Genomic DNA, 55,096 nt, shown 5'->3' with positions numbered 1-55,096 from the left:
CCCCGCTCCGGTGGATCCGCCCGAGGGGCTGGGCCGCGCGCTGGGCGCCGCCCCGACCAAGGTGCTGCGCGCCCATTACGCGCCCGACGAATGGGATGACGTGGCCGTCTTCGCCACCGAGGACGAGGTGGCGGCGCTGGCCCCTGACTTCGCCGCTCTGGTCCGGGTGGGGGGCGGAGCGGGCCGGTCGCGGGGCGTGATCTGCACCGCGCCGGCGGCGAAGGGAGGCGATTTCGTCAGCCGCTATTTCGCCCCCGCCGCCGGGATCGACGAGGACCCGTTCACCGGATCTGCCCATGGCGTGCTGGTGCCGTTCTGGGCCGCTCGGCTGGGGCGCGACACCTTGTCGGCCCGCCAGATCAGCGCCCGCGGCGGCGCAGCGGACTGCCTGCTGGGCGACACGGTCGTGACCCTGACCGGCCGCGCGGTAACCTATCTGCGTGGAGAGATCGAGATCTGATAGGTGGCCGGCCAATAGGGTTGCGCCCGGATCCGCCCATTCGCCCGGGCCGAACCGGATGCCGGATCCGAACGGCCCCATCTTGCCCGTCTGCCGGTCCGTCGGCACGCGGTGAAACCGGCGGATCCGCTGGCCCGGCCACGGGGCCGAACGGGATTGTCGACGAAGGCCCGAGTTCGGCCGCAATTCTGCACATCTTTTAGGCTTTGTTGAAACGGTAACGGGTGGGCACGAGCCCCGGGAGCAGTTCGAACGCGCTGTCGGCCTTCCCATCGTGGTCAGGTCAAGAGTGAGTTTTGACAATGAGTATAGGCATAACGCCGCGCGGCCCTCGCCGCATCGCCCTCCTCTCCTTCACAGCACTGGTTTTCGTCGGATCCGCCGTCGCGGAACAGGTCTCGTTGCGCTCTGGTGACGGTGAAATCGCCGTGGATGGAGAACTGATTTCATTTGAGGACGACACCTATATCGTCCGGGTGCCGAACCTCGGCGACCTGCGGTTGGGGGCCGGCGGGCTTACCTGCTATGGACCGGGTTGTCCGGAAACCGCCTTCGAGTTGGGCGGGCAGGTCACGCTCACGGCCAAGACCGGCGGAGAGACCTTCTCTGGTCGTCTGGTCGACATCGCCGACGGAATGTTCAGCGTCGAGAGTGGCGGCGTGATCCTGTCGGCGGCGGTCGATACGGTCACCTGCTCCGGCCCCGGATGCCCGCCCCCTGCGGTGCTCGCCAGCAGCACGGTCGAGGATACGGTCGAGGCCGAGGAGGTCGCAGAGGCGCCGCCGCCGGTGCGCCTTCCCGCCGATCTGGTGATGGTCGGATCCGACAATGTCGGCGAAGACCTGATGCCGCTGGTGATGGAGCCCTTCGCAGAGATTCTGAACGCGACCGTCTTGGAGCCGATCGAGTTCCCGGACGCGATCGCCCAGTACATCTTCACCCCGAACGATGGCGGCGATCCGTTCGTCATAGAGGTCGAGTCCAACGATTCCGAGATCGGCTTCGACCGTCTGGTCGAGGGCACCGCCGACATCGCCATGGCCTCGGGGCCGCCGGACCAGTATCAGGTCGCGGCCCTGAAGGCGCAAGGGCGCGGCGATCTGTTCGACCCGTCACAGGAATACATCATCGGCGTCGACTCGGTGCTGATGACGGTCCACACCTCCAACCCGATCGAGAGCCTGTCGCGTCAGCAACTGATCTCGATCTACACCGACCGGACCACGAACTGGGCCGAGGTCGGCGGGCCCAACCTGTCGATCATGCCCGGCGCGCGGGATGGCGGCTCTGCCCGCAGGAATTTCGAGAACTGGGCCTTCGGCGGAAAGCGCGACCTGTCCCCGCGCACGACCGAACTGGATCGCGGCCGGGACATGCGCGCCTTCGTCGAAGAGAACCCCGGCGCCATCGGCTATTCGATCAGCGACAATGTCGGAGACACCAGGACCATCGACCTGATCCTCGATTGCGGCGTCGTGACCGAAGCCACGCCATTCAAGAGCAAGGCCGAGGAATACCTTCTGGGCCGGCGGATCCGTCTGTATATCGACAACCAGAACCCCAAGCCGGAAGTGCAGCAGCTGGTCGACTACATGATCTCGCCGGCCGCCGACCAATATGTCGCGGAGTCGGGCTATTTCAGCCTGGGCATCGTCGAGGACGATCGCGCCCTGGCGCGCCTGATCAACGCCGCCCGGATCGGCCAGCCGGGCCCGGTCGTGCGTGACGTGCAGGACCAGATCTCGGCGCAACTGTCCGGGGCCAACCGGCTGTCGATGACGTTCCGCTTTCCCACCGACGAGTTCCGGCTCGACAGCAAGGGCCGCCGGGATCTGGACCGCCTGGTCGAATTCATGGGCCGCCCCGAGAATGCCGGGCGCGAGCTGATCTTCGTGGGCTTCGCCGATACGGTCGGGCAGTTCGCCTACAACACGCAGCTTTCCCGCAACCGGGCGGAGCAGGTGCTGAACGAGCTGCGGTGGCATCCCGATGCGGGCACGCTGCGCGACATGCGGATGTCGGCCGTCGGGCTGAGCGAAGCGGCGCCGATGAGCTGCAACGACAACCCCTATGGCCGGTCGCGCAACCGCCGCGTGGAAGTCTGGGTGCGGTAGGCGCGCAGCCAGGAAGGACAGGGCGCCGGCCTTCGGGCGGCGCCCTTTTTCGTGCGGGCGGCGGTTTTCTTGCAGGCGGCGGTGGAGGGGTCACGTAGCCGCCTTGGCCGGGCAGGGATCTGGTCTTACGAGTTAATTTGGGGTGAGACCTGTCACGTATCGACAAGATCCTTGTCTTATCGCCGCATAATTCTATTGAACAGCATGGACAAACCGGAATGCTGTCGTTTCAGTTTTCCAAACATGGCCTTCATTTCTGGTATCTGGTCAAGGTTTCCGTTCTCGCGGGCCATCTGGCATAGATCGATAAAGAACGCGCGTTCGATCTTATTGCTCAAGTCTATAGACTTGGCGAAAGGCTCTTCGTAAGATCCGTTAACGAATATGTCGGGTCGTTCGTCAACGGCGGCGAACATAGCTTTGGTCCTCAAACACTTCTTGCATGTCCCGCAATTCTTTGGGCGAAACTCTCCTCGCTTGCAGAATGAGACAGCCTTGATTGCAGTAGGGTGGTGAGCAACCGTCCGTGCTTTCATTGCGCGTGTTCTATCTTCGCACAGACCCGCAAGGTGGAAATTTTTACCGCGCAAGTAGCGATTGGTAACATGATTCAGGCCCCAAGGGAAAGCGACCATGTCCTGCTCCCAGTTATAATCTGAAGCGAAAAAGCCCCTTCGAAAGCGGTCGGATAAAAGAAACCCTGCAGCGGCTAGCTGCAGCGCCCATGAGTGATGTCCTCCCGATACTCGCGATATCTTGAGTACTACCTGCTTGTAGTTTAATTCTTCGAGGAGAGGCGCAACCTGCTCGCGTAGCTGGCGGAATTGCTTATCTGCGGAGGTGCCATAATCAAAGCCCTGTACTGTAAGTGCTGTGGTTTTCCGCGGCTGTTTTCCTAGCTGCAGAAGCATGTCTGTGGAATCTAAGCCTCCAGAGTAGAAAACAAAATCTTCGTTCCTTTCTTCCAGGGCAGTTATTGAAGATGATCGCATTTTGACCGGATGAAAGTTGTGCGGCTCCCATAATTCCCAAGCGCGTGAGAATCGCGCTATATTTTCGATTGCTACAGGATCGACCGGCCCGTCAACTTCAATGGATTACCCGGTCTTCATCGCCCATGGTAACATTGGCCACGCTGCAAAAGTATGATCGCGTAGTTCCTTCAGTTCGAGGCCATCTATCTCGAAACTTGTAGGCTCACCATACCCGATAACCTCGACACGATTTCCAGACTGTTTGACGGATACTCGCATTGGTGGACCTCAAGTCGTATGTGCTTCCGAAAGTTTGCAAGAAGGTATTCGACATTCTGCCCGGATGCCGTCTTCCGCCAAGCTTTATCTGATTATTTCACAGATTACGACGGCGCAACTATCGCGATTAAGCGACGGCGGTACTGTCCTAATGCCGCTGCGGCATTCTCGGGTGGCGTAATCGGTGCGGTTCTCCCTAGATCCGAAAAGAAGACCCGCCGACGCGACCCAATCCTATCGCGAAATCACCACATCCGCCTTCACGTCCAGCCCCTGCTCGACCGTGTCGACCAGATGGCGGGCGACGTCGGTGCGGGGGATGAGGCCGTTGCGCCAGGTGGCGGGGTCGCGGAGGACCTTGATGGGGGCGCCTCCCTTGCCGTTGGTCAGGATGACCGGGCGGACGATGGTCCAATCAAGCGCGCTCTCCATGATCATCTCTTCCTGACGGTCCTTGTCGGCATAGGGGCGGCCGAGGATGGCGCGATGGCCCATCCGCTCCAGCGTGCTCATGGCCTGCTTGCTGCGGCCCGCGCCGAAGCCGGTCACGGCGACGAGGCGGGTCACGCCGGCCTCTTCCATCGCGGGGAGCAGGACACGGGTCGTGTCGGAGAAGAGCGTCTCCTCCTCCCACAACATCGACAGGCGTTCGGTGATGCCGAGCGCGTAGATCACGGCGCGACAGCCCGCCAGCCCCTTGCGCACGTCGTCCGCGTCGCGGGCATCGCCGGGGCAGGGCTCCAACAGGTCGGTGGCGGAGAGGTCTCCGGCGCTGTGGGCGAAGGCGCGCACCGGCAGGCCCCGGCCCGTCGCTTCGTCCACCGTCAGGCGGCCGATGCCCGACGTCGCGCCCATCACGAGTATCGGCGCGGTCACGACAGAAGGTCGTCGTAGAGCGCCTGGAACCGGCGGTGGCTGGACCGGTCATGGGCAAGCGTCAGCGCACCGCGCCGGGCCCGGGTGAGCGACGGGTCGTCGGCCCGGTCGATGGAGGGGACCGGCCGATCCTCACGCTGGTCGATGCGGCCGTCGGGGGAAAGGGTTGGCTGTGTCATGCCCTGTGAACGCACACGAGGCGGGTTCGGATCACTCCCATTTCGTCGCAGGGGCGGGCAGGGCGGCGGCGGTCATTTCGACCAGAAGGTCGAGGAAGGCACGCACGGCCGGGATGCTGGCGCGCTTCGGCGGGAAGGAGGCGAAGATCTCGATCTCCGGCCCGTGGAAGTCGGGCAGGATCCGGGCGAAATCGCCTGACGCGGCACGGGGCTCTCCGAAGACCTCGGGCAGGAAGGCGAGGCCGGTGCCCGCACGGATGATCCCCAGAGCGACGCCGGGATCGCCCACCAGGCAGGCCGGATCGGAGCGGAGCGTCAGCGTCTCGCCTGCCGCATTCGTCAGCGTCCAGTCCGCGGGCGCGCCGGGCACGTCGATCACCACCCGCCGCAACGTGTCGATCGCCTCGCGTGGGGCGTGGGCCAGACGCTCCGCATCCTCCCGCCCGGCATAGAGCGCGAAACGGGAGCCGATGATGCGGCGGGCGATGAGGTAGGATTCCTCGGGGCGGCCGAGGCGCAGGACGAGATCGAGCTCCTCCTCCAGAGGGTCGGGGCCGACGCCGCTGATATGGATGCGGACGATCACCTTAGGGTGGCGTCGTGTGAACTCGGCGACGACGGGCCCGAGGATCTGCTGGGCCGACAAGGCGCTCGCGGCGATGCGCAGCAGGCCCTCGGGCTCGCCGCGGGCGGTCCGCAGCACGTCCTCGGCCAGCGCGCCCGCCTCGGTCGCGTCGCGGGCGGCCGGCAGCATCAGCGCGCCCGCCTGCGTCAGCTTGAGGCCCCGCGATGTCCGGTCGAAGAGCGGCATGCCCGCGCGGTCTTCCAGCCGGGCGAGACTGCGGGACAGCGTGGCCTTCGCGATCCCGAAGCGGCGGGTGGCCCCGCTGATGCTGCCGGCCTGATCCAAGAGGAAGAACAGGCGGAGGTCATCGAGGCTGGTCTGGAAATCCTCGTCCATCGTCTCTCATGCATACCGTTCCGTTATCGGAACGGTAAGTCTCATCCCGGTCACTATTCAAGGCCGCAGAGGATTGGCACGTTCAAGGCCACGCAACTTGAGAGGAGGCCGATATGCCGGAGGATTTCGACATCCGACCGGGTCCGGTGCCCGGTTCCGGGCAACTGGCCCTCTTGCGGCCGGACCGCCTGACGGCGCTGGTCTACGCGGCCGCGATTCTGGTGATCGGGCTGGAAGGCATGCCGTTGCATCCGGTGAGCGCCGGTGCATTGCAGGCCGACGATTTGCTCAAGCTGGCGGCGATTTTCCTCCTGCTCGTGCGAGCGACCGCGCTGGTCGGCATCGTCCTGACAGCCTGCATCGTGGTCGGCGGGGCAGCCACGACGACGCTTTTGACCGAGAGCGGCACCGTGCCCGTGCCGGACCTTCTGTCGGTCGCGATGCTCGCCTTGTTCGTCCGCGCCATCCTGCGCGCCTGACCCCCATTTCCAGACAGGTTTCCCCACATGTCCTTCGATTTCGTCTTCCTTCTCATCCTGATCGCATCGCTCTGGCTCGGCGCGCTTGGCGGTTTGCTGCGAATGGCGGCCGCCGCCGTTCTCCTTGCCGCAGCCGGGCTAGCGGCGCTGGCGGGACAGGCCGGGCTGGCGATGGCGGGGCTGGGGCTGTGGGTCGCGGCGATGGTCGTCCTGGGCATGATCCGGAGGCCCGCATCGGCAGGGCGCGGCATGCGCCTGAGCGGTGCGGCGCTCGGGCTGGCGCAGGCCGGGGGTGCGATCCTCTTGCTGCCCGGCCTTTTGCTGGGCGGCGTCTACCGGGATGCGCCCGACGCGGCGCAGCACCTGCGCGGGGCGACCGTCTACGGCCCGATCGCCGGGATCGCTCACTCGGTGGCGCTGGGCAGCCGGTCCGGGGCCCTCGCCTATCCCGCGCCGCTGGCGGGAACGGCCGCTCCCCGCGAGGCGATCGTGCCGATGATCGACTGGGCGGCCGCCATGCCGTTTGGCGACGATGCGATCCGGGCGCTGCCGGGACAGGTACGGGCTCTGGATCGCGCGCCGCTGGCCTTCGAGGTGGATGGGCGCGTCAGCCGGGTCACCGTGGATATCGGCGAGCGGTTCGAGGAGGGCGACGTTCTGGCGGAGCTGGATACGCACCTGCTGGAGATCGCCCTTCAGGAGCGCCGTGCCGCGCTGATCGAGGCGGAGGCCCGCCTTGAAGAGTCGCGTCAGGAATTCGACCGCCAGAGCGTCCTTTTCGCACGGGGCGTCGTTTCGGAAGCGCTGCTGGAGACCGTGCAGGCCTCGCTGGATGCGGCACGCAGCCGCCACGAGATCGCACTCCGCGGGATCGAGACAGCCCAGGATCGGCTGAATGACGCCACGTTGCGCGCGCCCTACGATGGCAGCGTCGCGGCCCGACTGGTCGAGCCGGCGCAGACCGTCGCATCCGGACGTCCCGTGCTGGAGATCCAGAGCAATGGCGGCGGCTTCGAAATCACCGCGACGGTTCCCGATACAGTCGTCTCGCGCCTGCGCATTGGCACCGAACATGACGCCGTTCTGCTGGACGGCTCCGAGGCCACCTTCACGGCGACGCTGAGGGATATCGGCGCGCGCTCGATCAGCACGGCGGGGTTTCCGGTCACACTGTCGGTGCGCGACGCCGAAGCGGATCTACGGACCGGAATGAGCCTGGAGATCGCCTTCCGGCTGGCCAATGCGCATGGCGGGACCGACTTGCTGGCGATCCCCGTCGAGGCGATCGCCGCCGATGCGGATCAGGGCCACACGGTCTTCCGCGTCGATGCGGAGGACGACGTGCTGCGTCGTGTTCCGGTGGTCCTGGCCGGAACGGAGGGCGGCCTCGCGCTCGTCTCGGACGGGCTTGAGCCCGGTGACCGGGTCGCCACGCGCGGCATCGTCTTCCTCGAAGACGGCCAGAGGGTCCGCCTGCGCGGCACCGGCGTGGCCCGCTACGACCAATAAGGAGAAACGGCATGTTGACCCGACTCGCTCATAGCTACCAGCGCCTCGTCTTCTTTGTCGTGGCCGTCCTGATGGGGTTCGGCGCCTACAGCTACTTCACGCTGCCCGCGCAGGAGGACCCGCAGATCACGATTCGCGAGGCGATCGTGACGACCGCCTATCCCGGCCTGTCGCCGGAACGGGTGGAACAGCTGGTGACCAAGCCGCTGGAGCGCGCGATCCGTCAGATCCCCGAGGTGGAGGAGATCCGCTCCTCGTCGCTGCCGGGGACGTCGATCATCCATGTGGAGGTGTTCGACCGGTTCTTCGAACTGGATCAGATCTGGGACGACCTGCGCGCCGAGGTGGAATTGGCGCAGGCCGATCTGCCGGACGGCGCGCGCCCTTCCGTGGTCTCGGACGATGTGGGTGACGTGGCCGTGGTCACCGCGGCCCTGCGCTCGACCGATCACGATCTGGCCGAGCTGGGGGACATGGTGAACCACGTGCGCGACAGGCTCTACGGCGAGGCCGGGGTCAAGAGCATCGACGTCGTCGGCCGCCAGCCGGAGCGTATCTACATCGAGACCCGCAACGCGCGGCTGGCCGAGTTGGGCATCAGCCCCGACGCCATCACCGCGACGCTGGCCAATCAGAACATCATCCGTCCCGGCGGGCAGATCGACATCGGCCCGCGCGCGCTCATCATCGAGCCCACGGGCGACTATCGCAGCTTGGAGCAAATCGCGGAGACGCTGATCTCCCTGCCCGACGGCACGTCGATCCCCCTGCGCGATATCGCGCGGATCGAGCGCAGTCTGGTCGATCCGGCCCCGCAATCGGCCTTCTACAACGGTGATCCGGCAATCGTCTTCGCCATCGCCATGCAGGAGGGTAACAACGTCCTCGAGTTCGGGCCTCGCATCGCCGAGGCGCTGGACGAGATCGAGGCGGGTCTGCCGGTGGGCATGACCTTGGACATCGTCACCTTTCAGCCTGATCAGGTGGAGCAGGCCGTCCATGGCGTGACGATTAATGTCTTGCAGACGCTTGGCATCGTGCTGGCGGTCGTGGTGTTGCTGCTGGGTCTGCGGACCGGCTTGATCGTCGGTGCCATCGTGCCCCTCGTGATGCTGTCCACGCTGGCAGTGATGGGTTTTCTGGGCCTGCCGCTGGAGCGGATGAGCCTTGCCACGCTCGTCATCGCGCTGGGTCTGCTGGTGGATGCGGGGGTCGTGGTAGCCGAAGACTTCAAGGCGCGTCTCAGCGACGGTGCCGACAAGGACGAGGCGCTGGAGCGGACCGGGCGGGAATTGTCCCTGCCGCTGCTGTCGTCGACGGCGACGACGATCCTCGTTTTCCTGCCGCTGATGCTGGCCGAGCATGTCGCCGGGGAATACACGCGGTCGATCTCGATCGTGGTGGCGATCGCGCTGTCGATTTCGTGGCTTCTGGCGATGACGGTGACACCCGTCCTGTCGCACCGCTTCGCGACTGCCGAGACGGACGGCGCGCGCCCCTATTACGAGCGCATGTTCGACCCCCTGGTGCGCGGTTACGGTCGCCTGATCGAAGGCGTGCTGAAAGTGCGCGGCCTCTTCGTCGGCACGATGCTGGCGGGGCTGGCCGGAGGGGCGGCGCTGGTCGTCACCTCGCCGCAGAGCTTCTTTCCAGACAGCGACCGGGCGCAGCTCATCACCTATGTCTACCTGCCGGCCGACGTGACCACCGAGGCGACCGAGGCCGAGATGGCGGCGCTGCTGCCGACATTGACGCCCGAGCGGTTCGACTGGCTGGAAGATCACGCCGCCTATGTCGGCACGGGCGGGCCGCGTTTTGTGTTGTCGCTGACGCCTGTCGATCCGGCGCCCAACCGGGCCGTCCTGATCATGAACGTGGACGATCCCGCGAACGTGGACCGCGCGATGGACGAGTTGCGCGACCATCTGGCGGCCGAGTTCGCCCACTTGCAGGCGCATGTCACGCGCATGTTCCTCGGGCCGACCGACAGCGCCATCCTCGAGGTGCAGGTCAAGGGGCCGGACCGGGCCTTCGTCTACGAGACCGCGTCCCGCGTGGAGGAGATCATCGCGACCGTTCCGGGCGCCCGCGACATCCGTCAGGATTGGGAGAACCGGATCCCGCGCGTCGTTGTCCATGTCGACCAGACCCGCGCCCGCCGGGCCGGGGTCACCTCGGCCGACGTGGCCCGCTCGATGTCCGCCTATTTCTCGGGCCGCGCCGTCTCGGAATTCCGCGAGGGCGACGATACGATCCCCATCGTGGCGCGCGCCGTGGATGCGGAGCGGACCGATCTGGACCGCGTGCGCAGCCTGTCGGTCTTCGGGCAGGACGGATCCGTCGTTCCGCTGATGCAGGTCGCGGATGTGGAACTGGTCAACGGCTATGCCCGGATCGAGCGCGAGGGGCTGACCCGCACGGTGACCGTGCAGGGGCGGTCCGAGGTGATGGGCGCCGAGGATATGGCGCCCCTCATCGAGGACGATCTGGACGCGCTCCGCGCAGAGCTTCCGCCCGGCCACACGATCGAATTCGACGGCATCCTCGTGCAATCGGGCGAGGGGCGAGCTGCGCTGCTGGCGAGCATGCCGCTTTGCCTGGCCGTCGTTGTCGTGCTGCTGATCGCGCAGTTCAACTCCTTCCGCCGGCCCGCGATCATTCTCGCCACGGTCCCGCTGGTGGTTCTGGGGGCAGGGCTGGGGTTGCGGCTCTTCGATGCGGAGTTCGGCTTCATGCCGATCCTGGGCTTGCTGAGCCTGGCGGGCATCATCCTCAACAATGCGATCGTCCTGATCGACCGGATCGACATCGAGCGCGCGGAGGGCCGCGAGGGCGACGACGCCATCGTGGAAGCCGCGAAGCGCCGCCTCCGACCCATCGTGATGACGACGGTGACGACCATCCTCGGCCTGCTGCCGCTGATCCTGTCGAACGACCCGCTCTTCTACGGGATGGCTGTGGTCATGGCCGGTGGGCTTGCGGTGGGGACGGTGCTGACGCTGGGCTTCGTCCCGGTGCTCTATTCGCTGTTCTTCGCCGAGCGCGGCGCGCGCGTCGCGGCGCGGCGGCAAGCCGCCTGACGCGGGCGGCGCGCCTGCCCGCAAATCGTAACCAGGACGAAAGGAGAACCGTCATGACGGATGTGAACTGGACCATGAACGAAGACACCATCGTGCGCCGCGTGTCAAAGGCGCCCCGGCAGGATACCCTGCCCGATCCGAGCTTCGAGAAGGTGAAGCGGGGGGGCCGGATGCGCTTCGACGCTCATGTGAACGTCGAGAGCATGCCCGAAGGGATGCACCTGAAGCGGGCGACGGTCTTCTCGAATGTCCCGAACGGTGGCACCTGGGAGATCGTCAGCGACGAGGGCACCGCCGTCGGCGGGCGCGGATCCGCCCCGTCACCGCTTATGTACTTCGCCGCCGGTCTGGGGCTCTGCCTGATGAGCCATGTGGAGATGCTGGCAAAGTCCCGCGGCTTCCGGATCGACCGGGCGCGCCTGGAACAGCGCGCGAGCTGGACCACGACGCTGGATCTGGGCGACGTCCATCCCGAGGACGTTCAGGGCCTGCCTGAGGGGGCGGAGATGAACCTGATCATCGAAAGCTCCGACAGCGCCGAGAAGGTGGCCGAATTCGTCGGCCATTGCCGCCGGGCCTGCATGGCGCTGCAAGCCGTCGCCTCGGCCACGCCCGTCGCGACGACGCTGGTCCTGAACGGACAGGAAATCGGAGAGATCGGCGGCCGTCGCGCCGCCTGACCCGTTCCGGTGATCGGACAAGGCGCGAAGGGGGGGCTAATAGAAGGGATCAGCGCCGGAGCCGGGCCTCGTATCGCAGAATCCCGGCCACCCCGCCTCCACCGTCCGAGGGATGGTTTATCCCGTCCATCACCTCCACCTCCGGGAAGTCGAACGGGCTCACGCCCTCTAGGATAGCGACGTTTATGCCGTACTCGTCTGGGTTGGACCGGCGCTTGTGGTGGGTGTAGATCCCGCACGTTCCGCAGAACCAGTGCTCCGCGACACCGGTGCCGAAGCGGTAGGACCGAAGCGTCTCGCCGGACAGGATCTCCACGCCCGACAGCGGCGCCGACACGGCGACCGCGCCCCGCATCCGGCAGAAGGAGCAATCGCAGCGCCGCGCTGTCGACAGGCCGTCGGAGAGGGTCACGCGAAGACGGACGGCGCCGCAATGGCACGCTGCGGATTGAGGCATGGGCCGATCTCCGGTCGGGGCTAGGTCAGAGAGGACGATAAGCCCGAGGGGGATCGAGATGAAGGGCACACGCCCGGAGCAGGCCGCGCTGACGCGCGGCACCGACATGAGCAAGACAGAAGAGACCCGCGCCGTGATCGAAGGCATGGTCGACGGTCTGAACGATCACCGGATCGCCGACATGGGCGAGTTCTTCGCCGAAGGTTTCCGCTGGATGGGCAATCGCGGCTGCGGCACGAAAGAGGGACTGCGCGCCTTCCAGGACAATTGGCAGAAGCCGTTTCAGGCCGCGTTCGGCGACAAGGTCTGCATCGACGAGGCGCGGCTTTACATGGGCGAATGGGCGGCCGCGTTCGGGCGGCAGGAGGCGACCCATCGCGGGATCTTCATGGGCGTGCCCCCGACGGGCAAACGCGTCACCATTCGCTACATGGATTTCTGGAAGGTCGAGGACGGCCGGATCGTGGACAATTGGGTCATGGTCGATTTCGCCGACGTCCTGGCGCAGCTGGGCGTCGACGTCTTTGACGGCGAAGGCTGGGAGCGGTTCGACAGGGGCGAAGCCACGCCGCCCGAGCCGCCGGGGTGACCGGTCAGATCGCCTGCTGCCGGATCAGGTGATCGAGGTGCTGCTCCAACTCCGTCCAGGGGGTCGGCTTGGAGAGGGCGGGCGCGTCGGGGAAGCGCTCGGCCACGTCCTCGGGACGGGTGTGGCCCGAATGGAAGAGGAAAGGGATGCGGCGGCGCGTCAGGTCCTCGGCCAGGGGGGTCGAGTCGCCGTCCGGCAGGCGCATGTCGAGGATGGCCGCGTCGATGCGGTCGCTTCGCTCTTCCAGAAGTTGGGCACCTTGCGCCACGCTCTCGGCGATCAGGGCCGCTGCGCCGGCATCCTCCAGTTGGAGGGACAGGTCGAGCGAGATCAGGACCTCATCCTCGACCACCAGAACGGTCCGGCCCGAAAGGCTGCCTGCATCACTCATAAGACCCCACCGGCCGCACCGGCCCGCCCTTGCCAATCCCGTTCGCAGCAACCTGATCCGGCCGCTTCGCAGGTCAAGCCGTCAGGACAGGAAGACGCCCAGGACCACCATCATCAGCCCGATCGTCGAACAGGCCAGTGCGCCCAGATTGATCGCGACGAGGCCGCGCAGGCGCGCCTCCATCTCGGGGCCTTCCAGCCTGGCTCGCCGGGCCCGCAGGGCCACGAGGATGCACCAGCCCAGCCCGGCCAGTCCCGCGACCGTGAGGGCCGCTCCGATCCAGACCAGTGCCGTCATGCGTGCCTCCGTTGCATCGTCCCCGCGGGGGCGCTAACCCGCGGGCCTGACCAGAGGCAAGGGCTGCGGGAGACAGGCATGAGCGATACGGGTGCGGGACAGGGATCGGACGGAAATTACGGCGTGGCCGCCGAGGAATTGCGGCAATTCGTCGAGCGGATCGAGCATCTGGAGGCCGAGAAGAGCGATATCGCCGAGCAGATCAAGGAAGTCTTCGCCGAAGCCAAGGGGCGCGGCTACGACACCAAGGTGATGCGCAAGGTCGTCGCCCTGCGCAAGCGCGAGCCGGACGACATCGCCGAGGAAGAGGCCGTGCTCGACATGTACAAGGAAGCGCTGGGGATGCGCTGACCGGACCACGGCCCGCGGCGGCGCGTCAGGGTGTCAGGAAGGTGATGCCCGGCAGGTGCTGGAGGCGGGCCACGTCCTCTTCGTAGATTTCCGACAGGGCGGCGACGGCTTCGGAGGTCCACCCCTCGGTCGTGATCTCGGGCTCGACCGCTTCGGGATCGGCGAACTTGCCCAGGAAGGCCGTGGCCACCTTGCGCCAGGTTGACCGGGTCGCCGCGGGGTTGTCCGCCAGATAGGTCTGCATCCGGCGGAAGCCGACATCGGTCATCACGTGCTGCGCCATGGCGTCCGCCCCCTCCATCGGCTCCTCGACGCCCGAGAGCAGGGCCAGCACCTCGGGCAGCAGAAGCGGCAGGTCCTCGTGGCACCAGACGGTGAAGGGCACGTCCGGGCAACTGGCCCGGATCGCCTTGATCGGCTCGGACCAGCGCATGGCCGTCAGGTCGTGGCCGTCCAGGAACTCTTCCAGTTGGTCGATCCGCGAGGCCTCGAAGATCGCGGGGACGAAGGTCGCCGGGTTCCGGATCGCCATGAAGAACGAGACGTCGTGTTCGGGGAACAGGTTGCGCAGCAGCGCCGCCCGGCGCCCGGCATCGGAATACATGCGCGTGCCGTCCAGAACCTTTGCGTAGATGCCGAGAAACGCTTCGTAGGACAGGATCACGCGGGCGGGTTCGACGCCGTCCTCAAGCATCTCGGCCAGCAGGGCGTTCTGCGCATCGGGCATCAATCCGCCCGATCCCGCCGATTGCGCCGCCTTGCGGATCGCCGGCCGGGCGCGGCCCGGGGGCGGCACGGTGACGCCCGCGGCGTCCAGCGCGCCCGAATTGCGCTGTAACGTCCTTAGGATCAGGTCCTCGTCGGTCCGGTGCGCCCCGAGATGGATGGCGATCTGCATGAGCCTCGCTGCCGCTTGTCCTTCGCGGCACCCGACCGCGTCCGCCACGTTAGCTTGGCGGGCGGTGGCGGGGCAATCCATGTGGATGGCTTTGGATAATCCAGCTTGCGCGCGCTTGCCCGATCCGCCCGCGGGCACTATGGCAAGGCTGCGGGCCGGTATAGCTCAGCTGGTAGAGCATCTGATTTGTAATCAGAGGGTCGGGGGTTCGAGTCCCTCTGCCGGCACCGCCATCACTTGACCGGGGATCACGGGGGGCGAGGGTGAGCACCGCCTGTCTGAACGGATGGGGCGCCACGCTTCACGAGACGCTTGTTGGTTGGGTCGCGGAATGGGGCCCGACATCCGGTGTCTGCAAGAGGTGGTGCACAGCCCCGCCAGCGACAGGGACGTCCTGACCTATCGGGACGTCGTTCACAAGGATTACGAGCCGGAGGGCTACGGCGATCATCCGCGGTCGCGCAGCGCACATGGCCTGCGGGTCCACGATCATGCGGCCGGTTGGGCGATTTGTGTCGTCCACGTGCACGGTCTTCGCGACCTGCGGGGCAAGATGGACACGCCCGCACGCGCGGCTCAGGCAGACCGGTTGATCTGGATGGTGGAACGCCTCTCGCAGCCCGACGACATGCTGGTCGATCCGGTCGCATCCGTCCGTGGCTTCGAGGTCGTACGCTCACCCGAGGTTTCGGACCATTGCCCGCCGGTTCTCGACCTCTGAGCGGGGTCAGTAGGTCGCGCGCCCGCCGCTCAGGTCGAAGACGGCGCCGGTGGTGAAGCTGTTGGCCGGGGAGACGCACCAGACGATCATTTCGGCGGCCTCCTCGACTTCCAGGAACCGGGCGCGGGGGATCTTGGAGAGCATGTAGTCGATATGCTCCTGGCTCATCTGCTCGAAGATCGGCGTCCGCGCGGCGGCTGGGGTCACGCAATTCACCGCGACATCGACATCCGCCATTTCCTTTCCCAGCGACTTGGTGAAGCCGATCACCCCGGCCTTCGACGCGGAATAGGCGCAGGCATTCGGGTTGCCCTCTTTCCCGGCGACGGAGGCGATGTTGAGGATCCGGCCGTAGCCGCGCTCCCGCATCCCCCGCGCGACGGCGCGATTGACCAGGAAGGTGCCCGTCAGGTTCACGTCGACGATACGCCGGAACTCTGCCGGGTCGTAATCCGTGACGGGGGCGTTCGACCCCGCGATGCCCGCCGAATGCACCAGGATCGAGGGCGCGCCCAGGTCCCGTTCGGTCGCTGCGAGCGCCTCGGCGATGGATGCCTCGTCGGTCACATCGCAGGCGACCGCCAGCGTGCCCAGCGCCTCGCATGTCTGGGCGTTGTGGGACGCGCTGTCCCAGCTTGCCACCCGTGCCCCCGCTTCGGTGAGGCCGCGCATCACGGCCGCTCCGATCCCCTGCGCGGCGCCGGTCACGACCGCGATCTGTCCGTCCAGTGTCATGGCATTCCTCCCGGCCCGAGCCTAGGCGCGAGGGCGCTTTCGGTCCACCACCGGGAACCGCGAGGCGGGCTGTCGCGTAGAACTTCAATGGATGACCTCGTGACCCGACTGGACCGGCTCGACCGTCTTGCCCACAATCTGGACAGCCGGTTCCGCATTCCCGGAACCGGGATCCGGTTCGGATGGGACTCGATCCTGGGCCTCGTGCCGGGGCTCGGCGATGTCGCGACCGTGGCGCCGGCGGCCTACATCTGGATGGAGGGGCACCGGTTGGGTGCCTCGAACGCCGTCAAGGGGCGCATGGCCTTCAACATCGCTTTGGACTGGGTCGTGGGATCCGTGCCGCTGGTTGGCGATCTGCTGGATCTGGGCCTCAAGGCCAATCGCCGCAACGCAGCCTTGTTGCGAAAGCATCTGGCGCCCGAGACCATGGACGCCCCGGCGCCGGACCTGTTGTCCGCCGCCTGACGGCGGCCGGTGCGACGGAACATCGCGGCCCCTCGCAAGTTCCGTCTTCAGAACGGGATTGTGAGCGAGGGAAGATCATGGCCGACCGGAATCGACCGGCAAGCGCGCGACAGGCCGCCCGGCAACAGCCGGGGCGGGGTCGGGATGCGGCATCGCCGATGGCGATTCCCAAGGCCGGATGGAAAGACATCTTCTGGCGGGTAAAGGGGCAGATCGCGGCGGACCACGTTGCGCTCGTCTCGGCGGGTGTTGCGTTCTACGGGCTTCTGGCAGTCTTCCCGGCGATCACGGCTCTCATGGCGATCACCGGCCTCATCTACGCCCCGGCGGAACTGGTTTCGGCGTTGGAGGGGATCACCAGAGTCGTCCCCTCGCAAGTATCCGAGATCCTGCTGGGTCAGGCCCGGGAACTCGCGCAGGGGGAGACGGCAGGGTTGACCCTGGGCGCCATGCTGGGTTTCGGGCTTGCTCTCTGGTCGGCCTCCGCAGGCGTCGGCAGCCTGATCGAAGGGATCAACCTGGCCTACGATGAAAAGGAGACGCGCAGCTTCGTCCGTCTCAAGCTGACGACGATCGGTCTGACGCTGGCTATGATCCTTGGGGTGATTGCCGCGCTGGCGCTGGTGGTCGCGCTGCCGGTCGCGCTGAGCTTTCTGACCTTCTCGCCCACGATGGAGTTGCTCGTCCGCCTTCTGTCCTACGTTCCGCTGGCGGCGATCGTGATCGGCGGCCTGGCGGTGCTCTACCGCGTCGGTCCTGACCGGGCACCCGCGACCCTGGGCTGGTTGTCGCCGGGGGCCGTCGCGGCGACGATCCTGTGGCTGGTGGCGTCGATCGGGTTCACGATCTATGTGTCGAACTTCGCCTCCTACAACGAGACCTTTGGCAGTCTGGGGGGCGCTGTGGTGCTGTTGATGTGGATGTGGATCTCGGCCTTCGTGATCCTTCTGGGGGCGGAACTGAACTCGGAGATCGAAGCACAGACCGCGCGGGATACCACGACCGGCCCGCGCGAGCCGATGGGCCATCGCAATGCCGTCAAGGCGGACGAGCTTGGCGATGTCGCCTGAAGACGGCCGCACGGCGCGGGACGCTCAGTCGGCTGTCCGAAGCGACCGCCACGGAGCGGAGGGCCGGCCCCATCCGCTGACCGTGCCCGTGACGGGTATCTTCATCATCTTGCTGATCCAGGCTCTGATCGTGGCGGCTGGGTTCCTGCTTCCGGTGACGGCGGCCTTGCTGGGGTACTTCATTCTGAACGCCCCGCGGCGCGGGCTACAGCGATTGGGCGTGCCCGCACCGATCGCCGCGGCCCTGTTCACGCTGACGATCACCGCGGTCGTCGTCTTCGGCGTCACCGCGCTCGCAGTGCCTGTCCAAGCCTTCGTCACCGACCTTCCGACCCTGATGGATCGGGCGATGATCCAGTTGACCGGCCCCGGCGGCCCGCTGGAGGCGATCTCGCTGGCGGCAGAGGCGACCGAAGAGGCGATGGACGAGGCAAACGGAGGCAATGCTCCGATGCAGGTGGAGGTCGTGTCCGACTCGAGTATCGCCTCTTCGGTCTTCTCGGTCGCGCCGGGCCTCTTGAGCCAGATCATCTTTGCGGTCTGTCTTCTTTTCTTCCTCGTCGCTTCTGGCGACACCTTCATCCAGAAGGCCATTCAAATCGCCGACCGGTTCGAAGACAAGCGCGCGACGCTCCAGACGATCCGGATGATCGAACGGGGCCTGGGGAATTACCTCGGCTCGATCACGCTGATCAATATCGGGCTTGGGATCTCCATCGGCGTGGCCATGTGGTTCTGGGGAATGCCCACCGCCTACCTTTTCGGGATCATGGCGACCGCGCTGAACTTCGTGCCCTTCGTTGGCGCCGTGATCGGGGCGGCGGTCGCGGGTATCTCTGGCTTCGTCTTCTTTCAGGACACGTTCGCGGGATTTGGAATCTTCCTGACCTACTATGCGCTGACCGCGTTCGAGGGCCAGTTCGTGACGCCCGCCCTGTTGGGACAGCGGCTGCGCCTCAACAAGACGATGGTCTTTCTGTCGGTCGCATTCTTCGCATGGATCTGGTCCGTCATGGGGATGGTCGTTGCCGTGCCAATGCTGATTGTCTTGAAGGTCATCTGCGACTCGATCCCGCGCCTGAACAAGGTTGGCATGTTCCTGGGCGACGCGGACGGCATCGTCAGCCCGATGGCCGGTAAGGGCCGCCGGGCGTCTTAGCCGATGTCGCGGCGGCAGGGCAGCCGAGCCGATCCGGGCGCCCCTGTCGCGCCGCGTCAAGCAGCCAGCGCGGGACTGGGCGGCGTTTCCCATGCCAGACCGGGACGATAGCGCGCATCCACGCGGCCGTCAGACAGCGTGAGCAGGTGCAGCCAGCCATTATCGAAGAGCGCACGGACGTGGGGGTGCCGCTCCAGAACGTCCGCGATCGCGTCTCGCGGGGCCTCGATCATGACCGTCAGGCGCAGGGGCTCATGACGCAGGCTCTCTCCGTCGTGGATCGCCTGCCACGGCAGACCAGGACGCAGGCGGCCGCCATTGCCCTCGATGACCCCAATGCCGCCCACGACGTTGTGGATCAGCTTGTTGCCCCCGCCGAACACTTCGGGCGCCACCGATGACCCATAGTATTGCAGGCTGATCCAACTCGCGACGACCACGGGCGCGGTGAGGATCAGCTCCAGAGTCGCGAAGGCCTCATCGGCGCGCCAGTCGTAGCTGTGCAGGAAGGCCCGGCCGCCCAGATCGCGACCGGCGGTCGCCCCGCGCGGCGCCGCGATAAAGGCGGCACAGCCCGCGAGGCCCCATTCGGGCCGCGTCTCGGCCCAGTTGAGTGCGCGCGCGGCGACCGTTTCGGGCGTCGCCCCAGGCAGCGAAGGCGCGCGTTCGGCCCGCGCGATCCGGCCTGCCTGCGCCAGCCAGCGGCGGGTTTCGGTCAGATCGCCCTCGGCTACATCGTAGAGCGTCACCTCGTCGGTCGTGGTGTCGTGAAGGCCGGCCACGAAGCGTGTGTCATGGGGCAGGTCCACGCCTCGGTCAGCGAGACCGGCCCGCGCCTCAGGATCGTTCAGAAGCGAGGCGAGTAGCCGGGCCGAGACGTCCCCCGCATAGCCGCCACACGCGCCACAATGATACGCGCTCTCATGCGGGTTGTTGGTGACGTGGCCACCATGGCCCAGCAGCAGGACGATGCGTCCGTGCCCGCCGGTGAGGCTCATCGCCTTGAGGACAGTTGCGGCGGTGTCGGCCTTTGTCTCGGCGGAGAGGCCGTCGGCCACGCGCGGAGCCGGGTCCGGTGCGGGCGCGCCTCCGCCAAGGCCGAGCGCGTCCTTGACCAGCTTGCCCGCATAGAGCGGGCCCGCCGCCTCGACGAAGGCGAAGGAGGAGACGGCCGCCTGCCGGAACCGGTTCCAGGCCCGGCCCGCGCGGGCGGTGATGCGGGCCTGCCGGTCGGCGGCCTCGGAGGTCTGGGTCACCGTTTCCATGGCCGGGTTCAGCAGCACCGGCAGCCGCGCCTCGGACACGTCCGAGCCCTTGGCGCGGTGCGACAGCGGCAGGCCGAAGAAGCCTGCGAAACCGATGGTCTGGATGGTGGGATCGACGCTTTCGAGCGCCCGGCGGAACACCTCGGAGCGCACATCGATGCAGAAGGCGGCCTGAAGCGCGGGCCGCTCGGCGCCCGGGGCGGCGCCATCCAGCGCATCCGTCAGGCGGCGCTGATGCGCGCGGTCGGCGGCCTCTTGCAGGATGGCGAGCGCGACCTCCGTTTTGGACGGCTCGATTGGCCTGGAATGGGCGGCGACGGTCTCGGCCCAGGCCTCGGCGATGGAGGGCACGCGGGCAAGAAGCGCCTCTTCCCAGATCAGGCGAATGGCCAGCAGGTCGCGCATCGTGCCGTCGGTCCCGCCTGCGAGTTCGGCCTGCCAGAGCAGCCAGCGCGCATGTTGCGACCAGCCGCCCAGATCCATGTAGAGCCGGTGGAAGGCGCTCTCGGCGGCGTCACCCGTCAGGCCGAGGGCCCCGGCCGCGCGCTCGATCGCCCGATCGGCTGTGTCGGGCGCGCTGACGACATGGGCGCAAAAGCCGGTGAGTCCCGCGATTTCCGGCGTCAGGTCGTGGCCGGCCCAGGCGCGCCAGGCGGCAAAGCAATCCTGACCCGGCGCGGGTGCCCAAAGCGCCTGACCGTTGTCGAACCGGCCCGCCGCCCAGAGGCCGATGGTCTTTTCGACTACGGATGGCCAGTCCGTGCCGGTCGCCTCCGCCGCGAGGTCGGCGACCGTCGGCAGTGCCTGTATCGGGGTCGCGGGTGCGGCTTTGGCCATCGCCGTCAGCGCTGCGACATCCTTGGGTTTGAGCGGCGACGTCGCGGCGGCGAGTGCGTCGGCGAGGTCGTCCGTCCCGATCCGGCCCGATGCGATGGCGGCGGCGTAGTCCGTGAAGTCCTGTGTCGCACGCGCCCCGCTGGCACGGGTCAGGCGAGCCGACGCGGTGGCGAGATCCTCGCCGGTCTGGCCGAGGAACGGGTTGACCGCGACCGTCGCCTCCAACGGGAAAGCCGGGGGGATCAGGCGGGCGGCCGCATCGGCGGCGCTGAGCAGGTCGGACGTGGCCTTGGACATCATAGGCTCCATGGGTTCAGGAGGATTTCGCGGACCGGAAGCCGCCGATCCAGCGGTCCAGCAAAGCGTTCAGGTAGAGGCCGTTGGCGAGATGCACGCGCAGCCCCGCCGTGGCCGGATGATGGGACCAGAGCGGAAAGAGGGCCTGCGCGAACGCCACGAGACCAAAGGACAGCACCGTCAGCACGATCAGCGCCCATTCCAGCGCGCCCGGCACCGGGGCAGGGGGCAGGCCGGGGCCCCAGATCGCTTCGGCAACGGCTTGGAAGGTGAAATAGCCGATCGCCGCGGCGAGAGAGGCGAGCGCCGTGCGCTTGGTCAATGCCGCCGGGGCCAGATCCGCCAAACCCTGTGCCACCAGATAGGCGACGCCGAAGATCAGGATTGCACCCAGCGCGAGGGCTTGCGCGCTCTTTGGGCCGACAAGCAGGGTGAAAGCGGTCGCGATCGCGCCATAGAGCAGGAGGGCGAGCCCGAAGGATTTCAGCACCGCTCCGAGGCTGGGAACGGCTACAGGGCCGGGCCGGCGGATCGAGGACACCGCCGCCACGGCGCCCCCCGAGGACAGGAAGGCATGGGCCTTGTAGAGCGAATGCGCCACGATATGCAGAAGCGCCAGCGCCCACAGGCCAAGGCCGCATTGCAGAAGCAGGAACCCCATCTGTGAGACGGTCGACCAGGCGAGAGACGTCTTGACGGCGCTTTGGGTTAGCATGACCGCCGCTCCGAACAGTGCCGTCAGGCCCCCGATCATCACCAGCGCCGCCATCGCAGCGGGGCTCAGTTGCACCAAGGCGGCCGCGCCGATCAGAAGGACGCCGCCGGAATTGATGATGCCCGCATGGAGCAGCGCCGAGACGGGTGTCGGTGCTTCCATCACTTCGGTGAGCCAGCCGTGCAGAGGGAAGGCCGCCGTCTTGAGAACGGCCGCCAACAGGATCAATGCGACACCCACGCTGCCTGTACCGCCCAACCCATCCTCGGTCGCGCGCGAGGCGAGTTCCGTCAGGTCGCCGGTCTGGAACCGGGCCGAGAGGACGACCGCGGCAAGCAAAAGCGCTGCGTCGCCGCCATGCCAGGCCAAGGCGAACTTCGTGGCCGCGCGGCCTGCCTCGGGGCGGTCCGGATAAAAGAGCAGGAGCCGACGCAGGCAAAGCCCCACGGCGATCGTCGCCAGCATCATCAGCCAGATATTGGCCGCCTGAACGAAGACCAGAACGGCCGCCAGCGTCGCGAGCATCAGCCCATGGAACGCGCCCTCGTTCGCTTCGCCATCCAGATAGGTCCGGCTGTAGCGCATCACGACCCAACCGATGAACGCGACCAGCAGACCAAGCGTCAGCGAGACCGGGCTGGCATGCAGGCCCAGGACGCTCGTTTCGGCGTTGCCGAAGGCCAGCGCCTGAACCACCCCGACGACCGCGAGCGCCAGCGCGCCGAGTGCCGCCAATTCCGCCAAACGAGGGACATTCCCCGGCCGCCGGCCGGGAGACGCGAAGGCCGCCCCGGCCCCGATCAACAGAAAGATCGGGCCGATGAAGGACAGCGAGAGGTCGAATGGCATGATCTGGCTCCGATCCGAATATGTCGGGAAGGGAGGTAGAGCGTGACGGGGTGAAATAAAATTGCATATATTGGGATAAACCGTTCTATCATATAGAAGCATGTCTTCCCTCAATCTCCACCATCTGCGCCTCTTCCGCGCCGTCGCCCGGGACGGCACCCTGACCGGCGCGGCGCGCCACCTGAACATCTCGCAATCGGCGGTCTCGACGCAGATCAAGGCGCTGGAGGCGTCGTTGGGTCATGCGCTGTTCGACCGCGTCGGCCGAAACCTCGCCTTGACCGAGGCGGGGCGCATCGCGCTGGATCACGCAGAACAGATCTTTCGCGCCGCCGATGACCTGTCCGCTACTCTGCGGGCGGCGGGCAGCCCGCGGCGGGCATTGCGGATCGGGGCATTGGCCACGCTGTCGCGGAATTTTCAGATCGGCTTCCTGCGACCGCTGATCGGGCGCGGCGATGTCGAGATTGTCCTACGCTCAGGTTCGCAGGCGGACCTCTTGCGCGCGCTCGACGCGATGTCGCTGGACATCGTGCTGACAAATCTCGTGCCCGCCCGCGACGCGTCCAGCCCCTACCTCGTCCAGCGGCTGGACGAGCAGCCCGTCAGCATCGTCGGCAGCCCCGCGCGTGCATCGGGCAGGGCGGACTCCGTCCGGGAAATACTGGAAACGCATCCGCTGGTGGTGCCCACGCCTGAGACGGCATTGCGGGCTGGGCTGGACGGATTGCTCGAACGGCTGGGTATCCTGCCCCGCATTGCCGCAGAGGGCGACGACATGGCCATGTTGCGTCTTCTGGTGCGCGAGGATGTCGGCGTCGCGGTCATCCCGCCCATCGTTGTCCGCGACGAACTATCGTCAGGCCGGTTGGTGGAACTGGCGCGCCTCGACGACATCACCGAGATGTTCTGCGCGGTGACCACGCAGCGGCGGTTTCCCAATCCGCTTGTCTCCGAACTGCTGGATCGGAGCGGAGGTGGCTAGCGGACGCTGGCGCGGAGACGGGCTGGCCGGAGGCCAAATCCGGCGTTTGCGGGGCATCGGATTGGCCGGGGGGGCCGACCATGTTCCAAAGGCCGCAATCTTGAGACGATGATGGGCGGGTTGAGCCCGGCCGCTTGCCAGGCGCGGACGGCTTCGGCATCACCTGCCGGGCAATCCGGCGTCTTTTCGCCCACGATGCGTTCCGATCCGGTCGAGCTTCATGACGATGTCCATCCCCGCCTCCGCTTTCGTGACACCGGCCCCGGTCTGGGCCTGCCGTGTCACGGTCAGGGACTCGGCGGGGGTCGCCTATTCCGGCCTCGGGCTGGCCCGCGCGACACGTGCCCATCTGGGTCTACGTGCTTTGCTGCGGCAGGCCGAAAGCGAGCGTGGGGGCGAAGCCGAAGGCGAAGTGATCGCCGAGGCGTCGGAGGCGCCGCTCGACGAGATCGTGACCCTTGCGGCCTCGCTGACCGACGGCCAGGACGTGCTCCTGGGGCCCCTCGGACTGGACGAGCCGGCCCGCGCGGCGAATTTGGCCGGTCTGACCGGAGGCTTCGACCGGGAAGAGCTTGCAGATGTCTCTCCGTTCGACGCGCGCACCGAGGATCGGTCATGCCCGGCTTCCCTGCGGGACGTCCTGTTTCCGGAGACCCCCGACCGTGTCGGCGCGGCGGAGGATCACACCTATGCGGTCCTCGATGCGGCGCGCGTCTTCGGCTTGGCGGACCGAATTGCCGCGTCGGGTCTCGATCATGCCTGTCTGTTCCAGGGAGAGGCCGCGCGCGTCCATGCCGACAGCGCCCCCTACGTCGTCCGGCTGATGCCGGGGAACGGCTTCGTCCGTGCCCTGTTCAGCGCCTTCCCCGACGACGATCTGCATGCGGGCCTCTGGCCGTCGCAACCCGGTATCTTCGTTCGCACGCCGCTGAGCCTGAAAGGGCTCCGCGCGCAGATGCGGCGTTTCACGATGGTTCGTGACAGCGCGACGGGCCGTCGCATCTATTTCCGGTTCTACGAGCCGACGACCTTCCGCACGCTGATCGCCAATTCAGAGCCCGGCGTGCTGTCGCAATTCGCGCGGGGTTGCCGGCTCTTCGTCGCCCCCGGCCCGCGAAACGGCGCAACGATCCTCCGCCGACGGCGGGAAGGACCGGCCTCTAGCGGCAGTTCGACGCCAGCGTCTCTGTAACCACGGGAGGCGGAGGGGTCGTGCTGCCCTCGCGGATCGCGACGGTATAGGGTCCGGCGTCCACCGTCAGGGTCGCGACGACGGGACAGCCCAGCTCGTCCGAGAACACGGCGCCGCGAAAGACGTATGCGCCCGGTCCGTCGCGCGTGAAGTCGATGAAATCCATGACCTGACCCACTTCGACAAGGTCGGCATAGGCGAGCCGTCCATCGACGATGAAGGTCGTGGAGATCATCAGCGAGACATTCGGATCGATCCCGTCGGACAGCGTCGCGAAATCGGCCGCGACGTAGCTGAGCCGCAGCAGACCCAATTCTCCATCTTCGGTCGGACGCATCGCGGAGACGAAGGTCTCTGCGGCCCGGATAGCGTGTACGCAATCGGCGAAGGGCAGGGCGCCCGAAAGGCACCCCTCACGGTTCCATTCCGCCGCCTGAGCAGCGACTGGCGCCAAAAGCGCGAGGGAGAGGGCGCTAGCGCGTACCATCGTAACCGTTCGCGCTGCCCGATTCAGCGCCATACTTCGCTTCGACCTCTGCCGCCGTCATCTTGGGGATCTCCAGGTATTCGGGGCAGGGGGTGAAGCCGGACGGTTTGCGGATGGATCGGATGGTCGAGCCCTTCGCATAGCGCGAGACATTCACCGCGAGCCCCGCGCGCGAGCCGTCATTGGCGATGCCCTGGTTGCCGCCCAGGCCCCACCAGCCATTGCCGTCAGTCGTCTCGCCGACGAGGATGGTGTTGTGGCCTTCCCAGCTGTCGGGGCTCCACTTGATCACGATGAGGGCGCCGACGAAGGGCTCGGTCGCGGTGCCCCAGTTCATCCAGCTCTGAGATCCGGCGCTGTTGGTCGACGGGAAGGCCTCGCCCGTGCGGGGATTGGTCGTGTTCTCCATCACCCAGTTGACGAAGCTGGAGCACCACGCCGTGTCATCGGTAAAGGAGTTGCCGGTCGACGCGTGGTATTCCTCGACCCGTGGGTTGCTTCCGCTGCCGCCGAGGATCTCCAGCGTTCCAAGCTCCGCCTCGGCGGTCTGGAGCCAGACCGGGTCGTCGCAGCAATTGCCCGTGGTGCAGTCCGGCGCGCGATCGCTGCCGGCCGTATCCGCGCCCTCGGCCGCGGCATCCAGTGGCGATGCACCGGCCGTCCCGCCCGGTGCGATGCCTGCGGGCAAGGGGACCTGAGGCAATCGAGCCAGTGCTGACCAGAAGGAGCGGCATCCCTCCTCGATCTGCGACGTGAAGGTGCTCATGCGCGTTCTCCTTCGACCAATGCCGTCCAGTAACTCAAAATGCCGTTGCCCAGGGCCAGGCGCCGCTCGGGCATCGAGCGGCCGTCCATCGCCAGCGCCGCAGAGATCCAGGGCTGGGCCGGATCGTCCAGAAGGCCCATGCCGTAATAGGGGGCCAATCCGACGACAGCCATCAGGTCCGGTCCGTCGAGTTTGAGCGCGGCGGCGGAGCGGCGGACCGCGTTGCCCAGATCCAGCCAGGCGGTCTGCGGGCGCGCCGTGTAGAGACGAGGCCAGGCGTCGGCCAGAAAGGCGAACAGCCATTGCGCGTCCGGGTCCCGGTCCTCGTCCCGGTAGAGGTCGGCGAAGGCGCGGCGAAGCCGGGCCATGTCCGCGGTGTCGGCCTGCATCGTCTCGAACCAGCGGCCGAGTTCATCCCATAGAAGCCCGGTGCTCTCGACGCGCCGATGGGTGCCGTCTGGCTCGATCCAGAGCGCGGTCTCCAGCATCGGGCGGTGCTGGGGATCGTGTTCGAACTCGACCCCCAGGATGCACGCGATCGCGAAATACCGCAGCAACTCGCACTCGACCTCGATACCGCGCGCTGCGGCGCGGGGCTGGCAGCGGCGAACGAAAGTCAGCAGGTCGGCGTCGCCCGTCTGCGACAAGCGAGGCCCGAAGGTCCGTCGGAGGTAGTCGCAGGCGATCCACTCGAACCGGTCCTGCCGTTCCGCGGAATAGGCCGCCGCGCCGGCCTCGGTGATGAAATCGGACGTGCTGAACATCAGTCGATCCTGAACCTCGTCTTGCCGGTCCGATAGGCTTCGGCGGCGGCGGCCTTGTAGGCCTCCGAGTCGATGACGGGCGGGGTGCGCATGGCGTCCCTGATAGCCAGCGCCGTTGCCTTGCGCATGGGATCGTCCAGATTGGGGCCGCGGAAGAGCGCGAGGTTGCGACAGATCCAGCGCAGCGGGTCGGCGGGACGGAAGCCCCCGGGCGGCTCGGGCTCGAATTCTTCGCCGATCGTCAGCTTTTCGAGCTGCCGCGCCAGATGAACGTTCTGATCATTCCTGGTCGGCGGGAAGGCCCCAATCATCATCGGGAGAGCCTTGTTTTTCTCGGTCCGCAAGTTGATCAGGACGGGGCCGAAGCCGACGTCGAATTCATCCAGTCGCTGATAACGCCTCATAACTGGTGATCGGTAAGGACCCGGATACACGCGCTCCAACGGCGCGGCGGCGACCCGCCCGCGATGGACGGTCCATACGACTTCCTCCACGGTGTCGAACCGCACGGGGGCGTGGCGTGGTACGACCAGCGCGAAGAGGATTGAGGAAAATGCGAGACCGAGAGAGAGAAGCAGACCTCCATGTACATGGAGCCAGCCCATTTCTAACGCCGAATTTCCCATTCGCGCGAAAGTCTCGTAGGTCATGAGCGATCCGTTTCGCACGGCGTCCTCATAGTTGGCCCGCATCGCGCCTTCCCAGTCGATTACGGCATGTAGCGACCTCAAGAGCGTGAAGCCGAATGGGTCGGGGAAGAACAAATCTCTGACGATGAACCCGGCAAGTATTCCAACCGACCCGAGAACCATGAAGAAGCGGAACTCCATGTCGCGAAAATCGACGACATCGAAGACGCCCGGCCCGCGAATGATGATCGAGCGGGAGAGATCGGGCCCAACGCTCATATTTCTGACGGCGAGAAGGTTTCGCTCGCCTCGAAGCTGTCATCACCCACCGTCCGTCCCAGAGTCGCCTCGACGCGGACAATATCGAAATGCAGCGAGCCGTTCGGGTTCGGCGGAGGTGAAACCGTGACTGCGGCTACGCCGGTCCGCACGAAACGCAGTCGCCCGAGTGTCGCGGGACGCTCACGCTGCATGGACCAATCGTTGTCGTATCCGACTTCGATCCGCAGACGCGCCACATCACCCGTGCTGCGCAACGCGTTGGAATGGAACTCGAGGATCCCGTCGCCTCGCGCACCGGTCTTGATCTCGAGCGACGAGAAGACGTCAATGAACCTAGCGAGTTCCTCGTCAAACTCTCTCCGAATGCTCTCGTAGCCAGCATGCGCTGGATCACCAAGCACGCGCGCGACCTCGAGACGCTCTGGCAAGCTTGCGCGTTGCACGCCCCAATATCTCGGCGAACGGCCCCAGAACGACGTTGCCACCCAGGCTTCGGCGTCGGAATTGCCCATGAGCGTCAGGATGAACCCGACCAGTAACACGGCGAGCGCGATGATCGCACCGATGCCGGTAGCCGCCAGCAATGCAATCCCGGCAATTGCCATCATCGCGTTCCCGACCATCATTCGCGTATCGGCCCGCTGATAGCCCTCGACCATCATCGCACCGGAAATCGCGACGCCGATGATGCCGAGGCATCGCACAAAGAGCTTCATGCCCCCGACTGCGACGGTTCCCCGGGCGCTCTGGATGCGGACGGCATTGCTCAGATTCTTAGCATTCCCGAAGAGCCGCGCCCGAGCCAACGCAGAGGCGGCGCGTTCCCTGACGGGCGAGAGCGTGCGCAGATTGTATGCGGAAGAGAAAGCGTCCGAAAAGCCCGCGATCAGCTGGACCAGGGGGTCCTGCACCGCGCGCCCCGCTCTCGTGATGTTGCGGTTGGGGGTCGCCCCGTAGCCGGTCGCCGTCGTGAAGAGCGACAGCATCGCCGCCATCAGGCCCAGACCGTTTGCGGCCGCATCGAAGGAGCGTGCGGTTCGCATGTTGTTGACCGAGGCGCTGTCGGGACGGATCTCGATGTCGACCCAGAACGTCACCATCCCGGGCCGCTCCGCTGCATCGGACGCGGTCAGGAAAAGCCGCGCCGTCTGGGTCACGCCCGTCGACGGGCGCAGCGTGAGATGGGCGGGCCGGACGTCGGTCCATTCCTGGTTCATCACCCTCTGGAACTCGGTCGACAGGCTGTCGACGCTGGCATGGCGGCCGAGATCGAAGCTGAACATCTCTTCGATGACGGACCTGACTTGCGGAGAGCTTGAGCCGTCGGCGAAGGATTGTGCCATCTCGCGGCCGTAGAAGGTCATCGCCGCGTTGATGGCCGGCAGCATGGCGTCGTGCCATTCCTGTCCCGCCTGGAGAAAGTCCTTCAGGCGCGCCATCGCGTCCAGGAACTTCAATCCGGGCTGACCGCCCTCGCCGCGGACCTTGGCGAGCAGGTGGTCCGAGCCGACCGGCGACGCGCCCAGCTTGGCCGCGCAGCGCGCGCAGACCGCCAGGGACGCGGCCAGCAACTCGTTACCGTAGGGTCCGGAATGATTGGCCGCCTCCTCCTCGAGCAGGGTCAACAGCTCCATCATGGTGCCCTTGCCGGTCCGCTCCTCCATCCGGGCGATGTTGGCGACGAGCTGTTCCTGTTCTTCGCTCATCCGGGCGAGCGTCGTCTCGATGGCGGACATCTGGGACCCGTAGGCCGGATCGAGGATAGACTCGTCGAACCCGCCGCGGTTGAAGATGATCCCCGGATCCGCATCCTCCATGATGCGGACCTGTTCGACGCATTCCTTGATCTTGATGGGATACTGGTACTCGGCCAAGAAGTTCTGCTTGGTCTGCTCGTACATCATCAGCGTGTGCGCCATGTCGAGATGCTCACCCACCGGGTCATGCACGGCGACCACGAGGCCGTTCTCCCATGCGTTGAGACAGTCGCCGACATTGCGCAGCGGAACCTGGTCGGCACCGGTCTGGCGCATGATGTTGTCGAAATCGAAGGCCGTCGAACTTCCGGCGGTCTGGCTTGTATCCTCCGGGGCGAAGGCGCGGCTGACGGACGCCAATTCTCGCAGTCGAACGGCCGTCTGGCCGTCTGGCGCGTGGACGTTGACTTCGGTCATCAGACGGTTGCGGAACGCCGCATCCGCTGCCGCCTTGTGGAAGAACCAGGACGGCCAGCGGTCTTCGCTATAGGCGACCCAGACCCGGCTGACCTGAGCCGAGACATAGGCATAGGTGAAATTGCGCGCGCTGCTCTCAAGAACCCAGGGGCCCTCGACGGTGCCGTCCTCCCATTCGTACTTGGTGAACGTGTAGCCCGTCAGCGTTCCCCGCGTGGCCGTGTCCTCGCGCAGGACGGACGAATTGTCGTCCTCGGGCGAGGTGACGTATCGCCAGATCTGCCAGCGCAGGTCCGGGCTGGTGGCGTTCTCGACGTGGTTGTCGGCGAGGATATAGACGAATCCCTGCCGCAGCCGCAGCAATTCGTGGTCCTTCTGTCCGGCCGGCTGGACCGACGGGATCGTCTGCGGCGGCATCGGAGCGCGGCTGCCTTTCAGCATCGCCTCGATGGCGTTGCCGGTCAGGCCGAAGCGCATGGGATAGATGGGAATGATCGAGGGATCGCAGGGGGAAACCCCCTGACCGGCCTCGTCCGTCGTCGAAAACGTCATGGCAATCCTTGCCTTCCAATATCTTCCACCGCCGTCTCGTAGGCGCGGGCACGATCCAATTGCGACAGGCCCCGCAGGTGCGAAATGGCACCCCATGCGGTGTCCGGATGGATCTGGAGATGCCAGGCCCGGACGGTCGCACGCACGAATGTATAAAGCGCCAGCTCGACGCGCAATCCAAGCGCGAAGCCGCGATGGCACAGTTCGGAGATGCGGCCCGGCGTGACCTCCATCTCTGGGACGTCCGCCCGCAATTCGTCCGCCACCGCGCGCTCGAACTCGATCCAGCGGGCAAGGCGCAAGGCGTCGTATTCCCGGTCCGACAGGACCAGAGAGCCGGTCGGCGCAGCTTCGGTCCGGGTCGGGGTCACGATGCGGAAGCGCCCGTCATGGGGCACGATCCACGTCAACGCCGTGCCGTCGCGCATCTGACACAGGCGAACCGCCGTATCGAGCGGGAGGCGGTCGTCGGCAAGGAAGTGGAACAGTCCGCCGGCATCCCAGAAGCGGAAATAGTACCACCTGTCCCGCCCGTCGCGGATCCGGGTGAAGCGGCGGAGTCGGTCGCGGATCTCGGCAAGCGTGCAGGGAGCCGTCACGACGACCCCCGCGTTGCGCCCCAGCAGGTCCAGCGGATCCGAAGACCGCGTCACGACATGTGCGCGCAGCCTGGCGTCATCGGTCATGTCGACCAGATACGGGGCGGCCTCTGCGTAGTCTTCGGCGGCCTCTCCGTCGAAGAGGCAGGCGAATTCCGCGCCCAGCCCCTCCAGACGCTCGGGCAGGCCCGGGATCTTGGCGGCGTCGAGCAGGGCGAAGACCCGCGTCTCGGCCGAAGGTTCGAGGAGGCTGGCGCCCTCCGCATCCGGCACGTCACAATAGCTCAGATACCCGCGTCGAGGCGGGCGGCCGTCGGCGGACGGAAAACGGGGCGGGACGGAGCTGTCCATGCCGCGCATCCTTCACGTGAATCCGTCGACTTCAAGGCAAGGCGGCGCGATCCGTGCAGGGACCCACACGGCGGTCAAGGGCGGGCGCAGGCACCGGACTGACGCGCCACAGCGGCAAGAAATTCGTTCGGGCACTCTGGCCTTCCCGATCCGGTTGCCTTTCGGTTATCCCTGACCACGGGGGCGTGGACAGTTGGGAATCGGCGATGGACCTATCTGCGGCCACGATCGCGCGGATCGACGCGGCGCTTGCACCGATTGAGCGGGGACCGGAGATCGAGATCACCGAGCGCTGGATATCCAGCCTGCCGCCGGCGCTTCTGCATATCTGGTCCAGCCATGGTCTCGTCACCCTCGCGGGGGGGCGCTTGCGTCTGGTGGACCCCGCCCTCTTTCGGCCGTTCCTGAGCTATCTGACCGAGGGGGACGTCGATCTTCATGGTGACACGCATGCCATCGCCTTGGGAAACATGGGCGAGCTTGCGGTCTGGTCGGAGCGATACGGGTTCGGGTTGCTGACCTGGCCGATCCCGTCGCTGCAGATGACCTACATGATGGATCGGTCGCCGCCGCCCTCCGAAGACCAGATCGTTACGGAACTCCTGAACATGCCGGCGGAGGTGCTGGACGTCTGGGATGCGAACGGGGATCCGATGCACGACCGCATCGCGGCGAAGCTGGGCCCGATTGAGCGCTGGGAGATCTATGGCGCGACCCCGACACCCGCACGACCGCTCGAGGTGCCCGTCGAGGACTATGTCGTCGCCGACGCGATCGAGTGGCTGGAAGCGCATTACACGCAGATGACGACACAACTGGTCGACTGGCTGCGGCCCGGGTCGCCGATTCTCCGCGCCGTCGGTCGTCCGTGGCCCGAAGGTGCCGCACGGCCCCCGTTGGCCGAAGAGGTCCGCCCGTGAACCGCCTGCTCGCCCTGGGCGCTCTGCTTGCTCTGTCCGGATGTCAGGCGGGCGGCAATATCCGGACGCTCGACCTGTCCTTCGGGTCCTACGAGTCGTCTCCGGCGGTCCTGACCCATCTCTCGTTCGAGCAGCCGCTTGCGCGCACGCCGGAGATGATCGTCGCCTCGTCTGCCGACGTCCCCGGTACCTTGGGGGGGCGGACGAATTCCGCATCTGTCCTGAGCCCCCCGACCGATACGGACGGGGACGGCGCCTGGACGATCCGCGCGCAATGGGTGGAACTGACAACGGACAAGGCATGGACCGCGACGGCTGTCGTCCCGCTCGACCGGATCCGGATCGACGAGAATGTCGCCGTGATCGGGATCGTGTTCGGGCCGAATGGGGAAATGCTGATCGCATCCGACGAGCCGACGCCGGATCCGTCGGGCTATCGCGATGCCGCGCGGGTGTGCGGCAGCAGGGCGCCCGACGGAGACAGGGCCTGGCGCCTTGATACGGACCGGTTTCCCGAGATGACCGACTTCCTCGATCCGCCGCCACCATCGGTGCGCGATCCGTTCTGCCCCGCCGGAGAGACAGGCCGATGAACGATCTGACGAAGATTGATGCGGCGGCAAGCGCGGCGGCCGGAGAAGAGGGCCTCGGCGGCGAGTTGGGCAATGTCGCGCAGACCTGCCCCGCGATGACGCTGGAAGTGGGCGTCTTCTTTGACGGCACGCTGAACAACCGGTTCAATACCCGGTCCCGCGCGCGGAACGACGACAGCTACCGGAATGCGTTGTCCAACCCGGCCCTTCTCTTCGATCGCTACAAGTTTCGGAACGGGACCAGGAACGGCCACGACATTCCCAATGCTTGCGGCGGCGTGGCGCGACGGTTCCGTCGGATCTACGCCGAGGGCGCCGGGAGTGTTCGAGGTGAGGAGGACGACCAGACCGGTTACGCATTCGGGATGGGGCGTCGTAGCGGTGTGGAAGCTCGCGTGCTGGATACATTCCGGCGCCTGAACGCCGAGATCCTTTTGCAGGGCGGGCCGCCCAACCTCGAGAAGGTCATTCTCGATGTCTTCGGCTTCAGCCGAGGGGCCGCTTCGGCGCGGTACTTCGTCAACGCGATCCGTGCGCGCCGCATCCGCTACGATCCGTGGGGCCCGGGCGACTGGACGGAAACCCTGCCGGCGGGGCTGGACGTCGAAATCCGCTTTCTGGGGATCTTCGACACGGTCGCCGCGATCGGAGACGCGGCGGATGACGATAACGACCCGATCAATGTTCACCTCAAGACCGAGCAGGCGACCGGGCGTATCTATCACCTGACGGCAGAGGACGAGTATCGCCGGAACTTCCGCCTGAACCACAACCTCGAGAGGGCGAAGATGCGCCGTACGGTGGGTCTCATATCGGGGACAGGCGGGGACTCGCTGGGCCTGCCCGGGGCGCATTCGGATATCGGCGGCGGCTACGAGGTTGCGCTGCGGCTGCCGGGCGACCCGCCCCCCGGTGAGGGCGGGTCGGCCCGCACGGGCGATACCGCGCCTCTGGGCAGAATGGAGCGGCGCGTGTTCTATTCGCGTGAAGAGGCGCTGGCCGCACAGGCGCGAACCCGCGCCGAAGACCTTCGGCCCGGCGCGAACGCCGAAATCGAAGCGGATTTCGTCCGGGAAGGCTTCTTGCGTCCGAACGAGACGCAGGGCGGAGTGGTCCGGCACATGGGGGAGATCCAGGTTCGGACCGTGCGGGTTTCTGCGCGTGGCCAGACCTTCGTCCGGACGCTTTACGAGTACGACGAGCAGCTTGCGCTGCATCGCCCCTGGGTCAAGCTTGGCCTGTCTCGCGTGGCGCTCAACATGATGTACGAAGCGGCGGTCGAGCAGGTCGACGGCGCCTTTCTGGATCTGCCGAATACCGAGGATTACCGCATTCCGTCCGACATGCCCCACGTGGCCGCGATGCGGGCCGGAACGGTCACGCCCGCTCAAAGGGCCGACATCCTGCGCAATTTCGGACACGTCTCGATGAAGGATGGGCCGATCACCAGTTCGGAATGGCTGGGTCACAGGCCGGACGAGGACCGTGAGCGGATGATCTATCCGAACTTGTCAAACCGGGCCATCTGAGGCGGCCGGTTCCGACATCTGGGTCATGCGCTCTGCCAGGCGCCGCATCTTGTCTGGCTCCGGCGCGGTCGAGCGCAGGATGTCGCCCAACCGGCCGGTCGCGTCCGTTCTCTCGAACGGACCCGTCGAATGCAGATCCCAGGCAATGAAGCGAAACAGGTTGTCCTTCTGCCGGATCCCGAAGTCGCGGGCGCGGGATGCAGATCGCGCAATGGCCCGGTCGAGGTCCGGTCGGGAATGTGCCTCGGCCAGATGCGGAAACGTCCGGACGATCAGCGCGCTCAGCGCCTCCAGATCGCCGGTCATCCGCGCCGCGCGGATCGCGTCGATATCCGCCGGTCTCAGATGGAATCGCTCGGCGCTCGTGGCGCGGTCGGTCGCAATCCCTCGAGAGGGCAGGAAGATCCGCATCGCGTTTCGTGCAGGATCCGGAACCAGGATCATCTCGATTCTGGTGGCGGCGTCCAGGCCGAACCAGCGTTGCCGGAACTCGTCCTCCGGCGGCAAGCGATCGAGATAGGCGCGCAGGGGCGATGGCTCCCAGAACCGGAAGTAGAGCCAGGCGCCCGTCTCGTCCGGCACCTTCGTGAACTTCCGCAGATGCGCACGGATCTGATCGATCGATCCTCTGGAGCGCAGGAAGATGCCTGCCGCCTTGCCCCAGAGTTCCCACGGTGCGTCGCCGGCGGTGAAGAGGCCGCGGACAAATCTGTTCCCCTCTTCCAGACGCACGATCCATGGCGCAACGTCGCGCAGCTCTCGGGCGGCATCGCCGGTGAAGAGGCAAGCGTGATCCAGCCCGGAAGCCTCCAGCATCTCGGGCAAGCCCGCTCCCTTCCCTGCGTCGAGGACAGCATAGCTGTGAAGGGGCGGCGATCCTTCGTTGTCAGCAGGGTCGGGCTGACCGAAGAGTGCTTCGTGAAGGGCGGCCGGAACCGTCAGAGGATCGCTTTCGCCGATCTGCGGCCCCAGCGGTTCCAGATCGCCGATGGTCAGGGAGATGCCCAAGGCCTCCGAGGCCGCGCCCTTGCCATCGCGATCCGCCGCATCCGTGCGATTGGTCTGCCCTTCTTCAACCTTCATCTGACTGATCTCGTGTCATTGGGTGGACAGGCTATGCCGGGCGGCACCGCGCGAAAAGGGGCATGCATCCGGCCTGTGCCGTCTCGGTCAGCCAAGACGCGCATCCGCCGTCTCGACCGGATCCTTCACGGTTTCCATCGACACGAAAGTGGAGGTTGAGGCGACGTGGGGCAGGGCCGAGATACGCTCCCCGAGGGTGCGACGGTAGGCGGCGACGTCGCGGGTGCGGACCTTGAGCAGGTAATCGAAAGCGCCCGCGATCATATGGCAGGCCTCGATCTCGGGCAGGGCGCGGGCTGCCTCGTTGAAGGTCTGGAGGGCCCGTTCTCTGGTATCGTCGAGGCGGACTTCGACGAAGGCGACATGGGCGCGGTCTAGGACCGACGGATCCACAAGCGCGGTATAGCCGCGAATGATGCCCGCGCGCTCCATGCGCCGCATCCGCGCCAACGTCGGCGTCTTCGATAGACCGACGGCGGAGGCCAGCGCGGTCGCGGTCTGACGTCCGTCGCGCATGAGTTCACGAAGGATGGCATGGTCGAACCGGTCAAGTGTCTCCATCGGGGCAGAATGACGAGATGATTGACCAGATCAAGGCATAAAGACGGTCCGTTTGGCTGCGCGAATGACCATGCGAGCCAGATTGGCTGTCTCGGATGTGCTACCATCAAGGCGGTTCGACCCACGTCCCGGAGCCTGACATGTCTCTCGAAGCGCCCGGCGGCCTCTCCGTCATGACCGATCCTAATACGGGCCGATCCGATATCCGCGCGGCGATCCGTGCCTGTCACCGTGCGCCCGAGGGACCGCTCGTCTCTGATCTGGCCGAGGCCGCCGCGCTCTCGGATGCCGCCCGCGCCGCCATCGTCGCGCGGGCGGCGGATTGGGTGCGGGCGGTCCGTGCGAAGGGCTCACTCGGCCTGATGGAATCCGTTCTCTCCGAGTACGGGCTCGACAGCGAAGAGGGGCTGGCGCTGATGACGCTGGCGGAGGCGCTGTTGCGGGTCCCGGATGCGACGACTGCCGATGCGCTGGTTGCCGACAAGATCGCGCCCGGCGATTGGGCGGAGCATATCGGGCACTCGGCTTCTCGGCTCGTCGACGGCGCAACGCTGGGGCTGGCCCTCACGGGTCGGGTGATCGGACGCGACGATGCGCAGGGGGTGATCCAGAGAGCGACCCGGCGGCTGGGTGCCCCGGTGATCCGGCAGGCCACACGGGCGGCGATGCGGCAGATGGGACGCCAATTCGTCTTGGGCGAGACGATCGAAGACGCATTGTCGCGCGCCCGCGCCGAGGAAGCGAAGGGCCGGACCTACAGCTACGACATGCTGGGCGAGGCGGCGATGACTGCGGCTGACGCAGGGGGCTTCTTCGATGCATACCGCGCCGCGATCCACGCGATCGCCAAGGTGGTGAACGGTCGGCCGATCGAGGCGGCGCCTGGCATTTCGATCAAGCTCTCCGCGCTGCATCCGCGCTATGAGGCGGCGCAGCGGACCCGTGTCATCGCCGAGCTCGTCCCACGTGTCGCGGATCTTGCCCGCGCGGCGGCGGCGGCGGGTATCGGCCTAAACATCGACGCCGAGGAGCAGGACCGCCTGGATTTGTCGCTCGACGTGATCGAGGCAGTGGCCACCGATGCGGCGCTCGACGGCTGGGACGGGTTCGGCGTTGTGGTTCAGGCGTATGGGCGCCGCGCCCTGCCGGTGATCGACTGGTTGGGCGATCTCTCCTCACGCACGGGACGCCGGCTGATGGTGCGTCTGGTCAAGGGCGCCTACTGGGATACCGAAGTCAAGCACGCGCAGGTCGAGGGGCTGGCGGATTTCCCGGTCTTCACCGCCAAGGGCGCCTCCGATGTGAGCTACCTCGCCTGCGCGCGGAAATTGATCGGGAGTCCACGGCTTTACCCTCAATTCGCGACGCACAACGCTCACACGATCGCCGCCGTCCTGCACATGGCCCGCGAGGCGGGTCGCACGGATTTCGAACTTCAGCGTCTCCACGGAATGGGCGCCGCGCTGCACGATCATGTGGCCGAGGCGGCGGGCGCGCCGACGCGTATCTACGCGCCCGTCGGCCGGCACCGGGAGCTTTTGGCCTATCTCGTGCGGAGGCTTCTGGAAAACGGTGCGAATTCCTCGTTCGTGAACCGGCTGGCGGATCCCTCCGTCGCGCCGGAAGACGTCGTCGCCGACCCGTTCGATGTGACCGTGCCCGGGTCCGTGACGCCGCCCGCCGAGATCTTCGCACCCCGTCGCAACAGCCGGGGCTGGGAGCTGAACGATGTCGGTGAGTTAGCCGCTCTGGACAAGGCGCGCGCGCCCTGGCGCAAGGCAACCTGGACGGCTCGCGCGGTGCTGACGGATGGATTGGCGGAGGGAGACGCGCGCAAGGTCATCTCTCCGTCCGATCCGAGCGATATAGTCGGAACTGTCCATGAGGGCGACGCGGGGACGGCCGCGCGCGCAGCAGGGCTGGCCGAGATCTGGGATGCGCCGCCATCCGAGCGGGCCGCCGCCCTGCGCCGTGCCGCCGATCTTTATGAGGAGGCCCATGGCGAGGTTTTCGCGCTGCTCTCCCGCGAGGCGGGCAAGACCCTGCCCGACGCCGTGGCCGAATTGCGGGAAGCCGTCGATTTCCTGCGCTGCTACGCGGACGAGGCAGAGCGGTTGTCCGGCGATGCGCCGCGCGGCGTGATTGCGGCAATCAGCCCGTGGAACTTTCCGCTCGCGATCTTCACCGGCCAGATCGCCGCCGCTCTGGCAGCGGGCAATGCCGTCATCGCCAAGCCCGCGGATCCCACGCCGCTGATCGGAGCGTTGGGCGTGCGTCTGATGCACAGGGCGGGGGTGCCCCGATCGGCGCTGCAATTCCTTCCCGGCCGCGGCCGTGTCGTCGGCGAGGCCCTCACGGAGTGTTCACGGGTGGCCGGGCTTGCCTTCACCGGCTCAACCGGCACGGCGCTGGCGATCCACCGGCGCATGGCCGAACATCTCGACCCCCATGCGCTTCTGGTGGCGGAGACGGGCGGCCTGAACGCGATGATCGTCGACAGCACGGCCCTGCCCGAACAGGCGGTGCGCGATGCGATTGCCTCGGCCTTCCAGTCGGCCGGGCAGCGATGCAGCGCGGCCCGGATCCTCTACGTCCAAGAGGACGTCGCCGAGGACCTACTGAAAATGCTGAAGGGAGCCATGGACGAGTTGTCCGGCGGCGACCCCTGGGATCGCGCCACGGATCTCGGCCCGATCATCACGGAGACCGCGTGCAAGCACTTCGAGGATTATGCCCGGCGGGCCGAGGCCGAGGGGCGGCTCATCCATCGGGCCTCCTCCACGGGGAGCGGGAACCATTTCGCCCCGGTTTTGATCCGCGTGGCTGGCATCGCGGACATGGCCGAGGAGGTGTTCGGCCCGGTCCTGCACGTCGCGACCTTCCCCGCCGGCGGATTGGATGCGGTTGTGGATGCGGTCAACGCGCGGGGCTTCGGCCTGACGATGGGTCTGCACAGCCGCATCGAGGCGGTCGCGCGACGTGTCGAGGCACGGGCACGGGTCGGCAACCTGTACGTCAACCGGAACCAGATCGGCGCCATCGTCGGGAGCCAGCCCTTCGGCGGCGAGGGCCTGTCCGGGACGGGACCCAAGGCCGGTGGGCCGGCGTATCTGCCGCGCTTCCACGCGCCGGAGCGGGTACAGTCGGCGGAGGTGGGTGGACCGCCGCTAGACTCAGCCGACGTTCAGGACGCGCTGGATGCGCTTCGCTCGTCCGTCGATCTGCACGGCTCATCCGACCTGCCCGGCCCGACCGGCGAGCGCAACCGCTTGCGTCGCTATCCCCGCATGCCGATCCTGTGTCTCGGACCGGGCGCAGAGGCCGCGCGCGCGCAGGCGGAGGCCGTGCGCGCTGTTGGGGGCATCGCCCTCGCCATCGCCCCGGGCTTGACACTGGATGAGGGAGTGGATGGAACTGTCGAACCCGAAGCGCTTACCGATCTCGACCGCCTTGGTGGGGTGATGAGGGACGGCACAGACGACCGTCCCTATCGTCGCGCCCTGGCTGCGCGCGAGGGGGCGATCCTGCCTCTGCTGACCATGGCCGAAGCCGGGATGTCCCTGCTGGAGCGGCATACCTGTGCGGATACGACGGCCGCAGGCGGAAACGCGTCCCTGCTGGCGGGGGAGGGCGTCTGAACACGGGCCGCAGCGTGGGGTGGCGGCGGCGAGAACATAGCCCCGCGGTGAGATCGAGGCGTTATGACGCCGGAACGCCCACTCCCCGATCCGGCGGCACGGCCAACAGTCCGAAAGGCCAGGCTCACATGGAGCCGGGCCGGGCGTTGTCAGGCGGTCGCAAGGACCGGGCGCCTCAGAGCAGTGACTGAACGTTCACGCTGAAGATCATCACGCCGATCGGCTCACCCGTCTCGGGATCGGGCACCGGGGCCGAGATCTGGGCCTGATACACCCCGTTCTCGACATCGAGATGCGTCTCGCCGAAGTGCGTGGCGTTGCGGCCGTTCTTGATCGTCTGCTCGTACTTGGCTTCGTCGCCCTGCCAGTAGTCGCCGGTCACGCCGCTTTGGCCCACGTTCAGGCCGCGGTTGTCGATCGCGAAGATCTCGACGACCAGACCGGCGGTGGCGCCCACACGCTCGCGGAACCAATCCGAGAGCGGCCGGTCCACGAGGCTCTGCACGAGGGGGCCACCACCTTCCTTCATCTCGGCGCGCCAGTCGAGGTCGAGCTGATCGATATCCGCCTGGGTCAACGACGCGTGGCGTGCATTCTGCTCACGGATCGCGTCGATGAGGATCGGTTCGGAGAGCCATTTCGGCACTTCGGTCTTGGCGTAGTTCTCCAGCGCGACCTGGGACACGTGCTCGGACTCGCCGGAGGAAAGCATGTAGACCGTGACGGTGTTGCCCATCAGCAGCTTGGTGTCCGAGACGAACGCCTCCATCGCCTGCAAGGTGTCGTTCGTCACCGCGCCGGTTTCGACGGCTTCTTGCACCGCGGGGCGAACCTCGGTCCATTCGGCGCCCGCCTGCGCCAGCATTTCGGCAGCGAGATCCGATGGGGGCGGCTGAAGGCCGGCCGCGGGCATCCCGGTCTGGAGCGCCGCAAGCGTCACGTCGAAAAGCTCGGCGAATTCGTCGAGTTCTTCCGGAGAACCCACATCCGCCATGCCGCCATACATGCCGCAAAGCGAGCGGGTCATCTTGTAGCCCAGCATGCGCTGGCGCCCCGCGAAGTTCAGCGAGAGTGCATCCCGCTGGGTCATCTCATGCGGGTCGGAATAGTGGTTGAGGATGTCGGAGGCGAGAAGATACGTCGCTTCGTGCAAGGGCACCTGGCTCAGGCGGATCGCTGTGGACGTCGCGTCCGGATCTCCGCTGGCCATCGCGTCGATCGCACCGTCGACCTCCGCCCAGATATCCTCGACGGCCTGGATCCGGCGCAGGATGCGGCCGCTCGTCTCTCCACTTGGAATACCCAAAGCGGGAGAGCCGTTCTCCAGCCCATCGAGGATCAGGCGAAAGTCGTTGCGCACGGATTCGAGTTCTTCGCGCGCGTCCTCCGCGTTGAGGCCGGTCTTGATCTTGCAGCTTGCGGCGCTGGCCTGCTCGGCCAACATCACCAGCGTGTTCGACATGTTGGTGCGGATCTTGCTGCCGTTGAATACGTACTCGTCTTCGGCGCTGGCAGGAAATGCGCACAGGGTCGTCGCGGCGGCGAGCCAGGCGGCGACCCCGGGTTTGAGAAATTCAGGCATATGGCGTCCTCGTTCGCGTTCGGGGCGGTCTGTCCCGAAACGCCCGGATTCGTGGTGTCTAAATGGATAGGTCCCGAAGTGGTTCGGGCTGTGACGACAATTGGAAACAATTTGGCCCGGTGTCGCCCTGCATCCGTGTTGAGTTGGGAAATATTCCGACAAGCCTCAGAAAAGCTTGCCGCGGGCGGTCACCGGCCAGACCGACTCGACCGTCCCGCCGCGTAGGCCGACATAACAGTCGTGCAGGTTGCAGGTCGGATCGCAGTGGCCCGGTACGAGGCGCAGCCTGTCCCCGAGGCGGAGGGTTCGGTCCGGATCGGCGACGATCCCGTGTTCGTCCGACCACCCGACATAGTCCAGATCCTGCCTGTCGTGGACACGCGGCGGCCCGCTATCGACGGCATGTGCCTTGTGTCCGGCATCCACGACCGCCTGACCGGGGCGGGCGACACTCATCACCGAGGTCAGGACGAATAGCGCCGTCTCCCACTCGTCGCACAGAACACGACCGTAATGGGCGTCCATGAAGGCGTAGGACCCGCATTGTACTTCGGTATAGACACCCGAGGCGGCTTCACGGCGCCAGCTTCCGGTGCCGCCCCCCGTCACCGTCCGACAGGTCAGGCCCTCCGCCTCCAGTGCGGCGAGATACCGGCGCACGGTTTCGATGACGGCATCGGCCCGTTCCGCCCGGGCTGCTTCGTCCTCGATATGCTGCATTGCGCCGTTATAGGCCTGCAGGCCCTCGAACCGCAGTCCGGGCGACGCGATGATCGCTTGGGCGAGTGCGATTGCGGCGTCCGGGCTGCCCACGCCACAGCGCCCGGCGCCGCATTCGATCTCTACGAGGACATCCAGGTCGGTTTCGGCCGCGACGGCCGCCGCCGACAGGTCTGCCACATTCATTGCGTCGTCCACGCAGACGGCGATCCGCGCGCCGAAGCGGGGCAGGGCGGCCAGACGTTCGAGCTTGGTGTCGCCGACGACCTGGTTCGAGATGAGGATATCGCGCGCGCCCGCCCGCGCAAAGGCCTCCGCCTCGGAGACCTTCTGACAGCAGACACCACAGGCGCCGCCGAGGGCTTCCTGCAGCTTCAGCACGTCGATCGACTTGTGCATCTTGCCATGGGCGCGATGGCGCACGCCGAGCCGCCGGACCTCTTCGCCGAGGCGACGGATGTTCCGCTCGAGCGCATCGAGGTCGAGGATCAGGCAGGGCGTGACGATGTCCGCTTCGGCCATGCCGGGCAGGGCAGGGATGTCGTAGCCGAGTGTGCCGCCCATCAGCCGGTCTCGGCTGTCAGACCCTGTCCCTCGATCGCGGCGACGGCGCAGGCCTCGTCGTTGTCCGAGGTGTCGCCGGTAATCCCGACCGCTCCGACAAGAACGCCGTCACGCTTGACGAGCACACCGCCGGGAACGGGCACGAGGCTGCCGCCGGCCAATGCGTTCATCGCCTGAATGAAATAGGGCTGCTGTTCGGCCCGGTTGTGGAGCGCACGGGAACCGAGTCCCATGGCCACCGCGCCCTTGGCCTTGCCCTGTGCGATTTCCGCCCGCAGGTTCGATGTCCCGTTTTCCCGCTGCAAGGCGACGAGGTGGCCGCCCGCGTCGATGACGGCGATGGTCAGAGGCTTCATTCCGTTCGTGCGGCGATGCTCCAGCGCGGCGGCGATCAGGGCGTTGGCGAGGTCGAGATCCATGGTCGGCGATCCTTTGGCGAAAAGCGTCCGCCCGCAAGCGTTGCGGACGGACGAGTCGGGGAGAAAACCCTTAGCCGTAGAAGTAATCCACGAGGAAAAGCGGGATGGCCGGGATGTAGGTGCACATCAGCAGCACCGCCAAGAGGACGGCGATGAAATACACGTTCACCTTGGTCACGTCCCAGATGTTCGCTCGTGCCACCGCGCAGGCGGTGATGAGAACCGACGCGACCGGTGGCGTCTGCTGGCCGATGGCGAGGTTCAGCGTCACGACCAGGCCGAAATGGATCGGATTGATCCCCGCCGCGTCGATCAGGGGGATGACGATGGGCACGACCAGGATGATCGCCGCAGCCGAATGAAGGAAGAAGCCGATTACCAGGAAGAAGAAGTTCAGAATGAGCAGGATCAGCCACTTGTTCTCGGTGATGCCGAGGATCGCGGCGGCCAGTTCCTGCGGGTATTGCGCGCGGGTGAGGAAGCCGCCCATCACCACCGAGGCGGCGACCAGCAGCATGACGACCGCCGTCTGCATCCCGCCGTCGAGCATCGACCGCTGGAGGTGCTTGAAATCGACCTGCCGATAGTAGAGCGAGATCGCGATGGCGGCCAGCACGGCGAGGCCCGCCGCCTCGGTCGCGGTCACGTAGCCGCCGAAGATGCCGCCCAGGATGATGACAGGCAGCGCGAAGGTCGGCAGGGCGTCGACGAAGGCCCGCCAGAGGACGCGGCCTGAGAACGCATCCTCTCGCGGGAGGTCGTAGCGCCGCGCGAAATAGTAGGAGACGCCCATCAGGCCCGCCGCGCCCAGAAGGCCGGGAATGACCCCGGCGACGAAGAGCTGTTCGACCGACACGTTGGCCGAAGTCGCATAGAGGATCATCGGGATCGACGGCGGGATGATGATGGCGAGGGAGGCCGATGACGACGTCACCGCCGCCGAGAAGGCCCCGGAGTAGCCGCGCTTCTTCATCTGCGGGATCATGACCGACCCCATCGCCGCAACGTCGGCGACGGCGCTGCCCGAAATCTCGGCGAAGAAGAGCGAGACGCCGATATTCACGTGCGCCAGCCCGCCCCGAATGAAACCGATGAGCGCTGCCACGAAGTTGATCAGACGGTCGGTGATGCCGCCGGCATTCATGATCGCGCCGGCGAGGACGAACATCGGGATCGCGATGAGCGAGAACTTGGTCGCGCCTCCATACATGTCGAGCGCGACATTCACGAGCGAGCCGGTCCCCTCCAGCACCACGAGGCCGAGGATGGCCGACACGGCCAGGGCAACGGCGATCGGCACGTTCAGGCAGATCAGCGCCACCATCAGCACGAATATCGCGAGCATCAGCATATCAGGCGTTCCCCGCTTTCTTCATCTCGGTTTCGACTTCTTCCTCGATCTCGGCATGTTCCAGCGACACGCCGCGCGCGGTGGTGACCCAATAACCCGGAAGGCTGAGCGCCTGGCAGATCAGGAACAGGATCGCGCCGATGGGGATGACGGATTGGGTGACGCTGACCGGCATCCAGGTCAGCGAGACCAGGCTCATTCCGCCGAGGATCATCATCACCGTCCAGCCCGCCCAGGCCAGCAGGATGAAGAAGGCGGCGGTCACGGCTTCGGCGACGGCGACGGCGACCATCCGGGCCGGCATCGGGATCGCCAGCAGGACGGTGTCAAATCCGATATGTCGCCGGCGCAGTGCCGCCAGGGCCGATCCGTAATAGGTAATCCATGCCAGCAGGATCGCGGCGACCTCGTCGTACCAGGCCAGGCTGGATCCGAGCAGGCGGTAGACCACTGCCACGATCACGATGGTCGTCAGCACGACCATCAGCAGAATGACGAAATATTCCAGGACCAGCTCGAAGAACCGTCGAAGCGCGTCAAGCATGATGGGTCCTTTCCGGGCGGACCCGGCAGTTGCGGTCGTGGTCACGTCGACCTCGGTGCATCGGAGGGGGAACGGAGGGCCTAACGCGGCCCTCCGGGACGCGTCAGCTGTCGGGGGCGAGCGCCTGGATGCGCTCGATCAGGTCGGCGCCACCATCGACGGTCGAGGCGAATTCCTCGTAGATCGGAGCGGACGCGTCGATGAAGGCCTGCTTGTCGGCCTCGTTGACGGAGACACCGGCCTCGCGGATGACTTCAAGAAGTTCGTTCTCAAGCCGCTCGGCCGTCTCGTAGACGACCGCCTGTGTCTCCGAGCCGCAGGCCTCCAGATCGGCGCGCACATCCTCTGGCAGGCGCTGCCACTGGTTCTCGGCCACGAGCACGTAGCCCGGCGTGTAGACGTGCCCCGTGATCGAAAGGTATTCCTGCACCTCCTGGAACTTCTGCGACGCGATCTGGGCGTAGGGGTTTTCCTGCCCGTCGATGACGTTCGTCTGAAGTGCCGTGAACACTTCGGACAGAGCCATCGGCGTCGGGTTCGCGCCATAGAGCTGGAACATCTTCACGCGCCATTCGCCGTTCGGGGTGCGCAGCTTGATGCCGGACAGATCCTCGGGCGTCGTGATCGGGCGGGTATTGTTGGTGATGTGGCGGAAGCCGTTCTCGAAATAGCCGATGATCCGGTAGCCTTCGCTGAGCGCGGCCTCCTGGAAGACATCGCCCAGTTCCGCCTGAACGGCGCGCATGTGGTCGCGGGTCTGGATGATGTAGGGCATCTCGAAGATGCCGAATTCCGGCGCTACCGACGACATGACCGAGGACGGCAGCGAGAAGTCGACTTGACCGAGCTTCAGCTTCTGAAGCAGTTCCCGGTCGTTGCCGAGCTGGCTGGAGCCGAAGACCTGAACCTCGGCCCGGTCACCGAGCCGTCCGTTCGCGCATCCCGCAAAGGCATTGGCGGACGCTTCGAACAGCGATCCGGGGCCGCCGACATGGCCGAACCGCAGCGTCAGGTCCTGCGCAGCCGCCTGGAGCGGCAACACCGCAGCCGCGATTCCGGCCAGCAATGTGCTCTTGATATTCATGGGTTTCCCCTCCCTCTCTGATGCTCCCTGTTCCGGAAGCTCATTCGGCGGCGACGCGCGCCTGCGGATTGTCTTTCAGATGCTCCATCGCGGCTTGAACGCCGCCGGACTCGTGTGGAACGCCGGCCTTCGCCAATCCCATCTCGACCCCGGACAACGTTGCCATCAGCATCAGATCGTTGAAATCACCCAGATGACCGATACGGAACACCTTGTCGGCGACCTTCGACAGGCCGTTGCCCAGAGAGATATCGTAATGCTGGAGCGTCGTGGCGCGGAAGGCGTCGGCGGAATGTCCCCGAGGCATCAGCACGGCTGTAAGGACCCCGGATTCCTGTCCCTGACGCGCACACAGAACCTCCAGGCCCCAAGCGCGAACGGCCGCCCGGGTCGCGGCGCCGTGGCGCGCGTGCCGGGCGAAGACGTTGTCCAGCCCCTCCTCGTGGAGCATGTCGATGGCTTCGTTCAGGCCATAGAGAAGGTTCGTTCCGGGCGTGTAGGGGAAGTAGCCCGTCTCGTTCGGGCCGACCATGTCGTGCCAGTCCCAGTAGCTGCGCGGCATGGTCGCCCTCTCGGCCATCTTCATCGCGCGCTCGCTGACGGCGTTGAAGCTCAGGCCGGGGGGCAGCATGAGGCCCTTCTGAGATCCCGATACGCAGACGTCGACACCCCATTCGTCGAAGCGGAAGTCGATGGAGGCTAACCCCGAGATCGTGTCCACCATCAGAAGGGCCGGATGCCCCGCTGCATCGATCGCGCGCCGGACATCCGCGATCGGAGAGACGGAGCCGGTCGAGGTCTCGTTGTGGACGACGCAGACGGCCTTGATCTCTTGGTTCGTATCTTCGCGGAGACGGGCTTCGATCCGGTCAGGCTCGGCACCGCCGCGCCAATCGCCTTCAAGGAATTCCGTCCGGATGCCGAGCTTTGTGGCCATCTTGTTCCAGAGAGTGGCGAAGTGCCCCGTCTCGAACATCAGAACCTTGTCGCCCGGGGACATGGTGTTCACCAGCGCGGCTTCCCAGGCGCCGGTCCCCGATGACGGGTAGATGAAGACATGCTGCTCGGTCTTGAAGATGGACTTCATGCCGTTGAGCGCCTTGAGGCCGACTTCGGCGAAATCGGGCCCCCGGTGGTCGATGGTCTGGCGACCGATCGCGCTCAGGATCCGGTCCGGGACGGCGCTCGGTCCCGGTATCTGAAGAAAATGCCTGCCTGCCTGACGCATCCGTACCCCTCCCCTGGCGCCATCTGCCGCGGCGCGTTCCCCATTGCGAAAACCGTAATAATGAATTCATAATTCAGTCAACCGCTATTTGACGGGGATCGCAGCCTCGCTAGGCTGACATCGGGGAGAGAGGCGGATGCGGGAAAATAGTAGAATATCCAGAAGTTTGCGTGCTTCCGTCCAAGGCGACGTCTTGTCGGACCCTGCATCGCGGGCGCGCTATGCGACCGACGCATCGATCTACCAAATGGTCCCGGATGCGATCGTCATCCCCCGATCCGAAGACGACGTGATTGCTGCGATGGAAGTCGCGCGAGAGGCGCAAACCTGTGTGCTTCCAAGGGGGGGCGGTACATCGCAATGCGGTCAGACGGTGAATCGCGGGGTCGTGCTCGACAATACGCGCCACCTGAACCGAATCATCGAGATCGACGCCGAAGGACTGACGGCGCGCGTGCAGCCGGGCCTCGTACTGGACGAATTGAACCGTGCCCTGGCGCCCCATGGGCTGTGGTTTCCGGTCGATCCGTCCACGGCCTCGCGTTGCACGCTTGGCGGGATGGCGGCGAACAACTCGTCCGGTGGGAAATCGCTGCGCTACGGGATCACCCGCGACAATGTCCGTGCGATCCAAGCGGTCCTGCCCGACGGCACGAAGGCCCGCTTCAACGGCGCCGATCCCGAACCGGGTCCCTATGCAGATCTCGTCGCCGACATGCGCGCCCTCGGTCAGCGCGAGGCCGACGAGATCGAAGCCCGCTTCCCGAAGGTGCAGCGGCGTGTCGGCGGCTACAACATCGACGCCCTGACCGGCAACGACGTCAACATGGCGCATCTCCTGGTCGGATCCGAGGGCACGCTCGCCTACTTCACCGAACTGGAGCTCTCGCTTGCGCCTCTGCCCGGCGAAAAAGTCCTCGGCGTCTGTCATTTCCCAAGCTTCTACGCCGCGATGGACGCGACGCAGCATCTGGTGACGCTGGACCCGATGGGGGTCGAGTTGGTCGACGACACGATGATCGCGCTGGGCCGCGACATCCCGCTCTTCGCAAGGACGATCGATGCATTCGTCCAGGGCGAGCCGGCCGCTCTGCTGCTCGTCGAGTTCGCCGAAGGATCGGCCGAGGCGAATGCAGCCAAGCTTGCGCAGCTTGCGGACCGCATGGGTAATCTGGGCTTCGCCTTCACCGGCGCGGGCGATCGCTGGGGGGGTGTGGTCCCGGTGACGGACAAGAAGCTGCAATCGGCGATCGCAGAGTACCGCAAGTCGGGCCTCAACGTGATGATGTCGATGAAGCAGGCCGGCAAGCCGATCTCCTTCGTCGAGGATTGCGCAGTCGCCTTGCCGGATCTCGCCGAATACACGGCCGGCCTGACGGAGATCTTCAGTCGCCACGGCACCAAGGGGACGTGGTACGCCCATGCCTCGGTCGGGTGTCTGCACGTCCGGCCCGTCCTGAACATGAAGCTCGATAAGGACGTGTCGACGATGCGCGCCATCGCCGAAGAGACCTTCGACCTCGTCAAACGGTACAAGGGCTCCCATTCCGGAGAACATGGCGACGGCATTGTCCGGTCCGAGTTTCACGAGAAGATGTTCGGGGCGCGGATCGTTTCTGCCTTCGAAGAGGTGAAGGGCCGCTTCGACCCGCAAGGCCTGATGAACCCCGGCAAGGTTGTCCACGCCCCCGCGATGGATGACCGACGCGTCTTTCGCTACGGCCCCGATTACGAGGTGCCCGATTTCGAAACCGCGCTGGACTGGTCGGCCTGGCCCGGGGCCGCTGGTGGATTTCAGGGCGCCGTCGAGATGTGCAACAACAACGGCGCCTGCCGAAAGCTGAAGGGGGGCGTCATGTGCCCGTCGTTCCGCGCGACACGGGCCGAACGCGATACGACCCGCGGCCGGGCCAACACGCTGCGCTTTGCGATCTCGGGCCAGTTGCCCGGCGGTCTGACATCGGATGCGATGGCCGAGACGATGAAGCTGTGCGTCTCCTGCAAGGGCTGCCGCCGCGAATGTCCGACGGGCGTCGACATGGCGCGGATGAAGATCGAGGTGTTGGCGGCCCGCCGGAAGGAAAGCGGGCTGACGTTGGCCGACAAGTTGGTTGGCTACCTGCCTCGTTACGCACCAAGCGCGGCGCGAGTGGCTTGGCTGATGAACCTTCGCAACAAGGTCCGCCCGTTGCGCAATCTGACGGAGGGGATCACGGGCATGTCCGCGCGCCGCGACCTTCCGATCTGGTCCTCCGATCCGTTCCGCGACGACGAGGCGCAGGACGCGTCTCCCGACCTTCTGCTCTGGGCGGATGTCTTCAATCGTCACTTCGAGCCCGAGAACCTGCGCGCCGCATTGCGGGTCTTCCGCGCCGCAGGTCTGAAGGTCGCCGTGGCCCGCGACGGAACGGGCCGCGCGCTGGATTGCGGGCGCACGCTGCTTTCGGTGGGCTGCGTCGAAGAGGCCCGCGAGGAAGTGCAGCGCGTCATAGATGCGACGCGCGATGCTGTCGCGAACGGCATTCCGCTCGTCGGGCTGGAGCCGTCGTCGATCCTGACCTTCCGGGACGAGGCGCTGGCCCTTTGCCCCGGTCGCGATGCCGAGGCACTTGCCGCGGCCACCCGTACCTTCGAGGAATACCTCGCCGACATCTCCGACCTGCCGCTGGCGCCACTCGAGCGGCCGTTGCACGTCCATGGCCATTGCCATCAGAAAGCGCATGACGCGGTTTCGCCCATGATGTCGGTGCTGCGCCGCATCCCCGGTGCGGAGGTTTACCTGATCGAGAGCGCGTGCTGCGGCATGGCCGGTGCGTTCGGCTACGCGCCGGACACGGTGGACGTCTCGCTCAAGATGGGCGCGCTGGACTTGTTCCCCGCGGTCGAGGCGGCGCCTGACGACGCCCTGATCGTCGCCGACGGGACGTCCTGCCGTCACCAGATCGCGGACGGGACGCCCCGCCGCGCCGTACACGTGTCGCGTGTGCTGGACATGGCACTTTCATCGTAGGAGGGTTGCGTTATGGCCCTGACAGAGATCCTGAATCGTCCCACGCTCCACGAAGAACTCGTCGAGCGGCTGCGCGCGCTGGTGGTCGACGACACGCTGAAGCCGGGTGAGAAGATCGCCGAGGCGCAGCTTTGCGAAGCCTTTGGCGTCTCCCGCACTCCGCTGCGCGAGGCACTCAAGGTGCTCGCCTCCGAGGGGCTGGTGGTGCTCCAGGCAAATCGCGGAGCGCGCGTGACCGAGATCACCGCCGAGGAACTGGCAGAGGTTTTCCCCGTTATCGCCGCCCTCGAACAGCTTGCGGGCGAGCTGGCTGCCGAACGCCTCGACGATGCCGCCATCGCTGCGATCCAGGCGCGTCACGACGAGATGATCGCCGCCTTTCGGAAGGGGGATCGCAAGTCGTATTTCGAGGCCAATCAGGATATCCACGGCGCGTTGGTCGAAGGGGCCGCGAATGCCGTCCTGTCGGCCCAGCACCGCACGCTCGCGACCCGGATCCGCCGCGCGCGCTTCATGGTCAACCTGTCCGAGGCACGCTGGTCCGAAGCCATCGAGGAGCACGAGCGTATGATGGAGCTGCTTCACGCCCGGCGCGGGTCCGAATTGGGCCAGCTCATGAAGACCCATATGATGAACAAGTTCGCGGCCCATTTGCGTGCCCTGGAGGAGGGCGCCTCGGCCGACTCCGTCATCTCCTGAGGGTCCCCTGCGGCGTTCGGCAGTCGGACTTCCAACCGACTCGTCCGTCGCCATGCCGCCCGCGCCGATCTGCGCGCCTGGCTCCGGCCTTAGGCACGCGAGTGGTCGATGAACGGATGAATAGCGCGAAATGGTGGGCGACCCTGGAATCGAACCAGGCATGGCTCTCGCCGGCGGAGTTACAGTCCGCTGCCGCACCTTGCAGCACGTCGCCCACTGGAGGCGCCAATTAGGCGCCCGCGTCCGAGGGGTCAAGCGGTGACGTGACCTTCCTCGGGCCGCACGCTAAGGCGGGGCGACCGGTGAGGGATACGATGGCACAGAAACCGAAATGGGTGGTGGAGAAGGAGCGTGGACGTCGCACGGCGGCGCAATCGACCGTTTGGCTGTTCGGTCTGCACGCCGTGCGGGACGCCCTTTCGAACCCGGCACGCGAGAAGCTGCGCCTCGTCGTGACGCGAAACGCGGCGGACCGCCTTGGTGATGCGTTGGGAGGCGGGCCCGAACCAGAGATCGCGGATCCACGCAAGTTTCCGGTGCCGCTCGACCCCGCATCCGTCCATCAGGGCGCCGCACTCGAGGTCAGGCCGCTGGATTGGGGGCGGCTGGACGATCTGGCGCGGCCCGGCGCGGGGCAGGCGCCCCGGATGGTTCTGCTGGACCGTGTGACCGATCCGCACAATGTCGGCGCCATCCTTCGCTCGGCTGAAGTCTTCGGGGCGAGGGCGGTTGTCGCGCCCATGCGGCACTCTGCGCCCGAGAGTGGCGCGCTGGCCAAGACCGCGTCCGGGGCGCTGGAGCGTCAGCCCTACCTGCGTGTGGGAAACCTCGGCGATGCGATGGAGCGATTGCGGGCGATGGGCTACGTGACGATGGGCCTCGACGAAGAAGCGCCGCAAACGCTCCATGAAGCGGCCGTCGACGTCGCGGACGTTCCGCTCGCACTGGTACTTGGCGCCGAGGGGCCGGGGCTGCGCGACCGGACCCGGAACCTGTGCGACCGCATGGCGAGGATCGACCCCGCCGGGGCGTTCGGGTCGCTGAACGTGTCGAATGCGGCGGCGGTCGCGCTGTACGCAACGAGGAAGGGCTGATGTTCGAGATCAAGAAGGCAACCTGCACCTATTGCGGCAAGAAGACCGTCCTGCGGAATACCGCCCATGGTGGTCACGAACTCGCTTGCGGCTCTTGCGGGGCACCGCTGCACATGATCAAGCCGCTCAAAATGGATGCAGCAAGGTCGGCGAACACGCATTCGCCAGATCGAAAACCGCACAAGATCGAGCGAGACACCGGCTACAAGAAGAAAAAGAAGAAGAAGGACAGACCTTTCTGGATGAAGATCGCCGAGGAGGTGATCGACGAAATCTTCGACTGACCTCGCCATGCTGTCAGTCGAAATCTCGACCGTACGAAATATTTTCCACAAGCCGGGAACAATCCGGGGCGGGGGCAGTTACCTCGTTGTCTGTGGAAGGCGGATCCGGAACCTCCGCTCTTCCGTTCACTGTCCCTCGTTCCGTACCTCGGGCCCGCGCCGATTGTGTCGCGGGCCTTTTTTTTGGAGCCTCCCGGTCTTTTCTTCGGGACGCCCCGCAATCATTCTTCGGGAATGACGACGACGCCCTCTGATGACTTGTTGCGTGCGATGCTGGCCCGGCCGGCGACGTTCGCCATGGTGGGCGTGTCACCGAACCCCGTGCGTCCCTCGAACTACGTCGCGAGGTATCTTGCGCGACGGGGATACCGGCTCCAGGCGGTGAATCCCGGACATGCCGGCACGGAGATGTTCGGGGCGGTCTGTGTGGCGGGCCTTTCAGATTTGCACGAGGCACCGGATGTCATCGATATCTTTCGCCGCCCTGAAGCAGTCCCGGCGATCGTGGATGAGGCGCTTTCGCTTTACCCGAGTCTGCGAGGGATCTGGCTTCAAATCGGTATCGTCAGCCCGGAGTCCGAGAGGCTCTGTGCGCAAGCGGGCGTTGCGATCGTGCAGGACAGGTGTCCGAAGATCGAACACCAGCGCCTGTTCGGAGAGCTCCGCATGGGCGGCTTCGCGACCGGCATCGTCAGTTCCAAGCTGCCGCGATGACAAAAGGCCCGGCAGAACATGCCGGGCCCAAGAGTTCAGTGGTTGAGAGGTCAGCCCTCGTATTCAGGCATCGCTTCGAGTTCTTCCCGCGTCATATCGATGTAGGCTTCCAATTCGCCCCCGTCAGAGCGGAGAAAGACAATCTCTTCCAAGGGCATCAGCACGCTGTGCTCGCCGAGGCCGAGGAACCCGCCGATGTCGACGACAGCCTGTGCCATGTTGTTCTCACCCATTGCACCATTCACGGTGTAGCCGATCTCGCCGACGATCTCACCCGTACTGTCCCGGACGTCTACACCCTCGATCTGCGGCAGGGTCAGCGTGTCGCTTTGCACGATATCACCGTCGCGGCCGAGACTGGCTGCGAAATCGATATCGTTGGTGACGGTGCTGCCTTCGCTGTCGGCGGCCTGTGTGGGATCGACGGTCGCTGACCCTTCATCGGCGCCGCCGGTCGCGGCGGCTTCCGAGGTGCTATCCATAACCGGCGTCTCGACTTGGCCGTCCGAGATCACGGCGGTCGCAGGCGTTTGCGGATTAGCGACGACTGTGCCGTCATCCAAGTCAGGCACGTCCACTGGCGCCTGCATGACTGCGCCTTCTACACCCGCTTCGGGGTCCGTCCGCGGAACGATCGCCGTGTCGATGGTTCCACCACCGCTGGTATAGGTGCCGCTGGGAACGCCGCCCGGGGCCGGCACGACCTGCGTCGTGGTGGGCGCCTGCGTCGTCAGGCCGGACCCTTCGGAGGTCACATTCATGACGCCTTCCGCGCGCGGTGGCATCTCTACGTCGTCGGTCATCGACGCGGCGTGATTGTCGGCCTGTGCGAAGCCGGAAGCTGCGAGAACGATAGCGGTAGACGTGAGAAAGAGTTTCATCCTAGCCTTCTTGTGTTGTGGTTGTAACCTGTTTGCAGGTTGGTTGTGATCGCAACACGCAAGGCGACGCGAAGGTTCCGCACCCCGAGCGTCGCCTTGCACATTGCTTTTCAGAAACAGATACTTGCGCGGCGGCATTGATCCTGCCTGCCTGGACGCACCGGTCTGTCCAGCGGCTGTCAGCCCGTGGCGCCGCCTGATTCGTCGCGGCGAGCGGCCTTCTCTTCCAAGCCGGATCGGCCGGCCCGGGCGTCGAGTTCGCGCGCCACATCGTCCAGGGTGACGCCACGTGCAGCAAGCATGACGAGCAGATGATAGAGCACGTCTGCCGCCTCGGAAGTCAGGCGCTCCGGATCCCCGCGGACGGCTTCGATGATCGCTTCCACGGCCTCCTCGCCAAACTTCTCGGCGCATTTCTCGGGCCCCTTCGACAGAAGGCGCGCGGTCCAGCTTTCATCGGGCGAGGCGTCCCTGCGGGCTTCGATCTCGGTCCAGAGCCGGGTGAGCGCGTCCATCAGGCGTCCACCGGCCGGATCGGAATTCCTGCGGCGGCCATGTGAGCCTTGGCTTCGCCGATGGTGAATTCCCCGAAATGAAAGATCGAGGCCGCCAGCACGGCGCTGGCGCGGCCCTCGGTCACGCCTTCGACCAGGTGATCCAGCGTGCCCACGCCGCCCGACGCGATGACCGGTATGTCGACGGCGTCCGCGATGGCGCGCGTGAGGGGGAGGTTGAACCCCGCCTTGGTCCCATCCCGATCCATCGAGGTCAGAAGGATCTCTCCTGCGCCTTTCGTGGCGACGGTGCGGGCGAATTCGACCGCGTCGATGCCCGTGGCGCGGCGCCCGCCATGGGTGAATATTTCCCATCGGCCGGGCTCGACGGTCTTCGCGTCGATGGCACAGACAATGCACTGGCTGCCGAAAATATCGGCCGCGCGGGACAGCACGTCCGGATCCGCGACGGCGGCCGAGTTGAAGCTCACCTTGTCGGCCCCGGCCAACAGAAGGTTGCGCACGTCATCCACGGTCCGGACGCCGCCCCCGATCGTGAGCGGCATGAAACATGCCTCCGCCGTCCGGGTGGCGAGGTCGTACATCGTGCCGCGGTTCTCGTGCGTGGCGTGA

Annotated in this window: 52 protein-coding genes and 2 tRNA genes (2 of these 54 running past the window's edge); 24 read left to right on the top strand and 30 right to left on the bottom strand. The window is 66.2% G+C overall.

Annotation, left to right across the window (positions count from 1 at the left end; genetic code table 11):
• Both jaqu_RS21935 and jaqu_RS06975 read left to right on the top strand, forming a co-directional pair.
• Positions 1–460: the 3' portion of a PhzF family phenazine biosynthesis protein gene (locus jaqu_RS21935; protein ID WP_201774357.1), read on the top strand. 47 nt of this gene lie to the left of the window's left edge; only the last 460 of its 507 coding nucleotides appear in the window; its start codon lies off the left edge, out of view; the stop codon is at positions 458–460.
• A gap of 302 nt (positions 461–762) precedes the next feature.
• Positions 763–2,574 carry a phosphate ABC transporter substrate-binding/OmpA family protein gene (locus tag jaqu_RS06975; RefSeq protein WP_043918237.1) on the top strand — a complete coding sequence of 604 codons (1,812 nt, stop codon included), beginning with the start codon at positions 763–765 and terminating at the stop codon, positions 2,572–2,574.
• A 176-nt stretch (positions 2,575–2,750) separates the two neighbouring features.
• Here jaqu_RS06975 and jaqu_RS21330 read toward each other — a convergent pair whose 3' ends face one another.
• From jaqu_RS21330 to jaqu_RS06955, 4 genes are all read right to left on the bottom strand, one after another.
• Positions 2,751–3,485 carry a hypothetical protein gene (locus jaqu_RS21330; RefSeq protein ID WP_141134343.1) on the bottom strand — a complete coding sequence of 245 codons (735 nt, stop codon included), beginning with the start codon at positions 3,483–3,485 and terminating at the stop codon, positions 2,751–2,753.
• Between the two features lie 576 nt (positions 3,486–4,061).
• Positions 4,062–4,703: an NAD(P)-dependent oxidoreductase gene (locus tag jaqu_RS06965; protein ID WP_236687807.1), complete on the bottom strand. Its 642-nt coding sequence runs from the start codon at positions 4,701–4,703 to the stop codon at positions 4,062–4,064.
• The gene (locus tag jaqu_RS06960) at positions 4,700–4,882 is read right to left on the bottom strand and encodes a hypothetical protein (protein WP_043918235.1); all 183 of its coding nucleotides are present in this window, start codon (positions 4,880–4,882) and stop codon (positions 4,700–4,702) included. Before jaqu_RS06960 ends, jaqu_RS06965 begins: the two co-directional genes overlap by 4 nt.
• 31 nt (positions 4,883–4,913) lie before the next feature.
• Complete coding sequence (locus jaqu_RS06955; RefSeq protein ID WP_043918234.1) at positions 4,914–5,843, bottom strand: LysR family transcriptional regulator; 930 nt, start codon at positions 5,841–5,843, stop codon at positions 4,914–4,916.
• A 113-nt stretch (positions 5,844–5,956) separates the two neighbouring features.
• Here jaqu_RS06955 and jaqu_RS06950 point away from each other — a divergent pair, with 113 nt between their 5' ends.
• From jaqu_RS06950 to jaqu_RS06930, 4 genes are read left to right on the top strand one after another with little or no spacing between them, the layout of a single operon-like run.
• Complete coding sequence (locus tag jaqu_RS06950) at positions 5,957–6,322, top strand: hypothetical protein (protein WP_043918233.1); 366 nt, start codon at positions 5,957–5,959, stop codon at positions 6,320–6,322.
• Positions 6,323–6,349: 27 nt separating this feature from the next.
• On the top strand, positions 6,350–7,831 hold the full coding sequence (locus jaqu_RS06940) for an efflux RND transporter periplasmic adaptor subunit (RefSeq protein ID WP_052500824.1): 1,482 nt from the start codon (positions 6,350–6,352) through the stop codon (positions 7,829–7,831).
• Positions 7,832–7,842: 11 nt separating this feature from the next.
• Positions 7,843–10,911, top strand: coding sequence for an efflux RND transporter permease subunit (locus tag jaqu_RS06935; RefSeq protein WP_043918230.1), 3,069 nt, complete (start codon positions 7,843–7,845; stop codon positions 10,909–10,911).
• 53 nt (positions 10,912–10,964) lie between these two features.
• Positions 10,965–11,591: an OsmC family protein gene (locus jaqu_RS06930; RefSeq protein ID WP_043918229.1), complete on the top strand. Its 627-nt coding sequence runs from the start codon at positions 10,965–10,967 to the stop codon at positions 11,589–11,591.
• 49 nt (positions 11,592–11,640) lie between these two features.
• On the opposite strand, the gene jaqu_RS06925 is transcribed toward jaqu_RS06930, so the two are convergent.
• Positions 11,641–12,048 carry a GFA family protein gene (locus jaqu_RS06925; protein WP_043918228.1) on the bottom strand — a complete coding sequence of 136 codons (408 nt, stop codon included), beginning with the start codon at positions 12,046–12,048 and terminating at the stop codon, positions 11,641–11,643.
• A gap of 58 nt (positions 12,049–12,106) precedes the next feature.
• Here jaqu_RS06925 and jaqu_RS06920 point away from each other — a divergent pair, with 58 nt between their 5' ends.
• A complete protein-coding gene (locus tag jaqu_RS06920; RefSeq protein ID WP_043918227.1) occupies positions 12,107–12,637 on the top strand; it encodes an ester cyclase in 531 nt (176 codons plus the stop codon).
• A 4-nt stretch (positions 12,638–12,641) separates the two neighbouring features.
• On the opposite strand, the gene jaqu_RS06915 is transcribed toward jaqu_RS06920, so the two are convergent.
• Both jaqu_RS06915 and jaqu_RS06910 read right to left on the bottom strand, forming a co-directional pair.
• Positions 12,642–13,028, bottom strand: a complete 387-nt coding sequence (locus jaqu_RS06915; protein WP_043918226.1) for a response regulator — start codon at positions 13,026–13,028, stop codon at positions 12,642–12,644.
• Between the two features lie 81 nt (positions 13,029–13,109).
• Positions 13,110–13,325, bottom strand: a complete 216-nt coding sequence (locus jaqu_RS06910) for a hypothetical protein (protein WP_043918225.1) — start codon at positions 13,323–13,325, stop codon at positions 13,110–13,112.
• A gap of 78 nt (positions 13,326–13,403) precedes the next feature.
• Between jaqu_RS06910 and jaqu_RS06905 the strand changes: the two genes are divergently transcribed.
• Positions 13,404–13,676 (top strand): DUF2312 domain-containing protein, encoded by a 273-nt coding sequence (locus jaqu_RS06905; protein ID WP_043918224.1) that lies wholly within the window; start codon positions 13,404–13,406, stop codon positions 13,674–13,676.
• A 25-nt stretch (positions 13,677–13,701) separates the two neighbouring features.
• On the opposite strand, the gene jaqu_RS06900 is transcribed toward jaqu_RS06905, so the two are convergent.
• Complete coding sequence (locus jaqu_RS06900) at positions 13,702–14,574, bottom strand: hypothetical protein (protein ID WP_043918223.1); 873 nt, start codon at positions 14,572–14,574, stop codon at positions 13,702–13,704.
• Positions 14,575–14,728: 154 nt separating this feature from the next.
• Here jaqu_RS06900 and jaqu_RS06895 point away from each other — a divergent pair.
• Positions 14,729–14,801 (top strand) — tRNA-Thr (locus jaqu_RS06895).
• A 134-nt stretch (positions 14,802–14,935) separates the two neighbouring features.
• A complete protein-coding gene (locus jaqu_RS06890) occupies positions 14,936–15,295 on the top strand; it encodes a hypothetical protein (RefSeq protein ID WP_236687806.1) in 360 nt (119 codons plus the stop codon).
• A 6-nt stretch (positions 15,296–15,301) separates the two neighbouring features.
• On the opposite strand, the gene jaqu_RS06885 is transcribed toward jaqu_RS06890, so the two are convergent.
• Positions 15,302–16,030, bottom strand: coding sequence for an SDR family NAD(P)-dependent oxidoreductase (locus jaqu_RS06885; RefSeq protein WP_043918221.1), 729 nt, complete (start codon positions 16,028–16,030; stop codon positions 15,302–15,304).
• 87 nt (positions 16,031–16,117) lie between these two features.
• On the opposite strand from jaqu_RS06885, the gene jaqu_RS06880 reads away from it, so the two are divergent.
• The 3 genes from jaqu_RS06880 (at position 16,118) to jaqu_RS06870 (ending at position 18,727) form a co-directional block, all read left to right on the top strand.
• Positions 16,118–16,498 (top strand): DUF4112 domain-containing protein, encoded by a 381-nt coding sequence (locus tag jaqu_RS06880; protein ID WP_043918220.1) that lies wholly within the window; start codon positions 16,118–16,120, stop codon positions 16,496–16,498.
• A gap of 158 nt (positions 16,499–16,656) precedes the next feature.
• Positions 16,657–17,568, top strand: coding sequence for a YihY/virulence factor BrkB family protein (locus tag jaqu_RS06875; RefSeq protein ID WP_236687805.1), 912 nt, complete (start codon positions 16,657–16,659; stop codon positions 17,566–17,568).
• Positions 17,558–18,727: an AI-2E family transporter gene (locus tag jaqu_RS06870; protein ID WP_043918218.1), complete on the top strand. Its 1,170-nt coding sequence runs from the start codon at positions 17,558–17,560 to the stop codon at positions 18,725–18,727. Before jaqu_RS06875 ends, jaqu_RS06870 begins: the two co-directional genes overlap by 11 nt.
• 56 nt (positions 18,728–18,783) lie before the next feature.
• Here jaqu_RS06870 and jaqu_RS06865 read toward each other — a convergent pair whose 3' ends face one another.
• Positions 18,784–21,138, bottom strand: coding sequence for a YbcC family protein (locus tag jaqu_RS06865; RefSeq protein ID WP_043918217.1), 2,355 nt, complete (start codon positions 21,136–21,138; stop codon positions 18,784–18,786).
• 4 nt (positions 21,139–21,142) lie between these two features.
• Positions 21,143–22,690, bottom strand: coding sequence for a proton-conducting transporter transmembrane domain-containing protein (locus jaqu_RS06860; protein WP_043918216.1), 1,548 nt, complete (start codon positions 22,688–22,690; stop codon positions 21,143–21,145).
• Positions 22,691–22,790: 100 nt separating this feature from the next.
• Here jaqu_RS06860 and jaqu_RS06855 point away from each other — a divergent pair, with 100 nt between their 5' ends.
• Both jaqu_RS06855 and jaqu_RS06850 read left to right on the top strand, forming a co-directional pair.
• A complete protein-coding gene (locus jaqu_RS06855; RefSeq protein ID WP_043918215.1) occupies positions 22,791–23,675 on the top strand; it encodes a LysR family transcriptional regulator in 885 nt (294 codons plus the stop codon).
• Between the two features lie 226 nt (positions 23,676–23,901).
• Positions 23,902–24,867, top strand: coding sequence for a DUF4123 domain-containing protein (locus jaqu_RS06850; RefSeq protein ID WP_161793838.1), 966 nt, complete (start codon positions 23,902–23,904; stop codon positions 24,865–24,867).
• Here jaqu_RS06850 and jaqu_RS06845 read toward each other — a convergent pair.
• The 6 genes from jaqu_RS06845 to jaqu_RS06820 are packed head-to-tail and all read right to left on the bottom strand — an operon-like array spanning position 24,836 to position 31,471.
• Positions 24,836–25,354, bottom strand: a complete 519-nt coding sequence (locus tag jaqu_RS06845; protein WP_141134344.1) for a hypothetical protein — start codon at positions 25,352–25,354, stop codon at positions 24,836–24,838. The two genes, jaqu_RS06850 and jaqu_RS06845, sit on opposite strands and share 32 nt — an antisense overlap.
• The gene (locus tag jaqu_RS20555) at positions 25,341–26,120 is read right to left on the bottom strand and encodes a C40 family peptidase (RefSeq protein WP_052500822.1); all 780 of its coding nucleotides are present in this window, start codon (positions 26,118–26,120) and stop codon (positions 25,341–25,343) included. The genes jaqu_RS06845 and jaqu_RS20555 overlap by 14 nt, the downstream gene beginning before the upstream one ends.
• On the bottom strand, positions 26,117–26,884 hold the full coding sequence (locus tag jaqu_RS06835) for a hypothetical protein (protein ID WP_043918211.1): 768 nt from the start codon (positions 26,882–26,884) through the stop codon (positions 26,117–26,119). The genes jaqu_RS20555 and jaqu_RS06835 overlap by 4 nt, the downstream gene beginning before the upstream one ends.
• Positions 26,884–27,792: a hypothetical protein gene (locus tag jaqu_RS06830; protein ID WP_043918210.1), complete on the bottom strand. Its 909-nt coding sequence runs from the start codon at positions 27,790–27,792 to the stop codon at positions 26,884–26,886. Before jaqu_RS06830 ends, jaqu_RS06835 begins: the two co-directional genes overlap by 1 nt.
• Complete coding sequence (locus jaqu_RS06825) at positions 27,789–30,521, bottom strand: toxin VasX (protein WP_043918209.1); 2,733 nt, start codon at positions 30,519–30,521, stop codon at positions 27,789–27,791. The genes jaqu_RS06830 and jaqu_RS06825 overlap by 4 nt, the downstream gene beginning before the upstream one ends.
• A complete protein-coding gene (locus tag jaqu_RS06820) occupies positions 30,518–31,471 on the bottom strand; it encodes a DUF4123 domain-containing protein (RefSeq protein WP_043918208.1) in 954 nt (317 codons plus the stop codon). Before jaqu_RS06820 ends, jaqu_RS06825 begins: the two co-directional genes overlap by 4 nt.
• 206 nt (positions 31,472–31,677) lie before the next feature.
• Between jaqu_RS06820 and jaqu_RS06815 the strand changes: the two genes are divergently transcribed.
• The 3 genes from jaqu_RS06815 to jaqu_RS06805 are packed head-to-tail and all read left to right on the top strand — an operon-like array spanning position 31,678 to position 34,513.
• On the top strand, positions 31,678–32,391 hold the full coding sequence (locus tag jaqu_RS06815; RefSeq protein ID WP_043918207.1) for a GAD-like domain-containing protein: 714 nt from the start codon (positions 31,678–31,680) through the stop codon (positions 32,389–32,391).
• Positions 32,388–32,984, top strand: coding sequence for a hypothetical protein (locus jaqu_RS06810; RefSeq protein WP_043918206.1), 597 nt, complete (start codon positions 32,388–32,390; stop codon positions 32,982–32,984). The genes jaqu_RS06815 and jaqu_RS06810 overlap by 4 nt, the downstream gene beginning before the upstream one ends.
• Positions 32,981–34,513: a phospholipase effector Tle1 domain-containing protein gene (locus jaqu_RS06805; RefSeq protein WP_043918205.1), complete on the top strand. Its 1,533-nt coding sequence runs from the start codon at positions 32,981–32,983 to the stop codon at positions 34,511–34,513. Before jaqu_RS06810 ends, jaqu_RS06805 begins: the two co-directional genes overlap by 4 nt.
• Here jaqu_RS06805 and jaqu_RS06800 read toward each other — a convergent pair.
• Both jaqu_RS06800 and jaqu_RS06795 read right to left on the bottom strand, forming a co-directional pair.
• Positions 34,496–35,596, bottom strand: a complete 1,101-nt coding sequence (locus tag jaqu_RS06800; RefSeq protein WP_043918204.1) for a DUF4123 domain-containing protein — start codon at positions 35,594–35,596, stop codon at positions 34,496–34,498. The two genes, jaqu_RS06805 and jaqu_RS06800, sit on opposite strands and share 18 nt — an antisense overlap.
• 87 nt (positions 35,597–35,683) lie before the next feature.
• Positions 35,684–36,157 carry an Lrp/AsnC family transcriptional regulator gene (locus jaqu_RS06795; protein ID WP_043918203.1) on the bottom strand — a complete coding sequence of 158 codons (474 nt, stop codon included), beginning with the start codon at positions 36,155–36,157 and terminating at the stop codon, positions 35,684–35,686.
• 140 nt (positions 36,158–36,297) lie between these two features.
• Between jaqu_RS06795 and putA the strand changes: the two genes are divergently transcribed.
• Positions 36,298–39,795: a bifunctional proline dehydrogenase/L-glutamate gamma-semialdehyde dehydrogenase PutA gene (gene putA, locus jaqu_RS06790; protein ID WP_236687804.1), complete on the top strand. Its 3,498-nt coding sequence runs from the start codon at positions 36,298–36,300 to the stop codon at positions 39,793–39,795.
• A 175-nt stretch (positions 39,796–39,970) separates the two neighbouring features.
• Here the strand turns inward: putA and jaqu_RS20550 are convergent, their stop codons facing one another.
• The 7 genes from jaqu_RS20550 to jaqu_RS06755 form a co-directional block, all read right to left on the bottom strand.
• Positions 39,971–41,377, bottom strand: a complete 1,407-nt coding sequence (locus jaqu_RS20550; RefSeq protein WP_052500821.1) for a type IV pili methyl-accepting chemotaxis transducer N-terminal domain-containing protein — start codon at positions 41,375–41,377, stop codon at positions 39,971–39,973.
• A gap of 165 nt (positions 41,378–41,542) precedes the next feature.
• Positions 41,543–42,661 (bottom strand): DSD1 family PLP-dependent enzyme, encoded by a 1,119-nt coding sequence (locus jaqu_RS06780; RefSeq protein ID WP_043918202.1) that lies wholly within the window; start codon positions 42,659–42,661, stop codon positions 41,543–41,545.
• Entirely contained in the window at positions 42,661–43,080 is a 420-nt protein-coding gene (locus tag jaqu_RS06775) for a GlcG/HbpS family heme-binding protein (RefSeq protein WP_043918201.1), read from the bottom strand. Before jaqu_RS06775 ends, jaqu_RS06780 begins: the two co-directional genes overlap by 1 nt.
• 70 nt (positions 43,081–43,150) lie before the next feature.
• The gene (locus tag jaqu_RS06770; RefSeq protein ID WP_043918200.1) at positions 43,151–44,431 is read right to left on the bottom strand and encodes a TRAP transporter large permease; all 1,281 of its coding nucleotides are present in this window, start codon (positions 44,429–44,431) and stop codon (positions 43,151–43,153) included.
• Between the two features lies 1 nt (position 44,432).
• Entirely contained in the window at positions 44,433–44,975 is a 543-nt protein-coding gene (locus tag jaqu_RS06765) for a TRAP transporter small permease (RefSeq protein ID WP_043918199.1), read from the bottom strand.
• Positions 44,976–45,078: 103 nt separating this feature from the next.
• On the bottom strand, positions 45,079–46,059 hold the full coding sequence (locus jaqu_RS06760; RefSeq protein ID WP_043918198.1) for a TRAP transporter substrate-binding protein: 981 nt from the start codon (positions 46,057–46,059) through the stop codon (positions 45,079–45,081).
• A 40-nt stretch (positions 46,060–46,099) separates the two neighbouring features.
• Positions 46,100–47,287: a pyridoxal-phosphate-dependent aminotransferase family protein gene (locus jaqu_RS06755; protein WP_043918197.1), complete on the bottom strand. Its 1,188-nt coding sequence runs from the start codon at positions 47,285–47,287 to the stop codon at positions 46,100–46,102.
• Between the two features lie 166 nt (positions 47,288–47,453).
• On the opposite strand from jaqu_RS06755, the gene jaqu_RS06750 reads away from it, so the two are divergent.
• Positions 47,454–50,297, top strand: coding sequence for an FAD-binding and (Fe-S)-binding domain-containing protein (locus tag jaqu_RS06750; protein WP_316243058.1), 2,844 nt, complete (start codon positions 47,454–47,456; stop codon positions 50,295–50,297).
• 12 nt (positions 50,298–50,309) lie between these two features.
• Positions 50,310–50,996 carry a GntR family transcriptional regulator gene (locus jaqu_RS06745; RefSeq protein ID WP_043918195.1) on the top strand — a complete coding sequence of 229 codons (687 nt, stop codon included), beginning with the start codon at positions 50,310–50,312 and terminating at the stop codon, positions 50,994–50,996.
• 131 nt (positions 50,997–51,127) lie between these two features.
• Here jaqu_RS06745 and jaqu_RS06740 read toward each other — a convergent pair.
• Positions 51,128–51,211, bottom strand: a tRNA-Tyr gene (locus jaqu_RS06740).
• 99 nt (positions 51,212–51,310) lie between these two features.
• Here jaqu_RS06740 and jaqu_RS06735 point away from each other — a divergent pair.
• The 3 genes from jaqu_RS06735 (at position 51,311) to jaqu_RS06725 (ending at position 53,088) form a co-directional block, all read left to right on the top strand.
• Positions 51,311–52,090 (top strand): TrmH family RNA methyltransferase, encoded by a 780-nt coding sequence (locus jaqu_RS06735; RefSeq protein ID WP_043918194.1) that lies wholly within the window; start codon positions 51,311–51,313, stop codon positions 52,088–52,090.
• On the top strand, positions 52,090–52,374 hold the full coding sequence (locus tag jaqu_RS06730; RefSeq protein WP_043918193.1) for a hypothetical protein: 285 nt from the start codon (positions 52,090–52,092) through the stop codon (positions 52,372–52,374). The genes jaqu_RS06735 and jaqu_RS06730 overlap by 1 nt, the downstream gene beginning before the upstream one ends.
• A 234-nt stretch (positions 52,375–52,608) precedes the next feature.
• Positions 52,609–53,088, top strand: a complete 480-nt coding sequence (locus jaqu_RS06725; protein WP_043918192.1) for a CoA-binding protein — start codon at positions 52,609–52,611, stop codon at positions 53,086–53,088.
• A gap of 50 nt (positions 53,089–53,138) precedes the next feature.
• Here jaqu_RS06725 and jaqu_RS20545 read toward each other — a convergent pair whose 3' ends face one another.
• The 3 genes in view from jaqu_RS20545 to hisF are tightly spaced (at most 41 nt apart) and all read right to left on the bottom strand, a layout consistent with a single transcriptional unit that may run on beyond the window.
• A complete protein-coding gene (locus jaqu_RS20545) occupies positions 53,139–54,107 on the bottom strand; it encodes a RodZ family helix-turn-helix domain-containing protein (RefSeq protein ID WP_141134345.1) in 969 nt (322 codons plus the stop codon).
• A gap of 41 nt (positions 54,108–54,148) precedes the next feature.
• The gene (locus tag jaqu_RS06715) at positions 54,149–54,484 is read right to left on the bottom strand and encodes a phosphoribosyl-ATP diphosphatase (RefSeq protein WP_043918191.1); all 336 of its coding nucleotides are present in this window, start codon (positions 54,482–54,484) and stop codon (positions 54,149–54,151) included.
• A protein-coding gene (gene hisF / locus jaqu_RS06710) for an imidazole glycerol phosphate synthase subunit HisF (RefSeq protein WP_043918190.1) crosses the window boundary here: on the bottom strand, positions 54,484–55,096 show its 3' portion. Its footprint extends 155 nt past the window's final position; 613 of the gene's 768 nt are visible here — the last part of the coding sequence; its start codon lies off the right edge, out of view; its stop codon occupies positions 54,484–54,486. The genes jaqu_RS06715 and hisF overlap by 1 nt, the downstream gene beginning before the upstream one ends.

Source organism: Jannaschia aquimarina (assembly GCF_000877395.1).
In the GTDB taxonomy this organism is placed as follows: domain Bacteria; phylum Pseudomonadota; class Alphaproteobacteria; order Rhodobacterales; family Rhodobacteraceae; genus Jannaschia; species Jannaschia aquimarina.
This window is presented reverse-complemented; position numbering and strand designations above follow the sequence as displayed.

Excerpts from the sequence above, each read along its gene's own strand:
- jaqu_RS06975 (WP_043918237.1), top strand. The coding sequence starts at position 763 with ATGAGTATAGGCATAACGCCGCGCGGCCCTCGCCGCATCGCCCTCCTC.
- jaqu_RS21330 (WP_141134343.1), bottom strand. The coding sequence starts at position 3,485 with ATGCTTCTGCAGCTAGGAAAACAGCCGCGGAAAACCACAGCACTTACA.
- jaqu_RS06960 (WP_043918235.1), bottom strand. The coding sequence starts at position 4,882 with ATGACACAGCCAACCCTTTCCCCCGACGGCCGCATCGACCAGCGTGAG.
- jaqu_RS06955 (WP_043918234.1), bottom strand. The coding sequence starts at position 5,843 with ATGGACGAGGATTTCCAGACCAGCCTCGATGACCTCCGCCTGTTCTTC.
- jaqu_RS06950 (WP_043918233.1), top strand. The coding sequence starts at position 5,957 with ATGCCGGAGGATTTCGACATCCGACCGGGTCCGGTGCCCGGTTCCGGG.
- jaqu_RS06940 (WP_052500824.1), top strand. The coding sequence starts at position 6,350 with ATGTCCTTCGATTTCGTCTTCCTTCTCATCCTGATCGCATCGCTCTGG.
- jaqu_RS06935 (WP_043918230.1), top strand. The coding sequence starts at position 7,843 with ATGTTGACCCGACTCGCTCATAGCTACCAGCGCCTCGTCTTCTTTGTC.
- jaqu_RS06930 (WP_043918229.1), top strand. The coding sequence starts at position 10,965 with ATGACGGATGTGAACTGGACCATGAACGAAGACACCATCGTGCGCCGC.
- jaqu_RS06925 (WP_043918228.1), bottom strand. The coding sequence starts at position 12,048 with ATGCCTCAATCCGCAGCGTGCCATTGCGGCGCCGTCCGTCTTCGCGTG.
- jaqu_RS06920 (WP_043918227.1), top strand. The coding sequence starts at position 12,107 with ATGAAGGGCACACGCCCGGAGCAGGCCGCGCTGACGCGCGGCACCGAC.
- jaqu_RS06915 (WP_043918226.1), bottom strand. The coding sequence starts at position 13,028 with ATGAGTGATGCAGGCAGCCTTTCGGGCCGGACCGTTCTGGTGGTCGAG.
- jaqu_RS06910 (WP_043918225.1), bottom strand. The coding sequence starts at position 13,325 with ATGACGGCACTGGTCTGGATCGGAGCGGCCCTCACGGTCGCGGGACTG.
- jaqu_RS06905 (WP_043918224.1), top strand. The coding sequence starts at position 13,404 with ATGAGCGATACGGGTGCGGGACAGGGATCGGACGGAAATTACGGCGTG.
- jaqu_RS06900 (WP_043918223.1), bottom strand. The coding sequence starts at position 14,574 with ATGCAGATCGCCATCCATCTCGGGGCGCACCGGACCGACGAGGACCTG.
- jaqu_RS06885 (WP_043918221.1), bottom strand. The coding sequence starts at position 16,030 with ATGACACTGGACGGACAGATCGCGGTCGTGACCGGCGCCGCGCAGGGG.
- jaqu_RS06880 (WP_043918220.1), top strand. The coding sequence starts at position 16,118 with ATGGATGACCTCGTGACCCGACTGGACCGGCTCGACCGTCTTGCCCAC.
- jaqu_RS06875 (WP_236687805.1), top strand. The coding sequence starts at position 16,657 with ATGGCGATTCCCAAGGCCGGATGGAAAGACATCTTCTGGCGGGTAAAG.
- jaqu_RS06870 (WP_043918218.1), top strand. The coding sequence starts at position 17,558 with ATGTCGCCTGAAGACGGCCGCACGGCGCGGGACGCTCAGTCGGCTGTC.
- jaqu_RS06865 (WP_043918217.1), bottom strand. The coding sequence starts at position 21,138 with ATGGAGCCTATGATGTCCAAGGCCACGTCCGACCTGCTCAGCGCCGCC.
- jaqu_RS06860 (WP_043918216.1), bottom strand. The coding sequence starts at position 22,690 with ATGCCATTCGACCTCTCGCTGTCCTTCATCGGCCCGATCTTTCTGTTG.
- jaqu_RS06855 (WP_043918215.1), top strand. The coding sequence starts at position 22,791 with ATGTCTTCCCTCAATCTCCACCATCTGCGCCTCTTCCGCGCCGTCGCC.
- jaqu_RS06850 (WP_161793838.1), top strand. The coding sequence starts at position 23,902 with ATGTCCATCCCCGCCTCCGCTTTCGTGACACCGGCCCCGGTCTGGGCC.
- jaqu_RS06845 (WP_141134344.1), bottom strand. The coding sequence starts at position 25,354 with ATGGTACGCGCTAGCGCCCTCTCCCTCGCGCTTTTGGCGCCAGTCGCT.
- jaqu_RS20555 (WP_052500822.1), bottom strand. The coding sequence starts at position 26,120 with ATGAGCACCTTCACGTCGCAGATCGAGGAGGGATGCCGCTCCTTCTGG.
- jaqu_RS06835 (WP_043918211.1), bottom strand. The coding sequence starts at position 26,884 with ATGTTCAGCACGTCCGATTTCATCACCGAGGCCGGCGCGGCGGCCTAT.
- jaqu_RS06830 (WP_043918210.1), bottom strand. The coding sequence starts at position 27,792 with ATGAGCGTTGGGCCCGATCTCTCCCGCTCGATCATCATTCGCGGGCCG.
- jaqu_RS06825 (WP_043918209.1), bottom strand. The coding sequence starts at position 30,521 with ATGACGTTTTCGACGACGGACGAGGCCGGTCAGGGGGTTTCCCCCTGC.
- jaqu_RS06820 (WP_043918208.1), bottom strand. The coding sequence starts at position 31,471 with ATGGACAGCTCCGTCCCGCCCCGTTTTCCGTCCGCCGACGGCCGCCCG.
- jaqu_RS06815 (WP_043918207.1), top strand. The coding sequence starts at position 31,678 with ATGGACCTATCTGCGGCCACGATCGCGCGGATCGACGCGGCGCTTGCA.
- jaqu_RS06805 (WP_043918205.1), top strand. The coding sequence starts at position 32,981 with ATGAACGATCTGACGAAGATTGATGCGGCGGCAAGCGCGGCGGCCGGA.
- jaqu_RS06800 (WP_043918204.1), bottom strand. The coding sequence starts at position 35,596 with ATGAAGGTTGAAGAAGGGCAGACCAATCGCACGGATGCGGCGGATCGC.
- jaqu_RS06795 (WP_043918203.1), bottom strand. The coding sequence starts at position 36,157 with ATGGAGACACTTGACCGGTTCGACCATGCCATCCTTCGTGAACTCATG.
- putA (WP_236687804.1), top strand. The coding sequence starts at position 36,298 with ATGTCTCTCGAAGCGCCCGGCGGCCTCTCCGTCATGACCGATCCTAAT.
- jaqu_RS20550 (WP_052500821.1), bottom strand. The coding sequence starts at position 41,377 with ATGCCTGAATTTCTCAAACCCGGGGTCGCCGCCTGGCTCGCCGCCGCG.
- jaqu_RS06780 (WP_043918202.1), bottom strand. The coding sequence starts at position 42,661 with ATGGGCGGCACACTCGGCTACGACATCCCTGCCCTGCCCGGCATGGCC.
- jaqu_RS06775 (WP_043918201.1), bottom strand. The coding sequence starts at position 43,080 with ATGGATCTCGACCTCGCCAACGCCCTGATCGCCGCCGCGCTGGAGCAT.
- jaqu_RS06770 (WP_043918200.1), bottom strand. The coding sequence starts at position 44,431 with ATGCTGATGCTCGCGATATTCGTGCTGATGGTGGCGCTGATCTGCCTG.
- jaqu_RS06765 (WP_043918199.1), bottom strand. The coding sequence starts at position 44,975 with ATGCTTGACGCGCTTCGACGGTTCTTCGAGCTGGTCCTGGAATATTTC.
- jaqu_RS06760 (WP_043918198.1), bottom strand. The coding sequence starts at position 46,059 with ATGAATATCAAGAGCACATTGCTGGCCGGAATCGCGGCTGCGGTGTTG.
- jaqu_RS06755 (WP_043918197.1), bottom strand. The coding sequence starts at position 47,287 with ATGCGTCAGGCAGGCAGGCATTTTCTTCAGATACCGGGACCGAGCGCC.
- jaqu_RS06745 (WP_043918195.1), top strand. The coding sequence starts at position 50,310 with ATGGCCCTGACAGAGATCCTGAATCGTCCCACGCTCCACGAAGAACTC.
- jaqu_RS06735 (WP_043918194.1), top strand. The coding sequence starts at position 51,311 with ATGGCACAGAAACCGAAATGGGTGGTGGAGAAGGAGCGTGGACGTCGC.
- jaqu_RS06730 (WP_043918193.1), top strand. The coding sequence starts at position 52,090 with ATGTTCGAGATCAAGAAGGCAACCTGCACCTATTGCGGCAAGAAGACC.
- jaqu_RS06725 (WP_043918192.1), top strand. The coding sequence starts at position 52,609 with ATGACGACGACGCCCTCTGATGACTTGTTGCGTGCGATGCTGGCCCGG.
- jaqu_RS20545 (WP_141134345.1), bottom strand. The coding sequence starts at position 54,107 with ATGCCGCCGCGCAAGTATCTGTTTCTGAAAAGCAATGTGCAAGGCGAC.
- jaqu_RS06715 (WP_043918191.1), bottom strand. The coding sequence starts at position 54,484 with ATGGACGCGCTCACCCGGCTCTGGACCGAGATCGAAGCCCGCAGGGAC.